A 56317-nucleotide genomic window follows, 5' to 3' on the forward strand; every position below is an offset into this window, starting at 1 on the left:
TCCAGCACCGGCAGTGAAATCAGCCGTAACACTCTGCGCGCCAACAGCATCGAATGTATGGCTCAATGTCGCAACTCCGCCAGTCACCGTGACCGGAGAACCGATCGCCGTGCCGTTCGACTTGAACTGCACAGTACCCACAGCAGTGTTCGGAGCAACCGCGGCCGTCAGATCAACCGCCGTACCCGTGATCGCCGTCGCGGGAACCGAGAGTGACGTCGTGGTCTCGACATCAACCGGAGCCGGATCAGAGACCGTCACCGTCTGAGCCGACGCCGACGAACTCACAAAGCCAGCACCGGCAGTGAAATCAGCCGTAACACTCTGCGCGCCAACAGCATCGAATGTATGGCTCAATGTCGCAACTCCGCCAGTCACCGTGACCGGTGAACCAATGGCCGCACCGTTCGACTTGAACTGCACCGAACCGACAGCGTTGTTCGGAGCAACCGTCGCCGTCAGATCAACCGCAGTGCCCGTGATCGCCGTAGCCGGGACCGAGAGTGACGTCGTCGTCTCGACATCCACCGGAGCCGGATCGGACACCGTCACCGTCTGAGCCGACGCCGAAGAACTCACAAAGCCAGCGCCAGCAGTAAAGTCAGCCGTAACACTCTGCGCACCAGCAACATCGAACGCATGCGACAGAGTCGCAACACCCGAAGCAACTGCAACCGGAGAACCGATCGCCGCACCATTCGACTTGAACTGCACCGAACCCACAGCAGTGTTCGGAGCCACCGTCGCAGTCAGATCAACCGCAGTACCCGTAATCGCCGTAGCCGGAACCGACAACGACGTCGTCGTCTCCACATCCACTGGTGCAGAATTGACAGTGATGGTGGCCAACGGGCCTGCGCCCGCGTTCAGGTTCGCATTTCCCTTTGCATCGCGCGGACTGCACCTGGTCGGCGCCCATTGCGTGCCACCAAGGAAACTGGCGCGGGCGAGCTGAGTATTGAAATTCTTGTCATCGCCGTAATTGGCGGCAGTGCCCGCCGTTCGAATGGTCGGTTGAATTACGCCCGATGCGCCTGCGACCATAGTCACGTCTATCGCAGGCAACCTGAACCAACTGTCGCCGTTGCTGTTTGTGCTGCCGTCCAAGTTCTTCTTGGTTTTGGGAGCTCGGATGCCACCCTCGCTGTTGGTGCTGTTGGCAGCACCATTCCCAACCACCTGATTACTACCTGAAATTCGCAGGTAAGGACCGTTTGCGTCCTCGACACCCGCATCACTGATTCGAATAACACTGGGCGCAACACCATCGAGGTTGAACGAAGTCCCCGCGACGATTGTCGCGCTGACGAAGGTCGCGTTGCTCGGTAGCGTGAAGTCGTTCTTCAAGCGCGACAGGTTCGTCGTCGTCGCACCTGAATCAGAGTTTGGGTAAGAGGATGCATTTGTCTGCATCCGGAAGGTGAATGTTTCTCCGGGAGAAACTGTTTCGGGAGCATCAACTGTAACGGAGCTTGTCGTCATCTTATCGACGGTGAGCACGGACTTCGCCTGACACGCAGTCTGAAAGGTCGTCGTAACAGGCGCCGCTGACGCGGGCGTGCCGACCAGCAGCATTCCGGCGACCATGGCGGTTCCGGTTATGGGCACGGCGAATCGCCGCAACTGAGAGATTTGGGGCATGGGCACTTCCTTCGGAAGGGCAAACATGAGCAGTGGATTCGGACAAAACGTGTGCGCGCCGTCACAACATAACGAAAAAACTAGTACGTGTACTACTTTTGGCAAGACACTTGTCCAATTCACCCCGGACTCACCCTCGTATCACCAGACGCGGGATGGAAAAGCAGGGTATGGAAACTCGATTGAACGCAAAACTATCGCCAAAGCGGGCCATCGACAACGCTTTTGGTGGTCACCTCGCCATTCGGCGGGAAAATGTTGATATTTCGTCAGTTCGGAAAAAGTTCCAAACCTACCAGTACGAAAGTACGAAAAGGGCCGCGACGGAGTCCGTCGCGGCCCTGATTGTGTTGGTTCAGCGTGTCAGCGAAGCACATCCGTGCCGACAAACGGCACCAATGCCTCGGGCACTCGCACCGAGCCGTCGGCCTGCTGATGGTTCTCGAGAATCGACACGATCCAGCGCGTCGTAGCCAAGGTGCCGTTGAGGGTGGCAGCCGTCTGCGGCTTGCCGTTCTCGTCGCGGTACCGAACTCCGAGGCGACGGGCCTGGAAGGTCGTGCAGTTGGACGTCGATGTCAGCTCGCGGTAGGTGCCCTGCGTCGGAACCCACGCTTCGCAGTCGAACTTACGCGCGGCCGAAGAACCTAGATCTCCGCCGGCGACGTCGATCACGCGGTACGGAACGTCGATGGCGGCCAACATGTCTCGCTCCCAGCCGAGAAGACGCTGGTGTTCGGCGTCGGCATCCTCGGGACGGCAGTACGTGAACATCTCGACCTTGTCGAACTGATGGACACGGATGATGCCGCGGGTGTCCTTGCCATAGCTGCCGGCCTCGCGGCGGAAGCACGAGGACCAACCGGCGTAGCGCTTCGGGCCTTCGTTCAGTTCGAGGATCTCGCCCGAGTGGTAGCCGGCCATCGGCACCTCGGAAGTTCCGACGAGGTACAGGTCGTCATCCTGCAGGTGGTAGATCTCGTCCGAGTGAGCGCCGAGGAAGCCGGTACCGGCCATGATTTCCGGGCGCACGAGCACAGGCGGAATCATCATCGTGAAGCCGTTGGCGATCGCCTTCTGCGCGGCCAACTGCAGCAGTCCGAGCTGGAGCATCGCTCCATAGCCGGTCATGAAGTAGAAGCGCGAGCCCGAAACCTTGGCGCCGCGTTCCATGTCGATCAGGCCGAGCGACTCACCCAGTTCGAGGTGATCCTTCGGCTCGAAGTCGAACTTCGGAATCTCACCGACGTGTTCGAGCACGATGTAATCGTCCTCGCCACCGGCCGGCGCACCTTCCTGTACGACGTTGGAAATCGCGCGGTGTGCGGCGTCGAGTGCGGCCTGCGCCTCGTGCTGCGCGGCCTCGGCTTCCTTGACCTTTGCCGCCAGTTCCTTGGAACCCTCGAGCAGCGCCGGACGCTCCTCCGGAGATGCCTGTCCGACCTTCTTGCCGAAGGCCTTCTGCTCTGCGCGGAGGTTGTCTCCGGTCAGGACGGCAGCGCGTCGGGACGCGTCGGCTTCGAGCAGAGCATCGACCAGTCCTGGATCTTCTCCACGGGTGCGCTGCGACTCGCGGACGATTTCGGGGTTCTCACGGAGAAACTTGAGGTCAATCACGACTTCGAACTTTACCCACTCACCGCAGCTCGCCGACGCTCACGTCCACGTCGAAGAGGGGGAGATCACGATTCGAGCAGACTCAGGTAATCCTCGCGTCCGAACATCCGAGCCGCGTCGACGGCAGTCGGGTGTCCACCTTTCGGGTCGGCTCCACCGTTCACCAGCGCTTTCACCACCGCATCCTCGCCCTTGAAGACGGCTCCGGCGAGTGGTGTCTGATTCTTGTCGTTGGGTCGGTTGACGTCGGCGCCGCGATCGATCAAGGCAATGACGGCGTCAGCGTGACCGTGATACGCCGCCAACATGACGAGCGTGTCGCCGCTCTCGTTGGTCAGATTGACGGGAACTCCGGCATCGACGTACGACGCCAGCCCGGCTGCGTCGCCGGTTCGTGCCATGTCGAAGAGCCGGCCCGCAAGCTCGACAGCCTCGGGATCGAGTGGGGTGTTTTCGCTCATGACTACAAAATACCTACAGACGCGATTGTGAGTTTTGTAGTGAAGGTTCGATATTGCCACGGCAACAGGCATGATGGAATCGATGTCCGAAGACAAGATCGAGAAGTCGCCAGATCCGGCAGTTCCCCAGGGGGCGCCGGCGAAGAAAACTGTCTCCGCGAGTCGCACCCGCCGGGTCCTGGCTGCCGTCGCGGTGGGTGCGGTGGTCGCCGCGATCGCAACGATCGCGATTTCCGGTGGATTGAACAAGGACGACTCGTCCTCGGTCAGTGTCAGTGGCGGCGGTCCAGCAGCGACGGGCTCTGCTCGCGACGACGCTTTCACCGCGGCTGCCGCCGGCGACTGCCTCAACTGGACGCCTGCGACCGAGTCGGGTGGGGACCGCACGGACATGTCGAAGGTTCAGTGCGGAAGTGAGCACCGCTTCGAAGTTGCCGGTCCACTCGATCTGTCGGTGTTCCCCGGCGCCGAGTTCGGCCCCGGTTCCCGGTACCCGGGCGCCCTTCGATTCGCCGAACTACGCGACGAGCACTGCACACCCATCGTCATGTCCTACCTCGATTCGAAGTTCGATCCCAAGGGCAAGTTCAGCGTCGGCCTGATGTTCCCGAGCGAATCCGGTTGGGCCTCGGGCGAGCGCGCACTGCGTTGCGGCTTGCAGTTCTCGACGACGACCGGCGAACTACAACCGTTCGTGGGCCGCGTGGCGGATCAGGACCAGTCGAACGTGTGGGACGTCGGCACGTGCATCGGCATCAACCAGAACCTCCCGACCGATCCGGTCGATTGTGCGAAACCGCATGCATACGAGGTTATTTCGGTGATCGACCTCGGCACTCAGTTCCCCGGCGCGATGCCGTCGGTGGAAGATCAGGACCGCTACCTCGAAGGCGTCTGCACTCAGGCGTCCAACGAGTACCTGGGTTCCGCAGACGCACTTCGCGACAAGACGCTGACGCTGTTCTGGGACAACATTTCACTGGAAAGCTGGTTGGCCGGTAGTCGCCGCGTCAATTGTTCGATCGGCAAAGAGGTCGAAACCGGCGGGTTTGCCGCGATCACCGGAAGCGCCAAGGGCGAGATCCTGATCAACGGTGCCGCTCCGGTTCCGCCACCCGCTGCACCGGAAGGTCGGTCGTTGCCGACGCCGTTGCCCGGCGCAGCTCCGCCGTCGTAAGCCATGACGGTGACTATGACGCCCGACCGGTTCGAGGAACTGGTCGGCGAGGCACTAGATCTGATTCCGCCCGAACTTGCGAAGGCCATCGACAATGTCGTGGTGCTGGTCGAAGCACGTGACGAGGAAGAACCGGGGCTGCTCGGTTTGTATCAGGGCGTCGCTCTGACCGAGCGGGATTCTCATTACGGCGGGTACCTGCCGGACACGGTCACCATTTTCCGCGATTCGATCCTCGATATCTGTGCATCGGAGGACGAGGTTGTTCACGAGGTTGCAGTGACCGTCATCCACGAGATCGCGCATTACTTCGGCATCGAGGAAGACAGGTTGCACGAACTCGGCTGGGGATAGGGGCAAAGTCGTCCGATTTCGGGGGGAACCAAAAGCGACCGGCATGCATCAAACTAGGTGCGGGGGGATTTCGACGGCTGTGTGCACGACCTCCCGACCACTTATCCGCCCTGGTCAGGAAGGAGTTCGGCACTATGTACGTCGATCCTCAAGCCCTAGTTGCCGCCGCAATAGAACTCGAGTCTGCGGCGACGCGTTTGCGCGGAATCGTCTCCACTGCGCAGCCGACGCTGCGCGTCCTTCCGGCCGGGTCCGAAGAAGTCTCCGGTAGCGCGGCACATTACTTCAACACCATCTCGGGCAGCCTTGCCTCGTCCACCGATCGGGCAATCGAGGAGCTCACCGCGGCTGCGGCGGCTCTGCGCAAGAATGCAGCTGCCTACGAGCTCGAAGACCAGCTCACCAAGACCAGCCTGGCGGCCGCACCGATCTGATCGACAGCGATCGAACTCGGCAACTTCGAACTCGGCAACTTCGAACTCGGCAACACAGTCACACTCCCTGGGGGGAAGAACAATGGTCGGCATCACGGGCGTCATCTGGTATCCGCGGGGCGCAGCACCCAACTCTGCAGCACTGGTCGCAGGGGCCGGGCCGGTCCCTCTCGGTGTGGCGGCCGGTGCTTGGTCCACCGTTTCGTCCGGACTTACCGACACCGCTGCGTCCATCTCTCGCGTGATGGCGGACCTTCGCACCGGGTGGTCAGGAGAAGCAGCCGATGCCGCGTTGAGCAAGTTCGCACCGTTCCAGGAATGGGCTGGTGCGGCCGCGCTGCTCGCGGGAGAAACTGCAGGTAAGGCCCAGGTGCAGTCCGGCTCGTACACGGTTGCCACCCTCGCCATGCCGTCCCTGCCCGAGATTGCAGCGGTTCAAGCGGCCAAGGTCGCCGCGTACTCCATCGGCGGTGCGCTGGTAGGCGGGGCCGCTGCAGCCGAGGCGGCTGAAGAAGCTCTCAAAATTCGAGCGGCGGTGACGATGGAAACGTATGACGCCGCAACAGCCCATCTGGCCGTGCAGCAGAACTTCGACTCACCACCGTCCATCGCGGAACCCACCGCTGGGGCTTCCGCTTCGGCCGAAAGCCCAGGCAGCGCCGCTCGACAGTCCGTCGTGCACGCGGCATCCACGCTCGCTGACGTAATCGCGGATCCTGTGCGCGCCGCAACCGCTGCTGTCGCATCTGTAGTTTCCAGCCCGGTATTTGCCGCCGCTGCCTCGCAGGCCGGTGCCATCGCCGGTGGAGCGGCGGCCGCCGCCGGGACCACGACAACCGCAGTCACGGGCGCCACCAGTGCCGCATCAGCTCTCGCGACGGCAGGAGCAGGACTCACCGGACTGGGCGGCACAGGACTGGGCGGCAGAGGACTCGGCGGCGCAGGGCTGGGCGCTTCCGCACCGTCACTGTTCGGCTCCCCGTCTGCAGGCCGGGCACCGGCACAGGTCAGCGCAGCATCCGCGGCTACCGGAGTCGGAACAAGTGCAGGCTCGTCGTCGAGCGGCAGCATCGGCCGGCACGCTCTTCCCGATCCCTCCACCGGCCAAGCCGCACGCCAGAACCCCGTGACCTCGCCGGTTCAGGGCACCGCGGATACCGTCAGAGTGGATCCCGCCCGAACCGCAGGCGGATCTGCGCCGATCGTCGGCGGTCGTCATGCCGCCCAAGCGGAAGACGAGACCGAGCACGAGACACCCGATTATCTCAAGCACTTCGAGCACTTCGCCGACGGCCGGACGGTCATCCCTTCGGTGATCGGTGGCTCGCTTGAAACCGCAGAGCGTTGATGGTGGATCTCGGCACCTCACCTGACGGCTGGAATTTGCCGGTCGTCACGGTGTCACAGGACGAAATCGACTATGTACGTGAGCGACTCGGACTCGACGCGCTTCCCGTGGTTCTCGGTGGCGCGTCGGTCCACGGCAGTGCGAGCGCTCACCATACGGCGATGCAGTCCGCGGCAGATTCACTCTCCGAGCGCGATCTCCTCCCCGGTGGGGAGATCCATCACGAACTCAGTGCCCGCCTGCGCGTCCTGACTCACCCCAAGTGGGAGTTGGCGCTGCGTCGGCATGCCGGCGGAAGCATTTCACGCCTCTGCATCGCGCAGGGCGAATTCCTTTGTGTCGAAGCAACATCAACCGAGTCTTCGTTTGCACTACGCAGTGTCACGTCCGAACCGGCCGTACCCGTGGTCACCGCGCTCGGCAGCGCCGAAGCAATGCCGATCGCCGTGATCAACGCACCGACCGAAATGCTGAGCCTGGCATTCGGCGTCGGCCCGGATGCCGACAGCGTGACCCCTGCCTTGATCAACGCCGGGATACCCGAAGACGAAGCGCACCAACTGGGTAGCGCAATCGTCACCTGTACCGCTTTCGCCGAATTGGTCGGAATACCACACAGTTTGGGAGCGACCACGCTCATGACCGGCGCAGTGACGGTGTACGACACCTTGGCCGGCCGGCTCGTGGGTTCGACCACTCGGGCTGCCGACGGCACCGAATGGACATCCATCAGTTCCGGAACACCCCACCGCCTTCGGCAAGCCGTGAACGCGCTGGTAACCGAACTCGAGGAATCGACGCCGGACACTTCCGGGTAACCTCGGGGCGTCCCTTCAACGCCCGGAGCCTTACTTCAGCATGCAGTTCTCGCGTCAACCGTCGTCACCGGGCGAACAAGGCTCGGTCGGCACGATCGATCGGCCGACCGAAGAACGGGCAACAACACCTCACCGACAAGATCTCAACGGCCTGCGTGGCCTTGCCATCGGTTTGGTGGTCGTGTTCCACGTGTGGTTCGGACGGGTATCGGGCGGGGTGGATGTCTTCCTGGTTCTGTCCGGGTACTTCTTCGTCGGCTCACTGGTTCGACGCGCCGAAGCTGGGGGCTCGTCGAACCCGCTCCCAGCACTGCGGCGAGTGTTTCTGCGGCTGTTTCCTCTGATCGCGGTGGTCAGCGTCTTGACTGCGATCGGGACCGCGCTGCTGTTGCCGCGGACGCGCTGGGCAGATCTGGGTGATCAACTGATCGCGGTGCTCGGCTTCTTCCAGAACTGGCGGCTCGCCAGCACCGCAAGCGATTACCTGGCCGCCGATGGTTCGGTCACTCCCCTGCAGCATCTCTGGTCGATGGCCGTGCAAGGTCAGTTCTATCTCCTGGCCATTGCACTCGTCTCGGTGATCGCCTACCTGGCTTCGCGCGTGAATCCGAACTACTTTCGACCCTCGCTCGCGGTCACCCTCTTCGTTCTGGCCGCCGGATCTTTCCTCTACGCGCTCGCCAAATCGTCACGCCATCAAGCTTGGGCGTACTACGACTCCGGTGCCAGGTTGTGGGAATTGGCTCTCGGAGGTCTGCTCGCGGTTCTGATGACCAGCACGCGCAGTCGGCAGATCGCGTCGTTGCCGTTCTCGATCCGGGCAACGATCGGTTGGGCGGGTCTTTCGTCGATCCTGTTGTGCGGAGTCGTTCTCGACGGCGCGGCGCAGTTCCCCGGCCCGTGGGCGCTGGTACCGGTGCTGGCAACTCTTGCGCTGATCCTGTCCGGAGTCGGCGACGACGCACCCTGGACGTCGCAGACGCTCGCTCATCCGGCGCTGACGTGGCTCGGCTCGTTCGCGTTCGCGCTGTACCTGATTCACTGGCCCATCCTGGTGTTTGCGCTCGTGATCACCGGACGCCCCGAAGCCGGCCCGCTCGGCGGGGCAATGATCATCGCCCTCTCCGTCGCCGGGGCGCTCGCACTCCGGCGCCTGGTCGAGGTTCCGGTGGAGCGCGGAGGTCGCTCGCGCCGATTCACCGTTCTGGCTTGTGTCATCACCGCTGCCGTGGTCCTCGCCGCTTCGGTCGCTTGGCAGTCGTACGCGAGCAGCCAGACGACGGGCCAACGGGCGGTCGACACCCTCGACCTCCCTACCCATCCCGGCGCACTCGCGCTCACGGACGGTGCCGATGTACCCAAGGCGTCGATGGTTCCCTCGATCTTCGATGCGCCGCTGGACCTTCCGGCCAGCACGCTCGACGGTTGTATCGCCGATTTTCTCGAGCGGGACGTCGTCCACTGCACCTACGGCGACGCCGACGCCGACAGAACCATCGCTCTCGCGGGCGGTTCGCACTCCGAACACTGGCTCACTGCGCTCGACGAACTCGGCAAGAGCCACGGGTTCCGCGTCGACACGTATCTGAAGATGGGCTGCCCGCTCACGATCGACTCCATGCAGACGTTGTCGGACAACGACTATCCGGATTGCGTCGACTGGTCGCGTGGAGTGCTGACCGAGTTGGCCGACGCCTCACCCGATTTCGTGTTCACGACAGCAACCAGGCCGAGTTCCGACGGTCCCGGCGACGTGACGCCGGAGTCGTACGTGCACGTGTGGGAGGAACTGGGGCGCGACGGTATCGACGTGCTCGCCATTCGCGACACCCCGTGGTTGCATCACGACGGCGTCGCCTACCGCGCGATCGACTGTCTGGCGACCACCACGTCACCCGATCACTGCGCGATGCCACGGTCCGAAATGCTCAGCGACGTCAATCCGGCGCCGTCGGCAATCGCCGATCTGACCAACGTCCGGCTACTCGACCTCAGCGACGGCGTGTGCGGACCGGAGTTGTGCCGCGTCGTGGAGGGAAATGTGTTGGTGTATCACGATTCCCACCACCTGACCGCCAGTTACGTGAGCACCCTGTCCGCCGAACTCGGGCGCCAACTGAGCGTCCAGACCGGCTGGTGGTGAAGCAGGCGGTCAGCCCATCACGTCGTCGGCACCGGGGATGAGCCGATGCTCGAACGGCGGATTCACAGCTCCCCAGCGCAGGCACTCCCAGCCGCCGTCGGCCGAGGGCAACAGTTCGACGGTCTCGGTGTTGGCCAGGTGGTTGTTGGCGGCGAACAGACCGGGGACACCGGCCAGTTGGGCGGCGACAAGACGGATCGCCGCACCATGACTGACCACGACGATGTCTCCGCCGTCGCGTGAGCCTTCGAGAAATTCTTCCCGCAACGCGTTGACGACGGGGACGTACCGTTCCAGGACGTCGTATCCCGTTTCGCCGCCGGGAATGCGGGCGCCGAGGTTCCCGGTGTGCCAGTGATGGAACGTCTCCATGAACAGTCGGTGCGCGGCTTCGTCGGTGCGATCCTCGAGATCCCCGGCCTGCACCTCGTGCAGTCCGTCCCGCACATCCAGGGAGACGCCCGCCGCCTGCTCCACGAAACCTGCTGTCTGCCGTGCACGCAACGCCAACGACGACACAAGTGCGAGGGGCGGGGCCGAAGCGAGGCCGATGCCCAACGTTTCGGCCTGCGCCAACCCTGCCGGCGTGAGTTTTGCTCCAGGCAAGGCGGTGTCGAGACGCTTGGCGACATTCGCCTCCGTCTGACCGTGCCGAACGAGGATGAGCCTTCCGGTCATCGTTCTCCCTCTCCCCGCTTGAGCTCGTCGATCCAGTTGATTGCTTCTTCGTCCGAAGGTGGTTGTGGCCCGGTCGAATTCGCTGTTGCCCACGATCCGAGGAAGCGGACTCCGGATTTGCGATGCAGTGCACGCATCGCTTCGGCCACCAACGAGTCCTCGATGTGCCCGACGCAGTCCACGAAGAAGCGATAAGTACCCAATTCCGTTCGCATCGGCCGCGATTCGATCCGAGTCAGATCGATACCGCGAGCTGCGAATTCGGAGAGTGCACGTACCAGGGAGCCCGGAGCGTTGTCGAGGTGAAGCACCAGCGCGGTGCGATCGGCACCGGTCCGCGGTGGAACCGGGGCCGGTTTGGTGACCAGCACGAAGCGTGTGCGGGCACCGCCCACATCGGCGACGTTGTCCGCGAGGCTGTCGAGTTCGAGCATCTGACCGGCCAGCGCCGTGGACACACCGGCGTCGACGGTTCCGGCCTGCACATCCAGGGCCGCACCGGCATTGGACGAGGCCAGCACTACCTCGGCCTGTGGAAGGTTCTCGGCGATCCATCCGCGGACCTGTGCGCCCGCATGTGGGTAGGCCCCGATCGTGCGGACCTGATCTGCGGTAGTCCCGGCCCGAACCAGGATGGAGAAGCTCACGTCCAGATCGGTTTCGGCCACGATCTGCAGCGGCGAACCGAGGGCCAGCGAATCGAGCGTCGGCGCTACGCCGCCTTCCACCGAGTTCTCGAAGGGAACCACGGCCCCGTCGACCGAACCCTCGCGAACCATGTCGAGCGTCGCCGGCGGACTGCCTGCCGGTACTCGCTCGACGGTTTCGCCGAACGCGCCCTCAGCCTCCAACTGGGCGAGAGCTATCTCCGTGAAGGTTCCCGACGGACCGAAATACGCGATTCTTGGCACGCCTACGAGATTACGCACCGACCCGCGCCGGTCACTGCAAACCCGCGGCACGCAGAGCGGTTTCCACCGCCTGCGGATCCGCAACCTCGATCGTGAGCAGCACCTCGCGCATCGCGGACGCGGCTTCCGGGATCAGAGCAGTGAGTTTTTCCGGCTTCGGATCGACTATCGCGGCGCGAACGTCATCGCCGCGCAGTGCGGCGACGGTGCCACACAGCAGGGCGATCACCTCGTCGGCGTCGGCGGCGCGGGCGACGAAACCGACGGACTCGTGCGCGAGTACCGCCAGGAAATCGGCCACTTCGGTGGGCGTACGACCGGCGGCGAGTCCGGGAATCCGGCCACCTTCGCACAGTCGCAGTGCCGCTTCGGCAGGCGTCAGTTCCTCTTCACCGCCGTCGACGTACACCGCGAGCGGAGCGGGCAGGCGCAGCGCGATCGCGTCGTCGATCTGGTCGGTGGTGACGTCGAGGTCGAAACGCACGGCCTCGTACGACGCACCGGTGTCCGCACGTAGTTTCTCGGGATCGATGTCGAGACGGACGACCACCCGGCCCGCGGCTACGGCGCCGATCAGGGCGGACGCCGGAACGACCGGGAGAAAGAGTGCTTCGAGGAGTCCGCGCGAGTTTCTCGGGGCGGGCAGCCCGAGTGAGAGAGGAATGGCCACGGACAAACCGTAACCCCGGCGAAGTCGACGGATTCCACGCGAGTTGCGTAAAAGTCTTGCGATTCACACCGGAGCACCTTAGGTTAGGGTTACCTCATCATCCGATGGAGTTCGAGAGAACACCCGCCAAGGGGGCAGCATGGCAACGAAGACCAGCACCGGCCCGTCCACCGCCGAACGCGTCCGCAGCGCCTGCGTGCGCGCACAGGACGCAGTTCTCGCCATCGAAGGCAGCGACCCCACCGTCACGTCGGTGCATCACCTGCGTTCGAACGGTGACGTCGTCGTTGCAGTCCCACATGCCTCCGCAGCTGCGGCTCTGGCCTGGAACTCCGGCGGCGGCGGCTTGCCTGCCGTCCTCGAGATCACCGATCACGCACCACTTCGACTGCGCGAGCCCGTGCGCTCCCTCGTGTGGCTTCGCGGCACGTTGCACGCGGTGCCCGATTACGAGGCACGCGTTCTCGCCGACGACGTCGCATCCGAACATCCCCACCCGGGACTTCTCGACATCGGCCACACCTCGGTCCTTCTTCGTTTGAGCCTGGCCTCGGCTGTAGTCGCTGATTCGACGGGAGCGGAACCCGTCGCCGTGGACGAACTGCTGAACGCCAGCCCCGATCCCTTCTGGGAAATGGAAACGGCGTGGCTACAGCATCTCGACGAAGACCACCGCGACCTCGTGGACCTGCTCGTGCGCAAGCTTCCCCCGTACATGCGCACCGGACGCGTTCGGCCACTCGGCATCGACCGCTACGGCCTGCGCCTGCGGGTCGAGGATCACACCGGTGACCGCGACGTGTGGATGCCGTTCGCCAACCCCGTCGACGACGCTCCCGCGCTGAGCCGCGCCATCCGCATGCTGGTCGGGTGCCCTTTCCTCAACGGCCTCCGATCGGGCGGCGCATCGAACGGCTAGCGTTGCGCGGGTGAATGCCCGCGAAACCGTCCGCACGTGGTTACGGCCGCCGACTCCCGTCCCGGCCGGCCCGGCGCTCGATCCGGCCGCCAGACGCGGAGTCTGGATCGAGATCACGATCGTCCTGCTGGTCACCTTCGGACTCAGCGGATTGTCCGGGATCCTGTCGCTCGCCGAATCCTTGGCGACGCCGGTTGCGCTCTCGGATCAGACGGTTGCGCTCAATCCCTCGCGGGCCGCCATCGACTGGATCGACCTGGCGCGCCAATTACTGGGCGTCGCAAAGCTTCTCGCATGGGCAGCGCTAGGACTCTATCTACTGTGGCGCTCGGGGATCGGTCCGCGTGCTGCGGGGCTGACTCCCAAACCTCGATTCGGACGCGACATAGCCCCGGGTTTCGGCTTGGCCGCCGTGATCGGTCTCCCCGGCCTGGTGTTCTATCTCGTGGCTCAGGCGCTCAGCGTCAACCTCACCGTCCAGGCCAGCGCGCTCGACGACCACTGGTGGCGGGTGCCGATCCTCGTACTGTCCGCAATCGCGAACTCCGGCGCCGAAGAGGTGCTGGTCGTCGCCTACCTGATCACTCGCCTCCGAACGCTGGGTTGGAGCGAGAACAAATCGCTGCTCGCATCGTCACTCCTGCGCGGCAGTTACCACCTCTATCAGGGGTTCGGCGGCGGCGTCGGAAACGTGATCATGGGGCTCGTGTTCGGCCGGTACTGGCAGCGCACGGGGAAACTCTGGCCACTGGTCATCGCCCACGCTCTCATCGACATGGTGGCGTTCATCGGTTACGCCCTCCTGCGCGATCACGTCTCCTGGCTGCCGTGACCGGTACCGTGAACTGGTGACCGGCGACTCCGAATATCCTCAGCGCCCTCCGCGGCGCCAGCCGCCAGGGCCACCTCCGCGTGGACCGATGCCTCCGAGGCAGAACCCTCCACGCCCGAATCCACCCCGTCAGGGCCCACCCCCGCAGCGGCGTCCACCGATGCCGCCGGAAGGGCCGACGGTCATACGCCGCGACGGACGCCCGCCGCAGCAGAATCCGGCCAATCAGGCCTGGTCACAGGCCCCACAACAAGCGCCGCAGCAACCCAGACTCGAGGACTGGGCACCGACCCAGCGCCCGCAGCCGTTCCAGGACGATCCCCGTCGTCAGGGTGGGCAGCGTCAGGATCCGCAGCGTCAGGCCAAGTACGCGCCCGCTCCGCCGCGCCGAACCCCGCCGAACGCCCCGCCGCGCCCTCCTGAACCACCGAAGCAGCGACGCCCACGTAAGCGTCGTAGCTGGGGTAAACGTATCGGCATCACGTTGTTGGTGTTGCTGCTCGCATTGGCCGGCGCGCTCTATTACGTCGACAGTTCGCTCAATCGAATCGACGCGCTGCCTGACTACGCAGGACGCGTCGCCGATACTCCGGGAACGAACTGGCTGATCGTCGGCTCCGACTCTCGTGAGGGGCTCACCCCCGAGCAGGAGCAAGCCCTTGCGACGGGCGGCGACACCGGACCCAAGCGCACTGACACGGTGATCTTGGTCCACGTCCCCAAGAGCGGGAAGACGACGATGGTCAGCATCCCGCGCGACTCGTACGTTCCGATCCCCGGCTACGGCTCGGACAAGATCAACGCCGCCTTCGCCTTCGGTGGCGCTCCCTTGTTGGTGCAGACCGTCGAGGAGGCAACGGGGCTTCGCATCGACCACTACGCCGAAATCGGATTCAGCGGGTTCGCGGGCATCGTCGATGCCGTCGGCGGCGTCAACGTGTGCCTGGCTCAGCCGATCGACGACCCGCTGGCCGGGATCAACCTCCCCGCCGGATGTCAGGACTTGAAAGGTTCGGACGCACTCGGGTTCGTGCGAACTCGCGCCACGGCGCTCGCCGACCTCGACCGCATGAACAACCAGCGCCAGTTCATGTCGGCGTTGCTGTCGAAGGCGACCAGTCCGACCACGTTCCTCAATCCGTTCCGGTTGTGGCCACTCGTCTCCGATACCGCCAAGTCCCTACAGGTCGACAAGAGCGATCACATCTGGAATCTGGCCTCACTCGCCTGGGCGCTTCGGGGAGGGATGACCACCACGACGGTTCCCGTTGCTGGTTTCGAGGACGTCGACGGTTCGGGCAACGTGCTGTTGTGGGACAAGGCACGCGCTTCCCAGTTCTTCGACGCCCTCGCCAACGATCAGCAGATTCCGCAGGATCTGATCACCACCGGGTGATCGCCCTGAGTTCCCGTCGTACCGAGGGAGGACAATCCGGGCCAACAAATCGCTTTTCGGCAGGACGCGGAATCTGCGGCCGAAAAATACCGTGAAGGTATGAACAAAACACACCACAGGTACCGCACTCTCGCCGTCGTGGCCGCCGCCGTCGGAGCTGCTGCACTCGCGACGTCCTGCTCCGGAACCTTCGAGAAGTTCGACGACTCCAAGGCGTACAAGAAGACCGAAACCTTCTCGTTTGCACGAACATCCAACGGAATCGACACGCTACCGAGCTGGGTTCCGGCCGGCGCGACGGATATCGACGAGATCATCCGCACCACCGGCAACGAACGAATCCTGCGAATGAAAGCGAACGTCGCGGAGATCGATCACAACATCTGCACTGCACTTCCCACAGTCGAAACACGCCCGGCATCTCTGTCCGCTCAGTGGTGGCCGGCGGGAACCGAAAAGAGCAGCTCGTTCCAGTGCGGCGACTGGTACGTCGGCGAAAAGGACTCGTTCGTCTACGGGTACCGACCGGAAACTCTCGGCTTCATCATCGATCAGCTCGACAAGAAGTAGCTCCCTCTCAGCGGCGACGACCCAGTAACCTGTTGGGATGACACAGGCGAAGAACTCGAGCGAATTCACCACTCTGCTGCGTCAGCAGATCCGTAACGAGTTCACTGCATCGCAGCAGTACATCGCGGTAGCGGTGTACTTCGATGCTCACGATCTTCCGCAGATGGCCGCGCGCTTCTACAGCCAGGCCACCGAGGAACGCGGTCACGCGATGATGATGATCCAGTACCTGCTCGACAACGACCTCGACGTGGACGTACCCGGTATCGACGACGTCGTGACGAAATTCGACAGTGTCCGGGCTCCGGTCGAATTGGCACTCGAGCAGGAGAAGACGGTCACCGAGCAGGTGACGCAGCTGGCACGTACAGCTCGCGATACCGGCGACTACCTGGGCGAGCAGTTCATGCAGTGGTTCCTCAAGGAACAGGTCGAGGAAGTGGCAAGCATGACAACACTTCTCACCATCGTCGACCGCGCCGGCGACAACCTGTTCCACCTCGAAACGTTTGTCGCACGCGAGATGAACACCCCGGCCGCTGCCGACGCAATGGCGCCGACGCCCGCCGGCGGCGGCGTCTGAGGGCCACCGGCCTACCGAGTCTCAGGCCGCTCGGCGGCGTTCAGTGATCTGAGGAAATTGTTGTACGCCTCAAGATCACTGTCGCCGTCGATCTCGGCGCGGCGGTCCAGGGCGGCATTCATCCGTTTGTCGTCCCGGTTCCAGCGCATCGCGAAGATCACGACCACCACCAGCGCGACGGGCTCTCCGTACGACCACGCGAGGGCGCCCGCCAGCTGCTGATCCTGCATGACGTCCACGCCCCACTCCGGAGGCGGATCCACGAAGGTGGTCAGTAGCGGTTTTGTCGCCATCATGAGTACGACGCCGATGAACACGTGCAGCGGCATCTCCACGAACAGGTCGAAACACCGCCCGAGGTAGCTCTGCCGCACCGGCAGTGGGCCGGTCGCGAGCACCGGCATGATGAAGAGCAGACCGCTGGCGAGAAAGAAGATCTCGAGCGAAACGTGTCCGGCCGGTAACGCCGAGACAGTGTCGAAGATCGGCGACAGATAGATCCCGTAGTAACTGAACAGAAATACCGGGATCGTGAAACCGGGGTGCAGCATCCACCGCGCCGGTGGGCTACGCAATGCCGAGAGGGCAAGCGCGAGAACACCTTTTCCTATCCCTCGATGCGGCGTCGAACGCAGTAGCAGTAGTCCCGGCGAGCCCAGTACCCAGAGCGGCGGGATCGCCATCGAGAGCGTCAGGTGTTGGAACATCCAGACACTGAAGAGTTCGTAGCCGTAGCTCTCGACCTTCAGTCCGGTTACCGCGATCAGCAGCAGGCACCCACCCAGGAAACACGCTGTCCGATGCCACGGCCACGGTCTCCCACTCGCGCGAACTCGCTGAGCGCCAGTCCAATACCAGAGCGCAAGAACAACTCCCAGCGCAGGAAGAAGCGGGAGGGATGAAGTATCCCACTCCAGCATCTGCCCGATCGACGGCGGCGGCGTGTCGTTCACGAACGCTTCACCGGCGGGTCCTCCTTCGTCTCCATGCGGGTACCGTCGACTCTACACCTAACTACTATGTTGGATAGTATTTAGGAATTCGACGGAAGGTCCAGGTGCACAGCAGTGTCCAGAAGCATGAAGATATCCGCCGCCCTGATCGCGGTGTTCGCGGTAGCTCTGATCACGTTCATCACCGTCGATCCGATCCGGGCAGACAACGAGAGCACCGATCGGGCAGCACAATCCACCGCCGTCCTCACCGACGACGCGTACCGATTGACCTCGGCCGCCGACGGCAAGGTGAACCTGGTCGAGTTCCTCGACTTCGAATGCGAGGCCTGCCGCGCGCTGTACCCGACGATGGAGCGAATCAGAGCCGAGTACGAGGATCGAATCACGTTCGGGATCAGATACTTTCCGATTCCGAGTCACACCAACAGCACTCTCGCGGCGCAGGTCGTCGAATCCGCATCTCGCCAGGGCAAGTTCGTCGAGATGTATCAACGGATGTACGAGACGCAGTCGCAGTGGGGTGAATCTGCCGAATCGCAGGAGGTGCTGTTCCGCTCCTACGCACAAGATCTCGGCCTCGACATGACCCGATTCGACTCCGACCTCGGCAGCCGCGGCGTCCGCGAGCGGGTCGAGCGCGACTTCGAAGAAGGTCGACGCCTCGGCGTCCAGGGCACGCCCACCCTCTTTCTGAACGATGTGAAACTGGCCCCGATGCCGACCTACGAAGATCTGAAAGCCCAGATCGACACCGTACTGGGACAATGAACTCCGTCCTTACCGGTCGCATTCTGGCTGTCACCGGCCTTGCCGGCCTGATCGCGTCATTCGTCCTGACGCTCGAGAAGCTGGCAACGCTGAGCGACCCGGCGTACGTACCGTCGTGCAGCATCAACCCGATCATCAGCTGCGGCACCATCATGAGTTCACCGCAGGCCGAGGTGTTCGGATTCCCCAATCCGATATCGGGTCTGATCGGCTTCACTGCGCTCACCATTGTCGGGGTCCTCGCTGCTACCGGAGTATCTCTCCCGCGGTGGTGCTGGTTCGCCACACTCGCCGGGCTGGCCTTGGCCGCGACATTTGTTCACTGGTTGATCTTCGCGAGTCTCTATTCGATCCAGGCGCTGTGCCCCTACTGCATGATCGTCTGGATCTCGGTGGTGTGTTCACTCTGGTATTGCGCCCTGCACCTTGCGGTTTCGCGAACCAACAGCGCCACGGCCGCCACCGCCGCCAGATACCACTCGGTAGTGCCCACGGTATGGATGCTCCTTGTGGTGCTTGCAATCACCGAGGCCTTCTGGTGGTACTGGCGGACACTCGCCTGAGTACGGGATTCAGGTCAGAACAGCGCAGATACCCGCGGAGACGGCTACCGTCACGGCTGCGGCAACGGCCGTCGTGACAGCCGCCGGCACACATGCCGCCACCGCGCAGGTCAGTCGCCGAGGCGACGCCACGTCGCCGTCCACCAGGGAACGCAATCGCACTGCGGTCGCGCCGCCGCGATCACCCAAGCTCCAGTCCGGCTGAGGAAGCGGCGATTTCGACACCACGGAAAGGGCGGAACGCACCGCAGCCGGGCTGGTGACGCGAGCGGCGTGCCGGTCCGCTGACAGTTCCACGATCGCGCCGACGGCAGCAGGCGCCGCCGCGAACAACGGCACTCGCGGCAGAACAGCGGCCAAGACTTCGCACGCACCGACGATTCGGTGATGACCGCCGCTCAGGTGCGCACGCTCGTGCGCGAGAACCGCGTCACGCTCACCTCCGGTAAGAGCGGATGACAAGCCTTGCGTCGCAACAACAAATCCAGGCTTTCCGGCGACGCTGTACGCCATCGGCAGTGGATGATCCAACCACAACACGTCGGACTCCGAGTTGTCGCGGCGCGCGACGATCGAGAGAACATCACGATGGAAATCTCGCACCCTCGCGTGCTCACGCGCTTGTTTGCGCCCGGCCAACACGATCCGAACGGCGATCAAACCCACCACAGCAACGGCTGCACCGGTGATCAGTTCACCCACCCACGAACTCGTGCCGTGCGCGAAGGCGCTGAAACACCGAGCGATACCGTCGACCAGCCCCTCGACCGGTGCGTGGCTCGGCCACACCAGAACCAAGACCGCGGAGAGAGCGAGATACAGAGCCGACGCCATACTGCCGAGCCACGCCGCAAGCAGCACCGCCGGTGACAACGCCGAGGAAACAGCTCGCAACGCTCTCGGAACCAAGAATCCCACGAGTACCGCACCGAGAAGCATCGGCAACGCCAATGTCATTGCGCACCTTCCCCGGAAAGACCTCGGCGCAGGGCCTCGTTCTCGGCGTCCGTCATGGTCTTGGCGAAGTGCAACAGCACGGCAGCGGAATCGGAACTGCTGTCCAACAATTCGCGCAGCGCCCTGGAGGTGGCTTCTTCACGGGTGCGGCTCGGCCGATAGAAGTAGGCGCGACTCTTCTTCTCGCGACTTACCCAGCCCTTGTCGTAGAGATGCGTCACGACGGTCAGGATGGTGGTGTACGCGAGCTGTCGACGCTCGCCCAGGATCTCGACCAGATCCTTGACCGAGAGTGCGTCGTCGGACTGCCAGAGCACATCCATGACCTCGGCTTCGAGTCCGCCCAGCCCCTGCATTGCTCCTCCATCGCGTCGTGACAGAACTTCAGTCGCCCGTGGTCTTCTCCCCGAACGACACGCCCCGGGAATTCAGATACGCGAGCGGATCGGTCTTCTGTCCGTCAGATTGCCACACCTCGTAGTGCAGGTGTGGTCCTGTCGATTGTCCACGATTGCCGACGGTCGCGATCAGTTCACCCGCCCGCACCTTCTGACCGGCGACCACGAGCGCCTCGTTGATGTGTCCGTAGACGCCGACGGTCCCGTCATCCTGCTGGATGCGGACCCAGAGCCCGAATCCCGCCGCGGGGCCGGATTCGAGCACAACACCGTCGGTCGCCGACACGATGGGTGTTCCGATCGCGTTCGCGATGTCGAGACCGTAGTGGGTGGTTCCCCACCGTGGACCGAAGTTGGACGTCATCGTCCCGCTGACGGGGGCCATCACCTGCGGCTTCTCTGCCTCGTAAGTCAGCGCCGCTCGCTCGGATTCGAGTTGTCGCGTCTTGCCGAGTTGTTCGGCTATTCCGGCAAGATTCGTCGTTCGAACAAGGTCGAGGATCTCCGGCACCGACACCGCCGCCACATCCTCGACTGCAACCGGCGGCGGCGATGCGTGCCCGATGGAAGTGCCGGACGCCAGGATTGCGCCCGTCGCCACGGAAACCGCGGCTATGCGCCCGCCGGGTCTGATCGGCTCGGCTTTTCGATGTCGTCCCACTTCTCGGTCCTCGCGTCGATGACAAATGAAGGTCTACGCCGCCACCATACAACTATGTTGCATAGTTTTTAAGACATGCACTATTGCGCATATATGCATATGTGTCTAGGCTGACGTCGACGAAAGGATCTTCGATGTCACACGGACACGGACACGGAATCTCCCCCGCCGAGGCTGCGACCAGCAACAGCGGCAAGCATGTCAACAAACTGTGGATCGCCGCCGGCCTCGGGTTGGTGACGTTCGTTCTGCAGGTGACGGTCGGACTCTTCACCTCGTCGCTGGCACTGCTCTCGGACTCGGCGCACGTGTTCACCGACATCTTCGGCATCTTCATGGCGCTCGCCGCGATCCTCGTCGCACAGCGTGCCGCCCGGCGCCCCGACCGCACTTTCGGCATGTATCGCACGGAAGTGTTTGCAGCACTGGCCAATGCGATCCTGCTCTTCGCAATCGCCGGATGGGTGCTCTACGAGGCTGCCAGCCGATTCTCGGATCCGCCCGAGGTTCCCGGCCTCCCCGTCGCGATAGTCGCCGTCGTCGGATTGGCGATGAACGTCATCGCCTTCCTGATGCTGCGCAGCGGCGCGAAGGAGAGTATCAACATCCGCGGCGCCTACCTCGAAGTCATGGCGGACATGGTCGGGTCCATCGGCGTCCTCGTCAGCGGCTTGGTCACGCTCGCGTTCGGTTGGCGTTACGCCGACCCCGTCATCGGCGTAGCCATCGGTCTTTTCGTCTTGCCGCGCGCCTTCAACCTGGGTCGCCATGCCGTCCGCATCCTGCTCCAGCAGGCTCCCGATCGCATCGACGTCACGTCGATCATCGAGAAGATCAACACCCTCCCGGGCGTCGTCGACGCGCACGATCTACACGTCTGGACGCTCACCTCGGGGATGGAAGTTGCTTCCGTTCACGTCACAGCGGCAAGTGACGCCGATCCCACAACGGTGCTCGCGGCCACCCAAACCTTGCTTACCGAGGCCTTCGAACTCGAACACGCCACCGTACAGGTGGAACTACAGGGAAGTGACGGTAAATGCGCGGAACTCGCCTGGTGAAATAGACATTCCTAAATGAAACATTCGATTTCACCGGGCTCGATAACCTCACGGAATTCGGCGAAAAATTAGGTCTTCTTTAGTTTGGGAACGCTTACCACAATAAGGTCAGACTGGGATGACAGGGCCTCTGACCTGCACTATCTTGGAATTCATGACTTCTGGGGAGACTCACATGACCAAATTCCACGCACTACTCCGAGACCAGATTCGCAACGAGTTCAACGCTTCGCATCAGTACATCGCGACAGCGGTTTACTTCGACAATGCGGATCTGCCACAGCTGGCAAAGCACTTCTACAAGCAGGCGGTGGAAGAGCGTAACCACGCCATGATGATCGTTCAGTATTTCCTCGATCGCGACATCAACGTCGAACTCACCGGCGTCGACGCTGCGAAGGCCGACTTCAAGGATGCCCGCGAGCCCATCGCTCTCGCGCTGACGCAGGAGAAGACGGTCACCGAGCAGATCGTCCAGCTCGCGAGCACTGCCCGCGAAGAAGGCGACTACCTCGGTGAGCAGTTCATGCAGTGGTTCCTCAAGGAGCAGGTCGAGGAAGTGGCAAGCATGACAACACTTCTCACCATCGCGGATCGCGCGGGCGCCAACCTGTTCGACCTCGAAGACTTCGTTTCCCGTGAGATGAGCACCGTCGGTGACACCACCGGTGCGCCGAACGCAGCAGGCGGAACCATCTAGCCTGCAGCACTCACAGATTTTGCCCTCGAGCCGAACGGTTCGCTTCCTGCCAGCAGGATCGAACTGATCAGCTCGGGGGCATCTGTCATCGGTACGTGCCCCAGACCGGGCAGAACCATCAACTTTGCCTGCGGGAACGACTTTTTCACGCGCTGCGCCTGATACACGGGCAGAATGAGATCGCGTCGACCCCACGCAACCGTCACCGGCACAGTGGGATCCACGATGGGCGGCAACACGAAGTCCATCTCGAGACCGAGGTCGACGAGTTCGTTGGACACGAGCGAACGGCAGTCGGCCAACGCCGCCGCATACCCGACGTGACTCGGATGAGCGAAGAACGCGGCGAGCGCCGGATAGCGAATCAGCTTGTACCGCAATGCGCGTGGCAATCCGTCGCCCATGAGCTTGGCCGTGCCGCGCAGTGCACGGAACGTGTTGATCGCTCGCACCTGATCGAGGTGATTGACAAAGAACCCGGCCGGCGAAAGAGCTGTTGCCGACGCGACGTCTCCGCGCGCCGCCAGCGAGAGTGCAATCCAGCCGCCGAGCGAGTTTCCGGCGACGTGGGCGCGCTCCCCTGCCGGAGTTACTTCCTTGACGAACTCACTGACATCGTCGATCAGCTGTCCCATGACGTCAGGACCGAGTTCGGGCAGCAGTGACTCTCCGTGACCCGGCAGGTCGACGGTGACGACGCGGCGGTACGGCGTCAGCTGGTCCAAAAGCGAATCCCACGCCTGCCGTCGATGGACGATTCCATGGACGAGCACAAGCGTGGGACCACTACCGGAGATGTCATGCGACAAGGTCATGTCGCCAACATTAACCGTAACTTTGCGTAACGCCTATAGTTCTGGCGAAAAAATCAGCGCAGCGTGACCTGACGACCACGAAGTCCGTCGCGCGAGCGAAGCTCGGCCGAGGTGAGCGGAGCATCGACGGCCAGAGCCTCGGCAAGACGCTCACCGAGCTCGACGGTTGCCGCAACCCACTCGTTTGCATGCTTTTCGCGGTCGAGGTCGAAGACGGGAACCAACAGGCCGTGGGTGCGGAACGAGCCTGCGTAGCGCGAGCCCTCACCCAGGTGCAGTCCACCGGTCGCGTGCACGCGCGCCAGCGCGAGCATCAGGTCGTCTTCGCTCTCGGGACGAACCCAACGCAGGTGCGCCTTCTCGCCGGCGTCTACCCACCACGCGGCAACGAGGCCGTCGCCTTCGAGGCGTGCAGAGGGCATGATTGCCGAGTTGGCGTGCTGCACGGTGGCGGCAACCTCGGGATCGGTTTCGACGCCTTCCGGAATCCACCAGTTGAAGTTCTGGTGCACGGTGATGTCGAGCAGCGCCGACGGATCGACGACAGCGGTGACCGCCGGGGTCTCGGAATCGGGGTTCGCGGCAGAAAGCGCGTCGCCGGGGGCCGCGTCCTTGATCCAGTTCACCGAAGCGGCGAGGTCTGCGCCGAGGTCGGCCGAGTGCGCCTGAACCTGGACACCGACAAATCCGGTGGCCGTCTCGCCCTCGTCGCGGACGAGTGCGGCAACAGCGCCGGGGAGGACCGTCGCCAACGTGACGGGACGGTCGGAGCCGATGACCGGCAACGGAGCCGTGGCGGACGGAACGAATTCACGCAGCGCGACCAGATCGCACTCGGCGGCAAGGCCCTCGAACGGGCGGCTGACTACGCCGGCAGCGGCTTCACGCTCTGCTTGGCGTGCCGCCAGCTTCTCTGCGCGTGCGCTGCCCTGCTTCGGTCCACTGTTTCTTTTGCTCTTCTTGGCCACGAGGGCAAAATCTACACGCTGCCCAGCCATTGCTTCGTGCGCCCGGGATGGTTGGTGGCAACCCAACTGACCCCGAGCTCACGACACAGGTCCACATCCGCCTTGTCGTCGACGGTCCAGCAGTACGTCGCGCGACCCGCAGCGGCGGCCCGATCGACCAGATCGGGATGTTCGCGCAGCGCCTTGATCGACGGCCCGATCGCCGTAGCGCCCACAGCCGTCGACGCACCGCCGCCGAGGTACCGCGACGCGTCACCGAGCAGGACCGTCGGCAGCAGCGGTGCCGAACGGCGCACTCGCCACACCGCACTCGCCGAGAAAGACATGACCACTGCGCGCGAATGATCGGCCGACGGCGGTGACGCGATCCCGAAGCGGTGCAGTTCCGCCAGGAGTTTGGCTTCGACCAGGCCGCCGAAGCGCACGGGGTGCTTGGTCTCGATGAACAGCTTCACCGGGCGCGCAAAATCCAGGGCGAGGGTGATGAGATCGGCGAGAGTCAGCAGTTCGGCCGGTTCGCTCGTCGACCCGTAGTCCAGAGCGTTCAGCGAATCGAGAGTCATCTCGCTGACGATCCCCGTCCCGCTCGAGGTGCGGTCGACCTTGCGATCGTGAACGCAGACCAGGTGTCCGTCGCGGGTGAGCCGAACGTCGCATTCGAGCCCGTCCGCACCCTCTTCGAGAGCTAGTTCGTAGGCGGCGAGCGTGTGCTCCGGCCGCGCAGCCGACGCACCTCGGTGCGCAACGACGAGTGGACCTCGACGATCTGGGCTCACAGGGCTGCGGTCTCTTTCTCTTCCAACACCGTCTTCTTTTCCAACACCGAGCGTGGCACCGGCACCCACCGGGTTTCCGATTCCGGTTCACCGCGCCAGCTCTTGCGCTCGATCCGTCGGATCACGATGAGCGTCAACGCGGCGGTGACGGCAGCGATCAGCGCTATGAATGCGTTCAGCAGAACCCCGTCCGCCATGGCCTGAATCCCCGGGCGTGATCGCCAGTACGCATTGACCACCAGCAGCAGAGCGCTGAATCCCCAGAAGCCCCACCAGATCTTGACCAGCAGGGTTCCGCGCGGATCACGGCGAACGAGCTCGAGGAGATAGACGGCCGGCATCACCAGGTTGAGGATCGGCACAGCGCAGCCGACGACCACTTCCGAGGCGGTACGCGGATCGGATTCCCGGGCGCGTGCGAAGTGTTCACGACGCCGACGAAGCAGCCAGCACACGGCGGCTACGGCAGCGAAGACGGAGACCAGCAGTCCACCCAACTGGGTGAAGTACACGGCGGCGTCGGAGACAGTGAGCAACGGCTGCGGGATCAGCGTGGTGCGGTTGCGGACCAGGATCGCGTATCTGCCCAGTTCGGCGAACACCGCCAGTCCGTAGAGGATCGTCGCGAGCGTCAGCAACGGCTCGACTCGATCGGCCATCCGGTCCGCACGCGAGGGCGGTACCGGTGAGGTATCGAAGACGTCATGGAGTCCCCACTGCGGGACAGCGTCGTAGCGCGGAGTGGAGAAGCTACGACGCACTGGTGCGTCCCCCACGCCTCGTGGGTCGGACGGTGAGCGCGCGATCCAGCGGAAGCCTCGACGGTTGGGCGGTTGGTAGATCTCGGTCCGGGTGGGGATGAGGAGAACGCCGCTGCAGCGCGGGCACCACTGCGTCGGGCCGCCGACTCCATTGCGCTGCGTCGGGCCGCCGACTACGGGCCAACGCGCGGCGCACCGGGCGCAGACCTGAACGACACTCACAACTTCGATTCTGTCACGCCGTATCGGTAACGGCAGCAAATGGATTCACTCCCGATTTGTGATCGAACCTCCACCGCCTTCACCTGCATTGTTCGAATAATGTGACCTCCGCCACTTAAAAACTCGAGTTATCCACAGTTTCCACAGGTTCATCCACAGTTCTGGATGAATGAATCGGGCTTTATCCACAGGTCACGGGCAAGACCCTGAGAATTTGCTGACAGGTGTTAGCGAACGATGCACAGGCTCGAGGATGAATTTGACACCGCAGGTCAGTGAACTTTCGGGCGTCGGCGTCATTTATCCCGGCAAAGTTCACAATCCATTCAGAAATTGTGCCCGAAAAGACAGAAAAGACCGTTATCCCCTTTTTCGCCGAAGGCCGGTTTTGACACACCTGGAAGCATGACCGTCGATGACTTCTCCGTCGACGACTTCTCCACAGGCCGAGCCAACTCTGACGTTCACCGCGAACCGGGTCATGCAGCTCGCGTTCGTATTGATCGGATGTCAGCTCGTCATTCGCGCCTGGGTTGCCGCGAGTAACTACTTCTACTGGGACGACCTCATCCTCATGGGCCGGGGCGCGCGCTTCTCGCTCTTCTCGAGCGAACTCCTGCTCTACGATCACGACGGTCACTTCATGCCCGCGGCCTTCTTCTTCACCGGGTTGATCGCACGCATCGCACCGTACAACTGGGCACTGTCGGCGACACTGCTCGTCATCGGTCAGGCCGTGGCGTCCTTGGCGCTTCTCCGCACTCTTCGGTTGGTCCTCGGCTGGCGACCGGCGCTGTTGATTCCGCTGATCCTGTATCTGTTCGTCCCGCTGACACTTCCGGCGTTCTCGTGGTGGGCGGCCGCGCTCAATGCCTTGCCGCTACAGATCGCACTTGCCTGGGCGTCCGGGGACGCGATCAAGCTGTACCGCACCGGGCATGTGCGCTACGTGTTCTCGGGCACCGCAGTTTTTGTCGTCTCCCTATTGTTCTTCGAGAAAGCAGTGCTCGTTCCGTTCGTGGCACTCGCTTTTCTGGTGCTGTACTTGCGCACGCAAGGCGAAGGAACGCCGATCCGGAGTGCGATCACGAAGTGCCGACTCCTGTGGGCGGCCTGCGCCGCTGTCCTCGCGATCTGGATTCCGGTGTACCTGACCACCGTCGAGTCCCCGGTCACCGGCTACGGCCGTTCCATGTCCACCGAACTGCTGCATCACGGCACGTCCTTGGGGATGCTTCCCACTCTTATCGGCGGCCCCTGGCACTGGGAGCGGTGGATCCCCAGCCCCGCGTGGGCCGATCCGCCGACGGTATTGGTGGTCGCGGCCTGGGCCACACTGCTGACGACGGTCGTGATGACAGTGCGTGCCAGACGCGGCGCCGCCTGGATCTGGGCCGCCGCGGCGCTGTACTTCCTGGCCTCCGTCGTGGCGATGACCGCGACCCGATCCGACGCCGACACCACCTACGAATTGGCGCAGACCTTGCGCTACTTCACGGATTCGGCGACGGTGTTCGCACTCGCCGCCGCCCTGATTCTCGCCTCGCCTCGGCGACGTCCGGCCCGCATGCCCGTCGCAGTCGCCGCCGGGCTCTCAGCGCTCTTCGTTGTCAGTTCGCTCGTCTCGACTGTCACGTTCGTCGACATCTGGCGCGAGAACCCGACTCGCGACTACCTCGCCAACGCACGAATGTCGTTGTCCCAGAATCAGGATGCTCCGCTGCTCGAGCAACCCGTCGCGATCGCGGTACTTCTTCCCGTCGCCTTTCCGAACAATTTGGCAAGCAATGTTCTCGCGCCTCTGTCTGATCGACCCGAATTCTCTTCCAGCACTCCGATTCTGCGCACGATCGACGACAGCGGAAAGATTGTCGATGCCGAAGTGACCTGGACGAGAAGGATTCCCGAAGGAACGGCACCGAACTGCGGCACCCGCTCCGAAGGCCCGATCGAACTCCCCCTCGACGGCCCCCTGGCCGGTTGGGAATGGACGGTTCAGCTCAACTACCTCGCGAGCACCGACGGAACGATCGACGTCGCGTTGGAGTCCGGCGACGCCGTATCAGTACCCGTGACGCAAGGTTTGCACTCAGCGTTCGTACGCCTGGTCGGCCACGGAAACAGTGTGAAAATCACGCCGACAACGCCGGGACTGACCCTGTGTTTCGGCGGTGGACAAGTCGGTGCCGTCGTCCCGACCTCCGCAAAATAGTGGCAGAGTAGAAGTCATGGAGCTGCGTATATTCACCGAACCCCAGCAGGGCGCTACCTACGAACAACTACTGACTGTTGCCCAGACCGCCGAAAAACTCGGCTACGGCGCATTTTTCCGCTCGGACCATTATCTCGCCATGAATACCGACGGCCTTCCCGGACCTACCGACGCGTGGATCACGCTCGCCGGTATCGCCCGCGAAACGTCCACCATCCGCCTCGGCACCCTCGTGACGTCGGCTACGTTCCGTCACGCCGGCCCGCTGGCCATCTCGGTCGCGCAGGTCGATCAGATGAGTGGTGGCCGCGTGGACCTCGGCATCGGTGCCGGTTGGTACGAGGAAGAGCACCAGGCGTACGGGATCCCGTTCCCCGCGCTCAAGGATCGCTTCGAACTGCTCGAGGAAACTCTCGACGTCGTGACCGGTCTGTGGCGTACGCCGGTCGGCGACACGTTCGACTACGACGGTAAGCACGTGCAGATCAAGAACTCTCCCGCGCTTCCCAAGCCGCATCAGGTCGACGGTCCGCCGATCCTGATCGGTGGCACGGGCAAGAAGAAGACTCCGGCACTCGCCGCTCGGTTCGCGAACGAGTTCAACATCCCGTTCAAGTCCCTCGAAGAAACGAAGGACATCTTTGCGCGCGTTCGTCAGGCTTGCGTCGACATCGAGCGGGATCCGAACGAATTGGTGTACTCCAACGCTCTCGTCCTTTGCTGCGGCCGCGACGAGGCAGAGGTCAAGAAGCGCGCCGAGGCCATCGGACGAGACGTGGACGAATTGCGTGAGAACGGTCTGGCCGGAACACCTTCGGAACTGGTCGACAAGATCGGAACATTCGCCGAAGCCGGTTCACAGCGTGTGTACCTGCAGACTCTCGATCTCGCCGATCTGGATCATCTCGAACTCGTCGCAAGCGAGGTCATGCCCCAACTGCAGTGAGATACGGGCCGGGATCTACAGCGCGTTCGCGTCGAGGAATGCGCGTAGGTCCCGGTCCCACTGGGCCGAGCGCGAACGGTCGAGAAACACCCGCACCAGCATGAACGCGATGACCAGCAAGGACATCACGCTGAACCAGGTGAAAACCCCGGTCACAACGGCTGCGACGTCGGCAGCGCTCTGAGTGATCGGGGCTACGGACTTGTCACCTTGATCGTTGACGTAGATGTCGACCTCGGTACCGGCAGGCGTCGCTGAGTCGACAGTGATGTCGCTCGTGTGAACCTCACCGTTCCAGTTCCACTGTGCGCTGGCCATTTCCGTCGTCGGCGCAATGTAATCGGCGTTGGAGACGGTGGTTTGCTTCGAATCCGCCGTTGTCGTCGCCGAAATGCTGTGCAGTTCCGAGGATTGTTTGGCGATCAGTGCGTTCTGGCTCGAAGCCGTCGCGGCGCCGGCCCACACTGCGAGTGGCAGCAGCAGAATTGCGAAAATGATCAGACCGAAGGACATGAACCCTTCGATCCGATCACTGCGGCGAACCATCGGATCGTGGCCTACGTGAATGGTGCGTCGAAGCAGCGACGCAGTTCCTCGCGTACTACCTGACATTGTGAACTCAGTTCTCTCGACGACACACTGTTACTTCGAGATTCCCTTTGTTTCGATCTAGTTGCAAGTGTTAACGAGCTGAATCACATGTGTCCTCCAACACCTGTTCCAGTTATTCGCTCGGCGGAAGGATATCCGTCTGCGCCGGAACCTGATCCTGACGGAGTAATCCCACCGGGCAACTGACGCCGGTGGCATGCACCGGGCAGTAACCGCCGGGATTCTTCGCCAAATACTGCTGGTGGTAATCCTCCGCATAGAAGAAGTCGCGCAGCGGACCGATTTCGGTGGTGATCGCGCCGTATCCCGCTTCGGCAAGCCTTTCGCCGAAAGCGACGGCCGACGCGTGAGCGATTTCTTCCTGCTGCGCGGACGTCGTGAAGATCGCCGAACGGTACTGCGAGCCCTGGTCGTTGCCCTGACGCATCCCCTGCGTCGGATCGTGGTTCTCCCAGAAGTGCGCCAGGATCTGCTCGTAGGAGATCACCGCGGGGTCGAAGACCACCAGCACTACTTCGGTGTGCCCCGTGCGTCCGGAGCACGTCTCTTCGTATGTCGGATTGGGAGTGAAGCCGCCGGCATAACCCGCAGCGGTCGTGTACACACCGGGAAGCTGCCAGAACTCCTTCTCGGCGCCCCAGAAACAACCCATACCTACGACGACGGTCTGCATTTCGGCCGGAAACGGCGGCGTCAACGGATGTCCGTTGACGTAGTGCGCGGTAGGTACCGGCATTTTCTGCTCTCGCCCGGGGAGGGCGTCCTCAGGCGCGATCAGCGTGGATTTTGCGGACGCTCGTCCCAGAATGTCGTCGTACCAGCTCATGCTTCGATGCTACGCGCGAGCGGCTGTTTCGCCACGCCGTGACCGCGCGGGCACCGGGCAGCTCCACCCAGCGGTAGCCGACTTCTGATACCGCAGCCGTGACCAGAAGGAACAGTGCGAAGGCCAGCGTCGGTCCCACGTACATCACGGTGTTCTCGACGACGCGGTACAGGATCAGGGTGTGCACGAGATAGATGACGTAACTGCGCGTCGAGAGCCACTTCACGACCGACCAGCGCGTTGGGACGCCGTCGTAGCGGCCGATGAGGACAACCGCTGCGGCGACTACCGAGATAGTCCACAGGTAGTGCTCGCCGGCCCAGTACACGCGGAACTGGGTCGCCACGATGATGACGTGCATCTGCATGAGGACGGCCGCGATCAGCCAGCGGCCGGGAGCGAGCTTCGCCCACGCGAGGTACATGATCTGGCCGAGGAAGACGGCCGGCAGCGTCGCGGCGATCTTGGACAGCATCGGCACGGTGTACGGCAGCGGCGCGTAGACGTTGTAGAGCAGAACCAGTGAGCACAGCGCACCACCGGCGAGCGGCATGACGATCGGACGCAGCCGCAGTATCGGACGAGCGGCGACGCACGCGAGATAGAAGAGGAATTGGACGGTGAGCGTCCAGGTCACTCCGAGAACTGCCACCTCGGGCTTGAGAAAGAATCCGCCGAGAAAAAAGCTCATCAACGCTTCGGTATCGGAAATACCTTCCTGACCGCTGAACATTCCGTTGATTCCGAGGCGGACCAGAAGAATGGCAATCGCGGTTGCCACCCAGAATGCGGGCAGCAGTCGACTGAATCGGTTGGTCAAGAACTTTCCGGGACCATCGCGAATCGCGGACCGCGTCACCAATGCGCCGGTAAGCATCATGAATACTGCGACTCCGACAAAAGAGAGGTGCTGGTTGAGTTCGGCCGGCTCGATCAAAACGCCGTAGACGACGTCGATCACCCACCAACCCGAGCCGAGATCGTCGATGACGTAAAAAGAGATGTGGGAGTAGATCACGGCGGCAACCGCCAGGGCTCGCAGCAGGTCAGCGCCCGGAAGATTCACCCGAGGCGCGGCCGCCTCTGGTGATTCCGGGAGGAAAACTGGTGCGGGCATCGCGCAAGTTTAAGGTTCCGTTCACCTTTACGACGAATTTGCGCACATTAGCTTACCCTTAGATCAGGGTAAGTTTGGTTGCCCAAACTTTATTCTTTGGTGATTACTACCTGAGCCGGACTGTTGCGGACGGTGTACGAATGTTATTGGGTGGAAACCCGAAGAATGATTTGCACATACGCGAGTGACGTCACGCCGTGACCGGTGATCGACGCACTCTAAAGCACCAGGGCTCACCAGCCCGCAAAGAAGGGACCCTCGTGTCTGTTTACACGCTGCCGGAACTCCCCTACGACTACGCAGCCCTCGAGCCGCACATCTCGGGCAAGATCATGGAGCTGCATCACGACAAGCACCACGCGGCTTACGTTGCCGGTGCCAACGCTGCACTCGAGAAGCTGGCCGAGGCTCGTGAGAACGACACCATCGCAGCGCAGGCCAACCTGCTCGAGAAGAACCTGGCGTTCCACCTCGGTGGCCACACCAACCACACCGTTTTCTGGAACAACCTCAGCGCTGACGGTGGCGACAAGCCCGAAGGCGAACTCGCCGCAGCGATCGACGACAACTTCGGTTCGTTCGATCTCTTCCGCGCTCACTTCTCCGCGAACGCCAACGCCATCCAGGGCTCCGGCTGGTCCATCCTCGCGTGGGACTCGATCGGACAGCGTCTGATCATCGTCCAGCTCTACGATCAGCAGGGCAACATCTCCATCGGCCTCACGCCGCTGCTGCTCCTCGACATGTGGGAGCACGCCTTCTACCTCGACTACCAGAACGTCAAGGGCGACTACGTCAAGGCATTCTGGAACATCGTCAACTGGAACGACGTCTCGGCTCGCTTCGACCGTGCACGTACCCAGACCGCAGGTCTGATCGTCTAGTCACGCTCTTCTCGCGAACGGCGGCGCCTCACCAGGGGCGCCGCCGTTCGTGTCAGCAGAGCACCACCGAGCAGGACCGTCGTCGCTCCGAAGACCAATGCCAGTGTGCGAGTTCCGGAGTCACCGCTGCTCGCGGTGGTCTGATTGACGGCCACCGGATCCGACAGCACCGAGGTCAGCTGAACCTGCTGCGGAGTGGTCATCGCGGGAATGCCGGATTTTGCGCCGTCGAGGCCCGTGACCAATGACTTGGCGATCCCTTGCAGCGTCGTGAATCCCTGGGTGATCTGGTCGGTCACGTCACCGAGCATCTGCGGCGCCTGATCGGCTATGGGGATGAGTCCGTCGTTCAATTGTCCGGCAGCACTGCTCAGTTGATCGCTCGCCCCTTGCAGCTGCCCGACGGCGGTGCGGACCAGATCACCGAGCTCCGTATCGGGTCCGACCGAACCACCCAACAGCGCCGGAACGGTGCCCAATTGCGCATTCAGCGCACCGAGATCCGAACTCACACCGGCCAGTTGCGCTGTCACGTCAGGCGGGATCGGAAGGCCGTTCAACGCGGTCTGCAACGTGTCGATTCGTGTCTTCAATTCCGCTGTCGAGGACGACGCCTCCCCCAACGTCAAGCCCAGCGAATCAGCGCGCGTGGCCAACTCTTCCGCCGATCCCGATGCCTGATCGACAACACCGGATACCTGTTCCGCCACGCTCATCAACTCCAACGCCCCGGATCGTGCGGTCTCGAGATACGGCAGCAGTGTGCCGGCGCCTGCCTTCACCTGATCGATGGACTTTCCGGCCTCGTTGGTTCCGGCGACCAGAATCTGTGCGGTGGTGAGGTTTTGATCTATCGAGCGCCTGGCGGCCGACGTCTGAGCCAGCAGACCCTTGATTCCGTCGGCGCCGACCTGCGCGGAGACCGCCCGAGTCAGTTCGGTCGACCTCTCCGGATCCGAGCCCTTCACGGCCAGCTCGACACTCGCCTGGCGGGGGTCCGTGCCGAACATCGACGCAACGGATTCACTGAAGTCTTCCGGCACCGTCAACGTCGCGAAGTAGTTGCCGCCGGGGTTGTCGACCACCTGGAAGTCGAAGTCTTCATTCTTGCCCAGAGTGTCCACCAGCGTGTCACCCGCTCGAAGTTTCTTGCCGTCGAGAGTGGTTCCGGCGTCTGCGTTCACGATCGCGACGGTGCGCGAATTGTCAGCACCACCGCCCGCGAAAATCACGAAGCCGATCCCCGCGACCGCAGCTGCGACTATCGCCGCTACACCACCCACCGCCAGCCGTCGACCGAGGCGTGACGGCTGGCGGTGGGTGTTCTCGGTGGTGTTCTCGGCGCTCATGGGCGAGACGATAAAGCAACAACTTGTAGAAACGCTGAGAAGTACTAGTGTGCGGGCGTGGCCGGCTTTTCAGGCTCCTCGGGTTTCTCCTCCGGCAGGTCCCGAGGCCCGCTGATCAGGATGTCGGCCCAGCGTGTGGCTGGGTCGATGTCGAGCAGGACAGCCTTCACCAACAACGAGAGCGGGATCGCCAGCAGCGCTCCGAGCGCCCCGAGTACCCACGACCAGAAGACAAGTGAGAGGAACGTCATCGTCACCGACAGTCCGACGGCGTCGCCGACGAACTTGGGTTGGATGATGGACTGGATCACGAAGTTGATGACGGAGTAGACGACGATCACCCAGAGCATCAGCCAGGGTCCGCCCTGCAAGAGCCCGAGAAGTGCCGGCGGGATGACGCCGATGACAAACCCGATGTTGGGGATGTAGTTGGTGATGAAGGACAGCAGCGCCCACAGAACGGGTAGCTGAATGCCCATCAGCCACAGCGCACCACCGTCGAGCACCGCCACGATGAGTCCGAATACCGTCGAGACCACCAGGTACTTGCGAGTCCCTGCGGCAAAAGTGGAGAGCGCGTAGGAGATTTCGGGACGCTGCTCGGCCAGCACGTGTAACCGCGAGCGGATACTCATGCCGTCGAAGGCCATGAACAGCAACAGCGCGAGGATGAACACCAGATCCGACAGAATGCCGAGCAGGCCCTCCAGCCCGCTTTCGAGTACACCCACTACTTTCGTGAGATCGACACTGCTGAGCGTGCTTTGGATCTGTTCGGTGCTCACTCCGAAGTCGGCCAACTTGTCGCGGCCCTCGTTGAGGAGGTTGGTCATCTCCTCGGAATACTGGGGCAGGATCGTCGCCAACTGCGCCGTCGACACGATCAACGAGGCAGCGAGCCCGAGCAGAATCAGATAGACGGTGACCAGCGAGCCCAACATCCCGACCCACTTGGGCCACCCGCGTCGCTGCGACCAATCCTGAATGGGCTGAACGGCAATCGTCAGCACCAGTGCGAGGAAGACCGGTCCGAGGATGCCGCCGAACACTTTCATTCCTCCGACGGCAACCACGGTGGCCGCGATACCGAGAAGGACGATCAAACCGCGAGGGATCGACCAGTTCTCACTACCGGACAGCGTGGGGATCGGAGCGGGAGCCGCGACGGCCGGCTTTCCCTTCTTAGAGAACACCGACTTCCTTTGCCCGGCTCCTGATCTGGAATGCTCCCACGATCATGACGAGGCCGAACAAGATTGCGTACCAACCCAACAACCAGATGAGGCTGATGATGCCTTCGCCGGGCGCGACGAGAAGAATGATGCCGAAGATGACAGCGAGTACCGAGGCTGCGAGCAACCATCCCCAACTGGATCCGGGCAGCGTCTTCATCTTGAAGGCGCCGACGATTCCGAAGATTCCGAACATGATGGCGTAGAAGGCAATGATGTACAGCAGCACCAGCGCGGTGATGCCTGGCCAGACCAGCGCGACCACACCGGCTCCCACCGAAACGACGCCCGTGAAGACCCACCATCCCCACGAACTCAGGTGCTCGCGGTCCCGGACGGCTCGAACGATCGTGATCAAGCCGTCGGCAATGGAGTAGATACCGAACAGGAAGACCAAGGCCACCAAGGTAATTCCCGGCCACACCAGTGCGATGATTCCGAAGATCACACCGAAGATTCCGCGGATCAGGATCATCCACCAGATCTCTTTGCCGTACTGCACGAACGGATTCTGCGTGACCATCAGTAGCCTCCGAAGCAAGCGGGTGTCTCTGACCGATTCAACAGCTCTTCAAACAGGGCAATACCGACAGATCGTATGGCTATCGAGACCTTTCCGCCCATCGAAACGCGCGGCTGATACCGAGTTGTGCTCTTCGGGTCCGGAGCGAGAGGACCTTCAGCCTGCTTCCCGAATACCCGGCGCTGTCCACGATCCCGACAGCACTGCCGCCTTCGGCCAGTACAGGCGCAGAAAGACGTTGAAGTCACCGGACGGAGCCGGCAGCCAGTTCCGCTCCTTCTCACCACCAGGGGATTCGTGCTGAAGATAGATGTCGAGGGAACCGTCGTCGGCAAACACCAGATCGCTTCGATCACCGATCGCGTATCGGTCGATCGGGTTGTCCACGAAGAACTGCCGCTCGTTCATCATCGTGAGCGACCAGAAGCCCTCGACCGGCGGCAGTTCGTCCTTCTCGAAATGAAGTACGTACTTCTTCTCGCCGGTCAGTGGCTTCCCGTCGACGTCCGTGGTGGCGTGCGGGTACACGGCATCAGCATCGAGGTTTGCCCCGAAACCGAGCCAGACGATCAAAGCCCGCTGAGCGTAATGAGTTCCGTAATGCCCCAAGCCGCGGTGCATCGTCCAGCCGTTCTTCGGACTACCCTCGGCCTCTTTGGCGATCTCGCTCAGCACGTCCATTCCGGTTCGTGCAGCTCGGTCGAGGGCATCACGCACCTCTTGCGGACGCGACTTCCATGGCAGCGAGGAGCCGATTCCGATATCGGACAGCTGTTTCATCATCTCGGTATCGTCCGGGCGGGGAGGATTGTCGTCGAGAAGTGCGTCGAGTGTGGTGAAGAAGGCCTCGCCGTCCATGGCGGCCACCTGGTCCACCGGCGGCGTCCGGGTGTCGACGGCAGCGTTCACCGGCACTTCACCGGGCGTGTAGTCCTGCGGGTCACCCGTCCACTCCGACAGAGGTGTCAGTCGCGTCCGGTCCTGCAAGCTGTGCACTTCAGCCAGGTCCGTTCCCCCCGACGTCGCATAGCGGGCGACTATCCAGTTCATCGCCGTCGGAGAACGCAGCAGCGTCAAACCCTTGGGCACGTTGCCTTTCCAATTCGGCCCGGCCACCAGATACGGTCCCCCGGTGCGTCCCACCGTCCGAGACCCCGGCACCGTGAACACGTCGCTCCACGCGTCGAGGATGGGCACCAGCCAGTACCGCGTGCCGAAGTCCGGCAATGAGAGCACCTGCGGTTCCGTCGAGACGTCCAGCCACCCCGACGAGTAGAGAGTGTCCGCGTTGGGTGAGACGACATCGGTGAAGGTCGCATCGGGCGTTGTACGCGCATAAGCGAACTGGTTGAGCGGGGCTTTCATCGCCACCGGCGTCGGCACCGCCGTCATGACGTCACGCGATACCGCCGCAATCAACAGTGGATATCCGAAGATCCACGCCTGCGTTGCCAGGTCTTCCAGCCGAGAACGGTTCTTCGACAGAGTCATGCCTGCGCATACCACCGCCCTCACCAGCGCAAACCTGGCTGGCACTCTCCCCGTCTTGTGTGCCAGTACCGAATGGGTGCATATTTCGATTACCCAACGAGGTGTGCCGGACCGACGCATGCGCGTCTGCCCGAGATTTGCCCCAGCACCGAGGGAGGAACAGAAATGAACAGAAACGAAGCAATAGGCATTTCTCCGTTCCAAGCCGCCGGATCTTTGCAGGGGTTCGTCATTTCCGGGCGTTGGCCTGACACCACCCAGGAGTGGGCGCAGCTTCTCGCCTTGGCTGTCCGAGTGGCCTCGATGCCGGGTTTGTTGCCGACGACGACGGTCTTCGGGGTTCGTGAGGACGTTCCCGAGGACCCCCAGCCGGGCACTGTCGGTCTGGTGGTTGCCGAAGGTCCGGTGCTGGGCGATTTTGCCCTGACACCCGGCCGTTTCTCCGATCACCAGCCACCGGCCCTGATCATGCTGCACCCGCCGTCGGAAACCACGTCCAGCCTGCCGGAATGCGAGGGCAGCGCGTCGGGGTGCGTACTGCTGCCCGGTCTTCCCTACCTGGGCCTGGAGCATCGTGCGGCCTGGGTGGAGGCAGAGCCGGACGGCACAGTCGTCTCCATGATCAGCCGTGTCGGCATCGATCCGATCAGCGATCCCGACACCGCTGTTTTGGCCATGCTCCTCGCCTCGTGACGGCCCCGGTAAGCGATAAGTTCGGACTCCCAAACTTGCTGCGCGCTTTGCCAATTCGTTTCAACCGCGCTAACGTGGGTAGCAACGAAGGGGAGTAGCCCCCAATCGCCTGTGTCGACATACTGGTTCGACGCGCTCCGTCATGTGCGGATCGCGAAGCACCCGGCCTGGCGAACCGAAGGTCCTGTGGCCTCGGTGGGCGAGACCTTCGGCCGGACAAGCGCACCCACTGCGCTTGCCCAGGCCGGAGGCTCGCATTTTTCCTCCGACCTACACCGACCGGAGGAGTAAATCTTGCTTGCCGCAATACTTTTGAGTTTCGGCGTCATTTTCGTCGCAGAACTCGGCGACAAGTCGCAACTGATGGCAATGACGTTTGCCTTGCGCTATCGCTGGTGGGTCGTCCTCGGCGGAATCACCGTCGCCACCACCCTTGTTCACCTCGTCTCGGTCGCCGTCGGCCACTACGTCGGCGTCGCACTTCCGACGGCGGCAATATCGATCGTCGGCGGTATCGCGTTCCTGATCTTCGGTCTGTGGACCTTGCGCGGTGACGATCTCACCGACGACGAGCAGAACAAAGCCGGTCGCGTCACGCGGTCCGCCTTCATCGCCGTCGCATCGGCGTTCTTCCTGGCCGAACTCGGCGACAAGACCATGCTCGCCACCATCACGCTCGCCACCGACAACGACTGGATCGGCATCTGGATCGGATCGACTGTCGGCATGGTGGCGGCAGACGCTCTGGCCATCATCGTCGGCTCGGTACTGGGCAAGCACCTTCCGGAGGGATTCATCAAGATCGGTGCCGCGGTGCTGTTCTTCGTCTTCGGTGTCTGGCTGCTGCTCGAGGGCATCTTCCCGGACTCGTCGGCCGGCGTCATCGGCGGCGGAGTTGTACTCGCAGTGTCCGTGGTGGGTGCGCTGGCCCGGATGATCTGGAAGCGCACCCACCCGAAGCCGCCTTCAGAGCTTGGCTCTGATCTCCTCGGCGATCGGTTGGAACTGCTCGAGGAACGTCAAGGCCCAACCGAATGAGGCGACGCCCTCGTAGTCGAACGAGTACACCTGATCATTCTTGACGGCGCGCAAACGCTGGAAGATGGTGTCGCCAGCCAACTTCTCGTCGATAGGGCCCTTGCCGCTGTTGGTGATGATGACGTCGGCCTCGTCGAGTAGCTCCAACTGCTCCTTCGGGAACCACTCGTTGCTGCCGGCAGGAATTGCGAGCGAGCGGTCGTTGAACTGGAACCCGGCCTCGCTGATCACCGTCGTCTGATACTTCGTGGGCGAATACAGCGAGAAGCCACTCTCCTCGAAGTACGTGGTGTAGACGACCTTCACCTTGCTCAGCACATCAGCGTTGTCGCTGCGAAACTTGGCGATCCGCGCCTCGTACCGGTCTGCCAACTCCTGAACCTTCGCGCTCTGGTTGAGCGCGTCCGCGACCCCGAGGGCACGCTCCTTCCATGCGTACTGCCCGTCTTCGGCAAAAACTGCGGTCGGTGCGATCGACCGGATCTGCTCGTAAAGATCCGGGTTGTTCTGCGACAGCAGGTTGGTCATCACGATCAAGTCGGGAGACAAAGCCGCTATCGCCTCGGCGTTCGGCTCGTACCAGCGCCCCACCTTCGGGAGAGACCGCAGAGCAGACGCATAGGGTTCCGGGACGCCATCGGCGTTCTCGTAGTCCACCGGCAGTCCGACGGGTGTGAATCCGGCGTCGAACATCGCGGGACCCGTGTAGTAATCGGCGCTGACCACCCGTTGCGGGTTGGCGGGCACTTCCACCTGCCCGAGAGCGGTATTGATGGTGCGCATCGACCCTTCGGCAGACTCGCTGGTGCTGGTTCCGCAGGCCGTGAGCAATCCGATTCCGGCCAACGCGCCGGCCCCGAGGAAACCGCGACGGGTAAGCGCGGCCGTAATGCGTGTGAACTCTGCGTCGGTGTCGAGAGTCGGCAAGAGAAGTGATGTCATGGGCTTCCTGACGGTCAATCGAATTAGGGTCACCTAAAATTACTCTCACCTGCGTCGTTGCGGTGAAGTTTGTTGGCCAAGAGGTGTCTCTTTCGCGCCAGAATTCAACTGGTAATACCACTTGACCTCTTACTAGTAAGCGCTTAAGGTCGGTACATGTTCCAACCCGTTGCACGTACCTCGGCCTCCGGCGCAGTCTTCGACCAGATTTCCGTGAAGGTGCTGGCCGGAGAGCTGGCTGCCGGCGAGGCACTACCCAGCGAGCGCAAACTCGCCGAGGCATTCGGTGTCTCCAGGCCCGCGGTTCGAGAGGCGATCCAGAAGCTCGCCCAGGCCGGGCTCGTCGAGGTCCGCCAGGGCGAATCCACGTCGGTGCGCGATTTTCGACGCCAGGCCGGACCAGAACTTCTCCCCCAACTGCTGGTTCGCGATGGCGTCCCCGACCTGACGGTGGTACGCAGCGTCCTGGAAACTCGCGAGTTGATGGGACCGCAGATCGCGGTGCTGGCGGCTCGTCGCATCTCCGCAGAATCTGCCCAGGACCTCGACGCAGCCGTGGACCATCTAGGCGCCACCGAAGATCCGGTCGAGTTGCAAAGCCGCGCACTGGCGTTCTGGGACGTCGTCGTCGACAGCGCAGATTCCATAGCCTTCCGCTTGATCTTCAACAGCCTTCGCGCTGCATACGAGCCAGCCATGACGGCACTTGCCTCCGTCATGGTGGCCGAAGTCGGCCAAACAGATCTGTATCGAAAACTGGCCTCCGCCATCACTTCACACGACGAGCCCGCCGCCGAGACCCTGGCAGCAACGCTGCTCCACACCGGTACGACGGCAATCGGCGACGCTCTCACCTTCCTGGAAGGACTGAAACCATGAGCAAGCCTCTTACCCTGGCCGATGCCGCACGGACGTTTCGTAGGTCACCGACGCCGTGGATGATCGGCACCATGCTGCTGGCCGCGGCGGCGACGCGCATTGCCTTGGGCGACTGGCAGATCACCGACGCACTTGTTCCGCTCGTGATGATCGCCGCATTCCCGTTCGTGGAGTGGATCATTCACGTCTTCGTTCTCCATTGGAAGCCGCGGACCATTGGCGGCGTCACACTCGATTCACGGCTGGCGCGAAGCCATCGGGAACACCACTTCGCGCCGCGAACCGTCTCACTCATCTTCATCCCGTGGCAGACGCTCCTGATCGTGATTCCCGTTCTGACAGCCGTCGCCCTCCTGGCGTTTCCTCGCGTCGAACTCGGCCTGACATTCCTGACCTGCATTTCCGTGCTCGGTCTCGGTTACGAGTGGACGCATTTCCTCATCCACAGTGACTACAAGCCGAAAACTGCTCTCTACCGGTCGGTTTGGCGCAATCACCGCAACCACCACTTCAAGAACGAGCACTACTGGTTCACCGTCACCACCGCGGGAACTGCCGATCGCGCGCTGGGCACCTACCCCGATCCCAAATCCGTCGAGACATCCCCGACGGCGAAGAACCTGCACGGCACCACGTCAAAGCTGTGAATGAACGCCGGTTCCTGGCCCCCAGCTGGCAATGAACTTGAACTTGACTGTGTATCAGTAATTTTCGTTGTAACTCACCAGAGCCGTGCTTAGTGTCGGTGGAGTCAGAAGTTCGAAAAACGCTGTAACCGAAGGACACACCACATGTTCAACGATGTATTCAACAACGTAATCCACCCGATGGTCACGAACTTCCAGCAGTTGGGCCCCCAGCAGTTCATTCCGCAGCAGTTCATCCCTCAGGGCGTGTTCCAGCAGGCACCGCAGGCGGCCGAGCAGGCAGTGACGATCTTCGGTAGCTGATACCGCAATCCACAGATAGCGCCACTCAGGGGTCGTCCGTCCAATATGCTGGACGGACGACCTGAGTGCCTCCGCCTGACAAGGATCCCCATGACCGCGAACACCCCCGTCCACGCTTTCACCGACGACGCCCTGGGCGACCTCGACGCTACTGGCGTCGCCGCCCGGATCGAATCGGGTGAGGTGACCGCACGGGAAGTCATGGAGGCGTCGATCGCCCGCGCCGAGGCCGTGCAGGGGCAATTGAACGGTCTGGCCTGCACTGATTTCGATCGTGCCCTCGCGAGGAGCAACCGGCCTGCCAAGGGCGTCTTTGCCGGTGTCCCCACCGCGATCAAGGACAACACCGACAGCGCCGGCCTTCCCACCCAGCAGGGCAGTACCGCCTTCACCGCGATCCCCGCCAAAGCCGACAGCGATTTCGCGAAGCAGTTCCTCTCCACCGGGGCCATTTCGATCGGCAAGACTCGACTACCCGAGTTCGGATTCAGTGCGTCCACCGAATACATGACGGAAGAACCCGTCCACAACCCGTGGAATCCGGCGTACTCGCCGGGCGCTTCCTCGGGTGGCGCAGCCGCGCTTGTTGCTGCCGGCGTACTCCCGATCGCGCACGCCAACGACGGCGGTGGATCGATTCGCATTCCCGCCGCTGCCTGCGGACTGGTCGGACTCAAACCCACTCGCGGTCGCACCGTCGCCGACCCCGCCGACAAGTCGATGCCGATCCGGTTGATCGCTCAGGGCGCCGTTACTCGCACTGTTCGCGACACCGCACGATGGATGTCTGCGGCTGAGAACTACTACCGCAATCCGCGACTCGCACCGGTTCGCCTGATCGAAGGACCCAGCTCAACACGATTGCGCGTCGGCGTGATAGCTGATTCCGTAACCGTCACCAAGACGGACGACGAGACGCGCAAGTCCGTCGAAGCTACGGCCGAACTCCTTGCAAGCCTTGGCCATCATGTCGAGGACGCGGCATTGCCCGTCGGCCCCGAATTCATCGACGACTTCAGCATCTACTGGGGATTCCTGTCGTTTGCCATCTCCACCGGTGGCAAACAAATGCTCGGGCCCGACTTCGACAAGTCCGGCACCGACAATCTCACCAAGGGCCTCTACGCGCTGTACCGGAAGAACCTGGTGAAGACGCCGCGCGTGCTCTACCGTCTTCGACGGCTCCAGCAGCAGTACAGCGCCATGTTCTTGAAGTACGACGTCGTGCTCTCGCCGGCTCTGGGACACACCACCCCTGAACTCGGATATCTCTCTCCCGCTCAGCCTTTCGAGGAACTCTTCGACAAGTTGATCGCGTACACGTCGTTCACGCCGCTGAACAACATCTCCGGCGGTCCCGCGATTTCGCTACCGATGCACCAGACCAGCAATGGTTTGCCGTTGGCTTCGCATTTCTCCGCTGATCTCGGCGACGAGCGCACGCTCCTCGAATTGGCCTTCGAACTGGAAGAGGCTCAGCCCTGGAGACGAATCCAGGACTGAGCCCCACCCGATAAAGACTGTCAGTCGCGCGGCAACCCGAGCATGCGCTCACCGATCACGTTGAGCTGCACCTCGGTTGTGCCACCGTAGATGGTGGTGGCCCGGCCCGAAATGAGCTGCTCCATCGCCTTGTCGCTGGGCTGACCTGGGATGCTGACCGCTCCGGCAGCACCCAGTTCAGCGACGACGAACTCGGCGATCGACTGGCTGATCTTCATCGCCAACAGCTTGCCGACGCTCGACGTAGTACTCACGTCGATTCCCGAAAGTTGCTTGAGCACAACGCGGGAACCGATGAGATCGATCGCCTGACTCTCCGCAACCAGCTCGCCGACACGGTAGCGGCCGATCGGGCTCAGGTCTGCCGACTTCGCGAACTTCAGCAGATCGGAGTCCGAGGCGTACGCCTCCATCTTCTGGCTGAGCGCGACGCGCTCGCCGGCCAGCGTCGTCCGGGCGACGTTCCAACCGTCGTTGACCTCACCGACCACGTTCTCGTCGGGGATGAACACGTCGTCGAGGAACACCTCGTTGAACAGCGCCGAGCCCGTCATCTCACGCAGCGGGCGGACGGTGATGCCCGGTGTCGACATATCGAGCACGAAGTAGGTGATGCCCCGATGCTTCGGCTTGGTGGCGTCCGTGCGGGCGATCAGCATTGCCCAGTCGGAGAACTGAGCAACCGTGGTCCAGATCTTCTGACCGGTGATCTTCCAACCGCCGTCGACCTTTTCGGCCTTCGTGGACAAGGACGCAAGGTCGGAACCAGCACCGGGCTCGCTGAAGAGCTGGCACCACACCAGCTCACCCTGCAGGGTGGGCACGGCCAGCTCTTGCTTCTGCTTGTCCGAACCATGTGCCACGACGGCCTGCACTGCCCAGGTTCCCATCAGAAGCTGCGGCATCGAGATACCGGCAGCCTTGATCTCCTGGGAGATGACGATCTGCTCGAGCGGAGCGGCACTGCGTCCGTACGGCTTCGGCAGGTGCGGCTGAACCCACCCTCCGTCGCCGAGTGCAATGAGTTGGTCGTCCTCGTCGAGATCGACCAACTTGGCCAGCTCAGCCGCGATGTCGCCGCGGATCTCCTCCGCCTCGGGCGGAAGTTCGAGAACCGAAGCCCGGCTGATACCGTCAAGTGCCTGCTGCGCAACACGATTGGCACGATCCTCGCGGGTGCCGAGAATGCCGCGGATCGAGAGCGCGCGGCGGTAGTACAGGTGTGCGTCGTGCTCCCACGTGAAGCCGATGCCGCCGTGAACCTGCACGCAGTCCTGCGCTACCTGCACTGCGGCGTCCGGCACGATGACTGCTGCGATGTCGGCGGCAAAATCTGCCGTGTCGTCGCCCTTGTCCAATGCACTTGCCGCATCCCACACAACGGCGCGTGCCTGCTCGAGCGCAATGCCCATCTGCGCGCACTTGTGCTTGACGCCCTGGAACTGGCCGATGGGTCGCCCGAACTGCACACGTGTCTTGGCGTACTCCGACGCGGTGGAGACGCACCAGGACATGACACCGACGTCTTCGGCGCCGAGAACGACTGCGGCAATGGACCGTACCCGCGCCTCGGTGAGACCGTCGAGTATCCGTTCGGCGCTGATCTGCGCTCCGCCGGCTTCGATCCGCGCACTACCGCGCAGCACGTCGATGCTGTCCTGAACGGTGATCGCGACTGCGCTGCTCTCGAGCACCGCGTAGCGAACGCCCTCGGGCAACTGGACCGGGACCAGCAGCACGTCGGCATGTTCACCGCCGAGCACACCGTCGAGTGCGCCCGTGACCGTGTACCCACTGTCCGACGACTCGGCCGCCAACGGTGCACCCAAGGCAACTGCTGCCGTCCGGCTTCCGTCGATCAGGCCGGGCAGGAACTCGAGTCCCGCCTTGGAATCGGCGGCACCGAGAACGGCGCTTGCCAATACCGTCGGGACAAATGGGCCGGGAGAGACTGTGCGGCCCAGCGCTTCCAGTGCCACGGCCAAGGTCAGCAGACCGGCGCCGTGGCCACCCTGCTCTTCCGGAACCGCGAGCCCGAGAAGGTCTTGCCCGACGAGTGCCGTCCAGAACTGGGGGAACTTGTCCTCGGTCCGCGACTCCACGGCCGCGCGCACCTGCTCGGTGGTGATGGTGCGCTCGGCGAAGGAGCGTACCGAATCTGCAAGCGCGGTGTGCTCCTCACTCAGCCCGAGGCCGAGTTCGTATCCGTTGCGTGCCATGCGCTTACAGACGTTCTGCGAGGTCGGCGGTGGTCCAGGGACCCTCGCTCTCGATGGTGTTCACGCCGTGCCAACCGGCGAGTTCCGTGATGGCCCCACCCTGAACGGCGTACACCTTGCCGGTGAGCTTGCAGTCCGCGGCCGCGAGATACGCCACGAGCGGCGAGATGTTGGACGGCGCAAACGCGTCGAACTCCCCCTCGGGGACCTCGGCCGCGAACAGCGCACCCATACCGGGTGTCGCCAGCGTCAGTCGAGTACGCGCGATCGGCGCAATTGCGTTGACGCGCACGCCGTATCGATCGAGCTCGTCTGCGGCCACCAAAGTCAGGGCCGCGATGCCCGCCTTGGCGGCGCCGTAGTTGCCCTGACCCGCATTCGGCATGAAGGTACCCGAAGCCGAGGCGGTGTTGATGACCGAAGCATTGACGGTCACCCCTGCCTTGCTCTGGTCCTTCCAGTACGCGGCAGCGTGGTGCAACGTCGCTGCGTGCCCCTTGAGGTGCACGGCAATGACTGAGTCCCATTGGCTCTCGTCCATGCCGGCAATGAAGGCGTCACGAAGAATGCCGGCGTTGTTGACCAGGACGTCGAGTCGGCCGAACTCACTGACGGCCTGCTTGACGAGGCCCTCGGCGCCGTCCCAGGTGGCGATGTTGTCGGTGTTGGCGACGGCTTTGCCGCCTGCAGCGACGATCTCGTCGACTACCTGCTGCGCGGGGCCGGCGTCTGCACCGGAACCGTCGTTTGCTCCGCCGAGATCGTTGACCACGACGCTCGCACCCTCACGAGCGAAGAGCAGCGCATGCTCACGGCCGATGCCGCGTCCTGCTCCGGTGATGATCGCTACGCGACCGTCGAGACTTCCCATCAGTTCAGATTCCCATCAGTTCAGTTGTCGGACATGAAGACTCATTTGTCGGTGATGACAGCAAGGCCGTCCTTGATGACGAGGTCACCGACCGCGCTGGTTTCGTACGAGTACGACGTGGCTCCGTCTGCCGAACCCGACTTGTAGAACACCGTCTCGATGTCCTGGGTCGGGAGTACGGGCTTCGCGAATCGCACTGCGAGACGGCGCAACCGCTCGGTCTCGCCGCCGGCCAGTTCGGTCAGGGCTCCCCACGACGTGAACGCCATCGTGCACAGTCCGTGGTTGATAATTCCGGGGAGACCGGACATGCGAGCGATCTCTTCGTCGAGGTGGATCGGCATCGGATCGCCGGACGCCGGCGAGTACCGGAACGTCTGGTCCTCGTCGATGTGCTGATTGACCACCGCTGCCGGACTACCAGCACGAAGAGCGTCGTCGAATCGGTGTTCGGGAGCCTTCTCACCCAAGCCGGGGCCCGCGTCGACCTTGCGGAAGAACGCCGTCATCCACTGCTCGTTGACCAATTCGCCCTTGTCGGTTTTGGTTTCGACGTAGATGACGACCGTGGAACCGTTGTCGCGACCCTCGAAACCGATGGGCTTGGCGCGAGCGACCAGATGGTCACCGGGGTAGATCGGACGGTGGAACAGGAAATCCTGCTCACCGTGAACGAGCTTCATCAGCAGTTCCACCGGTGCCACCGACAGGGCAGCCGGTGCCATCGACATGAAGACGGGTACCACCGCGAAGACCGGCGGAGCGATCTCGCCCTTCAGATGTCGCTCGATGGGATCGTTGGTGGCAGCGGCATATTCGGCGATACGCTCGGCTGTCACCTCGAAGTGCTCCGGATCGGTCCATACATCCAGTCCGGAAGTATCGAATTCGACCGCGTTGGTCTTCGGTGTCGTCATCGAGCGTTATCCGACCAGCTCGGCGAACTTCGCCAGCGAAGCCTCGAGGTCAGCCTTGGCGTTCTTGGCGACTGCCTTGCCGATCGGCCCGACGATCATGGTGCCCTTGAAGCTGGCGTCGACGGTTGCCTTCGAGCCTGCACCGTCGGCCTCGACCGAGAGGATGAATTCGACGGTGACACCGGCCATTCCGGTTCCGGCGATCTTGACCATCTTCGGAACCTCGACCTCTTCGACGGTCCATTCGATCTTGTTGGCCATACCCATCACGGAGACGACCTCGGTGAACTTGGCGCCCAACGCAACCTCGGTGGGGAGTTCACTCTTCCAGCCCTGGTGAATGGTGAGCCACTCTTCCCAGCGAGACAGGTCGGAGAGCGCATCCCAGGTCTTCTCGGGGGACGCGGGCAGTACGGCGGAGACGGAAACGGAAGCCATGATGAAACTCCTAGTGGGTAGCTAGCTGGTTGAGGGTGTGATTCAGCGTGCGTAGGGCTTGTATGCGGTCACGACGACTGCGCCGCCGAGGCCGATGTTGTGCTGGAGTGCAACCTTCGCGCCGTCGACCTGACGCTTGTCGGCGGTACCGCGGAGCTGCCAGGTGAGTTCGGCGCACTGTGCGAGGCCCGTTGCTCCGAGGGGGTGGCCCTTCGAGATGAGGCCGCCGGACGGGTTGACCACCCAGCGTCCGCCGTAGGTGGTGTCGTCGGCGTCGACGAGCTTGCCGCCGTCACCTTCGGCGCATAGTCCGAGCGCCTCGTAGGTCAGCAACTCGTTGGTGGAGAAGCAGTCGTGGAGTTCGATGACGTCGACGTCGTCGGCGGTGATCCCGGCCTGTGCATATACCTTCTCGGCGGCCTTACGGGTCATGTCGGCGCCGACGAGGCTGATGGCGCTCTTGTCCTCGAAAGTGCTGTTCATGTCGGTGACCATGGCCTGTCCGACGATCTCGATCGCCTGAGCAGCGAGGCCGTGCTTCTCGACAAATGCTTCGCTGGCGATGATCGCCGCGCCGGATCCGTCCGAGGTAGGCGAGCACTGGAGCTTGGTGAGCGGCCCGTGGATCTGGCGTGCTTCGAGGATCTGCTCGAGGGTGTACTCGTCCTGGAACTGCGCGTACGGGTTGTTGAGCGAGTGCTTGTGGTTCTTGACGGCGATCTTCGCGAACTGCTCGGCAGTGGTTCCGAAGCGTTCCATGTGCTCGACGCCGGCCGCGCCGAACATGTACGGAGCGGGCGGCATCGCGAACTCCTGCAGCTCGGCGAGAGCGAGGAGGTGCCGCATGAGTGGCTGTTCGCGGTCGTCGTAGGTGGATCCGAGCGACCCGGACTGCATCTTCTCGAAGCCCAGCGCCAATGCGCAGTCGGCCTGACCGCTCTTGACTGCCTGCGTGGCGAGGTAGAGAGCGGTCGATCCCGTCGAACAGTTGTTGTTGACGTTGACGATGGGGATGCCTGTCAGACCCAGCTCGTAGACAGCCCGCTGACCTGCGGTGGACTCGCCGTAGACGTAGCCGACGTACGCCTGCTCGACCTCGGAGTAGTCGATACCTGCGTCTTCGAGCGCCTTGGTACCCGACTCGCGTGCCATGTCGGGGTAGTCCCACTCGCGGGATCCCGGCTTCTCGAATTTCGTCATGCCGACGCCGACGACAAAAACCCTGTTACTCATTGCCACTCCTGAAGAGAACGGTATCTGTGTGTGACACGCTGTCCCACCAAAGTATGTGAGACATCTTGTCCAGTCAATGGCGGGGTGAGTATCGTTCGATTTATGACAAAAACAGCCGAGTCGGCGCAGCCCGACGGGCGCAGCACTCGCTGGAACGATCACAAGGAGCAGCGCAAAGCGCGGATCCTCGACGCAGCACTCGATGCAGTCAACGAAGGTGGCGCCGACGTCGGCGTCCAACAAATCGCCGAGCGCGCCGACGTCCCCCGTTCCGTTGTCTACCGGATCTTCAAGGATCGAGCCGACCTCGACGAGCAGCTGCGAGTCCGCATCCTCGAGATGATGATGACCGACCTGACCCCCACCCTCACGCCGCAAGGCACCGTCGGCGAGGCCATCTCGCGGGCCGTCGACACATACCTTCGCTGGATTGTGAAATACCCACGACTGCATCACTTTTTGGGCAAGGGATCCCCGAGCACCCGAGCCACCGGTTCAAAAGTGGTGACCGGAACGAAGACAGCCATCGCCGTCCAGTTGGGAAACCTGTTGGACGCGATCCTCGCCAGCCGCGGCAAACCGTCGAAGATGGCGGAGCCCTTGGCTTTCGGCGTGATCGGCTTGGTCGACGTCAGCGTCAACCGTTGGCTCAGCCAACCGGGTTCCGATGTGACCAGCGGAGAATTGGCCGAGTTCCTCGAACGCTCCATCTGGCAGGTCCTCGACGGCAATCTCCGGAGCATCGGCGTCGACATAACTCTGTCGACTCCGATCGCCGACCTGTGACAGTCACCGAACTACCCTGGACACTCGACGGACGGGGACTTCGACTTGTCCACGTCCCATTACCTGTCTTGCACGCATTGGGTGACGATGACGCCACTCTCGCAATGGAACTCGCCCCCGAAATCCTGACCCCCTATCTCCTCGGCGAAGAATGCCAGGGCTTATGGCGCTACCGGAGCAAGCAGACAGCAGAGAACCAGCACGACAGCGCTTGGATCACCCGCATCGCCGTTGATACGCGGACCTCGACGCCGGTGGGGTTGGCCGGATTTCATGGCCGCCCCGACGCGCGCGGGATGGTCGAGATAGGATATCGCATCGACCCGGCGTTTCGACGACAGGGCTACGCACGAACCGCCCTCGAAATACTGCTCGACGTCGCGAGTCGCGAATCCGAAGTACACATCGTTCGCGCGACCATCAGCCCGGACAATACCGCATCTCGAAACCTGATCAGCCAGTGCGATTTTTGCGAAGTCGGTGAGCAGTGGGACGAAGAGGACGGTCTGGAAACCATCTTCGAAGTCAGTGCCTCTCGATCTGCCGAGGCCGCCAGCGATTGATCACACCGAATACCGACAAGGTAAGAATGTCGGGAGTCAACCGCACGGCAACATCACGCACCGCCGCCAGCAGGCGACTCGCCGGCATCACGACGGTCGACATCTGTCGCGAAATCCATTGAACAGCTAGAACTCTACGACGCCGAGCCTTTGTATAGCCAGCGAGATCGTCCGCATAGGCAGCAAGAGTAACGGCGTCCTCGATCGCCAAAGCCGCACCTAGCCCGAGGTGAGGGCGCATGGCGTGAGCGGCGTCGCCAATCAACGCAACTTTGCCGCGTGTCAACAACTTCGGGGTCCGAATCTCGAGCAACTCGTTCTCGATGATGCGAGCCGGATCAGCGTTCGCGACCAGTTGCGACACCGGTTCGGGCCAGTCGGCAAAATGCGCGAGACTCTCGACGCCGCGTTGCGCACCCGCGAAGGCGTAGGTGCGGTTGCCCGCCAACGGGAGAATCCCGAACTCCCCTCGAACCCCCCACACCTGTCCGACAAAATCCGGCGGTGGGCCATCGACGATCCAGCGCCAAGCTGACACTCCGGTATGTACCACGGTTCCCTCGCCTGGCCAGATCTGCTGTCGCACAACACTGTGCACACCGTCCGCGGCAACGACAAGGTCGTATCGAGCGGTATCACCGTCGGTGACAATCTCGCCGCGGCCGTGATCTCCGCAGCCCACACCCGTCACCCTGGTTCCGGTGCGTAGACACTCGGCGGGGAGGGCGCGAACCAACACCTCGATCAGATCGGCGCGGTGGATTGTCACCAGATCGCGTCCGCCGGCGAGGTCACCAATTCTGCGCGTCACCAGATTTTGCCCGCGCAGATTCCTGATCGCGCCCGAGCTGTACGGAAGGGAGTTAGCCCTGACCTGTTCGCCTACACCGATTTCGTCCAACGCTGCCAGCGCGTTGGGAAACAGCACGACGGCGGCGCCCACCTCCGTGAACTCGGCCGCACGCTCGTACACGGTGACATCCCAGCCTGCTTTGCGGAGCGCGATGGCAGCCGTCAGCCCGCCAATTCCCCCGCCGACGATTCCAGCGCATTGTCCTTCCGGCACGGGTCAGATCCTCTCCGGAACCGTGACAGCCGTCAACCCGCTGGTGTTGTCGGTCCAGTGAATGGCTCGATCCTCCAGCATTACCGGTGTCCACAACCTGTATGTCTTCACCTGATGGTGATGACGACACAGGCATTGGAGGTTGCTCGCAATGGTCCACCCACCACGTTTCGGATCGGATGGATCAAATTCGGTGACGTGGTCGAGTTGGCACCTGTTCGCGGGCACCGAACAGCCAGGGAATCGGCAGTGCCCGTCGACAGCCCGTACCAATGCGGCCAGTGCCGCTCCCGGAGCGTAGGTCAGCGCACCGGGAGGTGGATCGGGTTGGGCGCCATGCCCATCCGATCTTCGAACTATGTCCGGTGCGTTCGCCACCTTCAGTTGCATTGCCCGAATCCGATCGCCGCAGCCGTTCGGTTCGCGGCCCGGGCGATCATGCCGGGTGACAGGCGGAAGGACAGCCGCAGCATGTTGCCGGCGCGGTCGATTCCCGGCGGCCTGGGCGCGGAGATCTACGAACAATGCCTGCCAGGTGGAATCAGTAGCAAGCTCGCGAGCAAAATCAGGATCGATCGGTCCGTACCCGTCGATGCTCGCGGGATCTGACGTCAATCCGAGGAGCGTCGCCAGATCACACACGATGTGCAGCAACGGCTTCCGTCGTGAGGATGTAGTTGGTTGGGCTGCCGTGGATGCAGCCTCGCACGTTTGACTGCCACACTGGCAACGTAGCCCGTTCTCGCCGTGCAGGAGAGCGACCAGCGCGTCAGCCCGGCGCGTCGAGGCATTTCGTGGATCGTGGTTGCAGACGCTTCCGGCGGCATCGTTGATCAGGCCGAGGGCCTCGACGGCCTCGCTGGCACTGAGTGTTGCCTGCAACTGAGCGAGTCCGTGACGGTCGGCACGCGTGCGAACATCGCGGTGTTCCAGCATCTTCCGGCGACGTTCGGCAGCAGCATCCGGATCGTAGGCAAAGAGCTGACGTTCGATGTCGCGCTCGAGTTGCCCGGGAGGAAGACGGTGCGCCGAGGCAAGTACCCGGCGCTCGAGCGCTGAGATAGCCTCGGGGTCGACCCCGGTGAGTCCGTCGACAATCTTGCGCACACGCACATAGTCCAGCTCGCCGGCAGCGAAGGCGGCCTTGGTGAGCGGAAGGAACTCCCGTAGGGCATCACCGATCTCGATGTGGACTTCGGCAGTACGACGCGAGCACGTGAGCATGACCGCGATCTCGTTGCATGCGATCCGCCACGCCTTGTCGACATCACCGGACGCGTCGAGTTCGGTGATGAATCTCGACTCCGACAACATGGATGCGCCGAGCACCTTCTGCGCGGCAAGCATGTTCTCACTCTGCGCCGTTGCAAAGAGCATGTCCGGCAGCACGAGTGGGTCGAAGACAGGACGGCCGTCATCGACGGATGTCCCCACACCGGTCGTCAATCCATCATCGAACATACATTCGACACTAGGCCTGCCCACCGACAAGAAAGCTAGAGTGCCGGTTTGTATCCCTTACCCTGCATCCACGCCAGCACGTCCAACACCCTGATGACCGGGATGGATTCGTCGAGACCTGCACGTGTACGTAGGTCGAGGAGTCGACTCTGCAACTCGCCTTCCCGCATGGCTGCGCGAACCGGCTCCAAGTGGGCCGACTTCGTTCCCAACTCTCGACCGATGACGTCGTCGTAGATCGGATAGAACCTCGGACGCTTGCGGGCGATGAGCTTGGACGCCATGGTTCGCCCGACGCCGTGAATCTCTCGAAGCGCCGTCTCCAAACGCCACACCGGAGATTCCGGGGTGAAGGGGCCGGGTTCGTTCGAGAGATCGCGATCTGGTCCGACGTCGGCCAGAAGGCGGTTCAATTCGGCGTTGTTTTCGCCGAGAAGGAAGAAGGCTCCCTGCGCCGGAACCTGAACCGACAGAAGCGTCACCGCAACAAGGTCTTCCGCGGTGAAGATGTTTGCATCACGCTCGCGATTGCCACTGGGATCCCAGGAATCCCACAGCGCGCCGGTTCGCAGATAACCCGTCTTGCGGAGCGGTCGCGTGAAGTATTCCTCCAACACGTCGAGCGCGCCGGAATCGTCCCCGTCACGCAGCACACGTGGGAGGCGGATGGGCAACTGATCAACCATGGTTGAGCGACCTTTCCAATACGTACTTGGCAAATCCAGAGTTGTGATACTGCCGGAATGGGCCCTTGCCCTTGGCAACAAGATGCTCCGCGAGTGGACGAACCGTCGTCACGTCGACGGGCAGTCGAGCAAACTGCTCCAACGCATCCGAGTCCTCGAGACTGCAGTCGATCACGGTCCCGTCGCCGTCGGCCGACGCCAATTCCGTGCGTCTGATGGCGACCAGATCGTGCTTGGCATCGAGTTCTTCGATGCTGCAGCCGGTTCGCGATTCCAGTGCCGAACTGGACACGTACACGGACATGACGTGCTCGATCGGCTTACCGCCGACCAGATGGCACTCGACGCTCAGAATCTCCATCGGACCGATATTGAGAGTGAACAAGCGATGGCGCTCCGCCGATCGATTTGTCGACGGCAGGCAACTGATCGTCCACTGTTCGATCTCGACGTCGGCCGGCGCGTCGAACGCGTAGGAGAGAACCTCGGCAATCAGCTCGGCAAGATCTTCGAAGAGCGGGTCGCGCTGCAACCGCTCGAAATTCTCGACAGAAGCGGCGGGACGCACAGGCGCCTTGCTCACGCAGGTCCCCTCTCGTCCGGTGCTTTGCTCTCAGACCTCGCGTCCAAGGTACCCAGCCCTGCGCGGGTCTCGCGCGTTCGCCCTCACATACACCCTCGCGTTATGGTTCTCGACACGTACCACCGCCTTACCGATCGCTAACTCGAGGAGCACACGAAGTGGAAATCAAGGGAACCGCAGCACTGGTCACCGGAGCGGCATCAGGCCTCGGCGCCGCAACAGCCAAGCGCCTCGCCGACGCCGGCGCTACCGTCTTCGGCCTGGATCTGCCCGCGTCGATCGAGCGCGCAGGCGACAATGTCCCCGCCGGCGTCACCCTCATCCCCACCGACGTGACCAGCGGCGAAGAGGTCGAAGCAGCGATCAACCAGATCGTCGAGTCGGGCTCCCCGCTGCGCATCGTCGTCAACTGTGCCGGTGTCGGCTGGGCCGGACGCATCCTGTCCAAGAAGGGTCCGCACGACCTCGAGCTGTTCCGCACGGTCATCACCGTCAACCTGCTCGGCACCTTCAACATCATGCGCTTGGCCGCCGACGCAATCGCCAAGACCGAGGCCGTCGACGAGTCGGGCCAGCGCGGCGTCGTCATCAACACCGCGTCCGTTGCCGCCTTCGAAGGTCAGATCGGCCAGATCGCGTACTCCGCCTCCAAGGGCGGCGTGCACGGCATGACGGTTCCGGCTGCCCGCGACCTCGCGCAGTTCGGCATCCGCGTCAACACGATCGCTCCCGGCATCATCGACACCCCGATGCTCGCAGGCGTCACCGACGAGTACCGCAAGGGCCTCGAAGCCGGCGTTCCGTTCCCGTCGCGTCTGGGCCAGCCGTCCGAGTACGCGCAGCTCGCGCAGATGATCGTCGAGCACGACTACCTCAACGGCGAGACCATCCGCATGGACGGCGCACTGCGCATGGCGCCGCGCTAACTTCCCTGCTGTGCGCCTTTATTAACCGCCCGCGGTTAATAAAGGCGCACAGCTGTCAGAACGCATGAAAATTTCCACCATTGGTTTGTGCAGTTGCGCTCAGGTACTCGGCCACCTCTGTCGCCGGCATCGGTCGACTGATGTAGTAGCCCTGGACCAATTCGCAACCGGCGGTGCGCAAGAGCCTCAACTGGTCGGCTGTCTCCACGCCTTCCGCCAACGACTGCATTCCGAGCGCCTTCGCCACCTCGACCACCGACGTGACAACTGCCGAATCACCTTCGCTCAATTCGGTGATCAACGACCGGTCGATCTTGAGAATGTCCAATGGCAGTTTCTTCAAACTCTCGAAAGACGAATAGCCGGTTCCGAAGTCGTCCAAGGCAATCGCAATCCCGCTTGCGCGTAGGCGATCCAACTCGGCGACGGCAAGCTCCTCTACCGCTCCCGTTTCTGTGATTTCCAGCTGAAGACGTTTGCTGGACATACCGGTTGCCTCCAGCGCATCGTTGACTGCTGATCCGAAGCCGGACGACATCAATTGCACCGGAGAGACGTTCACCGTCACGTAGGTGTCGTCGGGCCACGTCGTCGCCTCGGCGCACGCCATGTGCAGAACCTGGAGCCCCAACGGGACTATCAAGCCCGTCTCCTCCGCGACATCGATGAAAATGTGCGGCGCGAGCACTCCCCGCACCGGATGATTCCAGCGAAGCAGCGCCTCGAATCCCTCGACGCGTCCATTGTCTGCCAGAACCTGCGGTTGGTAGTACAGCTCGAACTGCCTGGACTCGATCGCAAGCCCAAGCTCTTGCAGGGCCGATGCTCGTTCCCTGGCCCGCGCCCGCAGCACCGGTGAGTATCTTCCTACCCGGTTCTTACCAGCGGATTTTGCCGCATACAGCGCCAGGTCGGCGGACATGACGAGAGTGTCGGCGTCTTCGGAGTCTGCCGGCGCACCGGCATAGCCAATCGATGCCCGGACCTCGATGCGATTCCCCCGCACGAAAAACGGCTCGCGCAATGCAGCCAGATAACGTGCGAACACCGTGCCGCTGTCCTGCGACCCACGCACGATGAGTCCGAATTCATCACCACCGATTCGGGCACACATGGCACCGTCAACCACCCGATTGAGCCGTGCAGCAACGGAAATCAACAATTTGTCACCGACGGGGTGCCCTAGCGTGTCGTTCACCGACTTGAAATTGTC

The 56317-nt window shown here is 62.8% G+C and carries 59 protein-coding genes (1 of these 59 only partly in view); 27 read left to right on the forward strand and 32 right to left on the reverse strand.

Going from position 1 to position 56317, the window contains the following annotated elements; all coding sequences use genetic code 11:
- The 3 genes from ACFWAD_RS01660 to ACFWAD_RS01670 all read right to left on the reverse strand — a co-directional run.
- The coding region (locus ACFWAD_RS01660) for an Ig-like domain repeat protein (protein WP_378540835.1) at positions 1-1668 on the reverse strand (1668 nt) is incomplete at its 3' end.
- Positions 1669-2004: 336 nt separating this feature from the next.
- Positions 2005-3258: a serine--tRNA ligase gene (serS, locus tag ACFWAD_RS01665; RefSeq protein ID WP_007736032.1), complete on the reverse strand. Its 1254-nt coding sequence runs from the start codon at positions 3256-3258 to the stop codon at positions 2005-2007.
- Between the two features lie 65 nt (positions 3259-3323).
- Positions 3324-3719 carry an ankyrin repeat domain-containing protein gene (locus ACFWAD_RS01670; RefSeq protein WP_378540838.1) on the reverse strand — a complete coding sequence of 132 codons (396 nt, stop codon included), beginning with the start codon at positions 3717-3719 and terminating at the stop codon, positions 3324-3326.
- A gap of 70 nt (positions 3720-3789) precedes the next feature.
- On the opposite strand from ACFWAD_RS01670, the gene ACFWAD_RS01675 reads away from it, so the two are divergent.
- From ACFWAD_RS01675 to ACFWAD_RS01700, 6 genes are all read left to right on the forward strand, one after another.
- On the forward strand, positions 3790-4896 hold the full coding sequence (locus ACFWAD_RS01675) for a septum formation family protein (protein WP_378540840.1): 1107 nt from the start codon (positions 3790-3792) through the stop codon (positions 4894-4896).
- Positions 4897-4899: 3 nt separating this feature from the next.
- Positions 4900-5250 (forward strand): metallopeptidase family protein, encoded by a 351-nt coding sequence (locus tag ACFWAD_RS01680; protein ID WP_007736028.1) that lies wholly within the window; start codon positions 4900-4902, stop codon positions 5248-5250.
- A 134-nt stretch (positions 5251-5384) separates the two neighbouring features.
- The gene (locus ACFWAD_RS01685) at positions 5385-5684 is read left to right on the forward strand and encodes a PE family protein (protein ID WP_378445529.1); all 300 of its coding nucleotides are present in this window, start codon (positions 5385-5387) and stop codon (positions 5682-5684) included.
- A gap of 82 nt (positions 5685-5766) precedes the next feature.
- A complete protein-coding gene (locus ACFWAD_RS01690; RefSeq protein ID WP_378540843.1) occupies positions 5767-7032 on the forward strand; it encodes a PPE domain-containing protein in 1266 nt (421 codons plus the stop codon).
- Entirely contained in the window at positions 7032-7850 is an 819-nt protein-coding gene (locus tag ACFWAD_RS01695; protein WP_378540846.1) for an ESX secretion-associated protein EspG, read from the forward strand. Before ACFWAD_RS01690 ends, ACFWAD_RS01695 begins: the two co-directional genes overlap by 1 nt.
- 40 nt (positions 7851-7890) lie before the next feature.
- The gene (locus ACFWAD_RS01700; RefSeq protein WP_378540849.1) at positions 7891-9993 is read left to right on the forward strand and encodes an acyltransferase family protein; all 2103 of its coding nucleotides are present in this window, start codon (positions 7891-7893) and stop codon (positions 9991-9993) included.
- Between the two features lie 9 nt (positions 9994-10002).
- On the opposite strand, the gene ACFWAD_RS01705 is transcribed toward ACFWAD_RS01700, so the two are convergent.
- From ACFWAD_RS01705 to ACFWAD_RS01715, 3 genes are read right to left on the reverse strand one after another with little or no spacing between them, the layout of a single operon-like run.
- Positions 10003-10671, reverse strand: coding sequence for a histidine phosphatase family protein (locus ACFWAD_RS01705; protein WP_378445525.1), 669 nt, complete (start codon positions 10669-10671; stop codon positions 10003-10005).
- Complete coding sequence (pheA, locus tag ACFWAD_RS01710; protein WP_378540852.1) at positions 10668-11582, reverse strand: prephenate dehydratase; 915 nt, start codon at positions 11580-11582, stop codon at positions 10668-10670. The genes ACFWAD_RS01705 and pheA overlap by 4 nt, the downstream gene beginning before the upstream one ends.
- Positions 11583-11613: 31 nt before the next feature.
- On the reverse strand, positions 11614-12252 hold the full coding sequence (locus ACFWAD_RS01715) for a hypothetical protein (RefSeq protein WP_378540855.1): 639 nt from the start codon (positions 12250-12252) through the stop codon (positions 11614-11616).
- Positions 12253-12391: 139 nt separating this feature from the next.
- Between ACFWAD_RS01715 and ACFWAD_RS01720 the strand changes: the two genes are divergently transcribed.
- From ACFWAD_RS01720 to ACFWAD_RS01740, 5 genes are all read left to right on the forward strand, one after another.
- Positions 12392-13171, forward strand: coding sequence for a DUF2470 domain-containing protein (locus ACFWAD_RS01720; RefSeq protein WP_378536490.1), 780 nt, complete (start codon positions 12392-12394; stop codon positions 13169-13171).
- Positions 13172-13181: 10 nt separating this feature from the next.
- The gene (locus ACFWAD_RS01725; protein ID WP_378536487.1) at positions 13182-14003 is read left to right on the forward strand and encodes a CPBP family intramembrane glutamic endopeptidase; all 822 of its coding nucleotides are present in this window, start codon (positions 13182-13184) and stop codon (positions 14001-14003) included.
- A 160-nt stretch (positions 14004-14163) separates the two neighbouring features.
- Positions 14164-15399, forward strand: a complete 1236-nt coding sequence (locus ACFWAD_RS01730; RefSeq protein ID WP_378540857.1) for an LCP family protein — start codon at positions 14164-14166, stop codon at positions 15397-15399.
- Positions 15400-15498: 99 nt separating this feature from the next.
- Positions 15499-15969, forward strand: a complete 471-nt coding sequence (locus tag ACFWAD_RS01735; RefSeq protein ID WP_378540859.1) for a hypothetical protein — start codon at positions 15499-15501, stop codon at positions 15967-15969.
- Between the two features lie 37 nt (positions 15970-16006).
- Positions 16007-16552 (forward strand): ferritin, encoded by a 546-nt coding sequence (locus ACFWAD_RS01740; RefSeq protein ID WP_378445519.1) that lies wholly within the window; start codon positions 16007-16009, stop codon positions 16550-16552.
- 11 nt (positions 16553-16563) lie between these two features.
- On the opposite strand, the gene ACFWAD_RS01745 is transcribed toward ACFWAD_RS01740, so the two are convergent.
- Positions 16564-17505: a cytochrome c oxidase assembly protein gene (locus tag ACFWAD_RS01745; RefSeq protein WP_378540861.1), complete on the reverse strand. Its 942-nt coding sequence runs from the start codon at positions 17503-17505 to the stop codon at positions 16564-16566.
- Positions 17506-17631: 126 nt separating this feature from the next.
- Between ACFWAD_RS01745 and ACFWAD_RS01750 the strand changes: the two genes are divergently transcribed.
- Positions 17632-18276, forward strand: a complete 645-nt coding sequence (locus ACFWAD_RS01750) for a DsbA family protein (RefSeq protein ID WP_378540863.1) — start codon at positions 17632-17634, stop codon at positions 18274-18276.
- Complete coding sequence (locus ACFWAD_RS01755) at positions 18273-18839, forward strand: vitamin K epoxide reductase family protein (RefSeq protein ID WP_378540865.1); 567 nt, start codon at positions 18273-18275, stop codon at positions 18837-18839. Before ACFWAD_RS01750 ends, ACFWAD_RS01755 begins: the two co-directional genes overlap by 4 nt.
- A 9-nt stretch (positions 18840-18848) precedes the next feature.
- On the opposite strand, the gene ACFWAD_RS01760 is transcribed toward ACFWAD_RS01755, so the two are convergent.
- From ACFWAD_RS01760 to ACFWAD_RS01770, 3 genes are read right to left on the reverse strand one after another with little or no spacing between them, the layout of a single operon-like run.
- Entirely contained in the window at positions 18849-19796 is a 948-nt protein-coding gene (locus ACFWAD_RS01760) for a M56 family metallopeptidase (RefSeq protein ID WP_378540868.1), read from the reverse strand.
- Complete coding sequence (locus ACFWAD_RS01765; protein ID WP_378540870.1) at positions 19793-20152, reverse strand: BlaI/MecI/CopY family transcriptional regulator; 360 nt, start codon at positions 20150-20152, stop codon at positions 19793-19795. Before ACFWAD_RS01765 ends, ACFWAD_RS01760 begins: the two co-directional genes overlap by 4 nt.
- A 28-nt stretch (positions 20153-20180) precedes the next feature.
- Positions 20181-20810 (reverse strand): M23 family metallopeptidase, encoded by a 630-nt coding sequence (locus ACFWAD_RS01770; RefSeq protein WP_378542887.1) that lies wholly within the window; start codon positions 20808-20810, stop codon positions 20181-20183.
- Positions 20811-20989: 179 nt separating this feature from the next.
- On the opposite strand from ACFWAD_RS01770, the gene ACFWAD_RS01775 reads away from it, so the two are divergent.
- Together ACFWAD_RS01775 and ACFWAD_RS01780 are read left to right on the forward strand one after the other, a co-directional pair.
- Complete coding sequence (locus tag ACFWAD_RS01775) at positions 20990-21916, forward strand: cation diffusion facilitator family transporter (protein WP_378540873.1); 927 nt, start codon at positions 20990-20992, stop codon at positions 21914-21916.
- Between the two features lie 154 nt (positions 21917-22070).
- On the forward strand, positions 22071-22616 hold the full coding sequence (locus ACFWAD_RS01780; RefSeq protein ID WP_024487904.1) for a ferritin: 546 nt from the start codon (positions 22071-22073) through the stop codon (positions 22614-22616).
- Here the strand turns inward: ACFWAD_RS01780 and ACFWAD_RS01785 are convergent.
- From ACFWAD_RS01785 to ACFWAD_RS01800, 4 genes are read right to left on the reverse strand one after another with little or no spacing between them, the layout of a single operon-like run.
- Positions 22613-23431: an alpha/beta fold hydrolase gene (locus ACFWAD_RS01785; protein WP_378540876.1), complete on the reverse strand. Its 819-nt coding sequence runs from the start codon at positions 23429-23431 to the stop codon at positions 22613-22615. The two genes, ACFWAD_RS01780 and ACFWAD_RS01785, sit on opposite strands and share 4 nt — an antisense overlap.
- Before the next feature lie 53 nt (positions 23432-23484).
- Positions 23485-24399, reverse strand: a complete 915-nt coding sequence (locus ACFWAD_RS01790) for a DUF5926 family protein (RefSeq protein ID WP_003944127.1) — start codon at positions 24397-24399, stop codon at positions 23485-23487.
- Positions 24400-24410: 11 nt separating this feature from the next.
- On the reverse strand, positions 24411-25175 hold the full coding sequence (locus ACFWAD_RS01795; protein ID WP_378445512.1) for a glycerophosphodiester phosphodiesterase: 765 nt from the start codon (positions 25173-25175) through the stop codon (positions 24411-24413).
- Positions 25172-26158, reverse strand: a complete 987-nt coding sequence (locus ACFWAD_RS01800) for a DUF4328 domain-containing protein (RefSeq protein ID WP_378540879.1) — start codon at positions 26156-26158, stop codon at positions 25172-25174. The genes ACFWAD_RS01795 and ACFWAD_RS01800 overlap by 4 nt, the downstream gene beginning before the upstream one ends.
- Positions 26159-26573: 415 nt before the next feature.
- On the opposite strand from ACFWAD_RS01800, the gene ACFWAD_RS01805 reads away from it, so the two are divergent.
- Together ACFWAD_RS01805 and ACFWAD_RS01810 are read left to right on the forward strand one after the other, a co-directional pair.
- Positions 26574-28370 carry a hypothetical protein gene (locus tag ACFWAD_RS01805; protein ID WP_378540881.1) on the forward strand — a complete coding sequence of 599 codons (1797 nt, stop codon included), beginning with the start codon at positions 26574-26576 and terminating at the stop codon, positions 28368-28370.
- A gap of 16 nt (positions 28371-28386) precedes the next feature.
- Entirely contained in the window at positions 28387-29316 is a 930-nt protein-coding gene (locus ACFWAD_RS01810; RefSeq protein ID WP_378536464.1) for an LLM class F420-dependent oxidoreductase, read from the forward strand.
- 15 nt (positions 29317-29331) lie between these two features.
- On the opposite strand, the gene ACFWAD_RS01815 is transcribed toward ACFWAD_RS01810, so the two are convergent.
- The 3 genes from ACFWAD_RS01815 to ACFWAD_RS01825 all read right to left on the reverse strand — a co-directional run bounded on the left by ACFWAD_RS01815 (position 29332) and on the right by ACFWAD_RS01825 (position 31871).
- Positions 29332-29928, reverse strand: coding sequence for a hypothetical protein (locus ACFWAD_RS01815; RefSeq protein WP_378536462.1), 597 nt, complete (start codon positions 29926-29928; stop codon positions 29332-29334).
- Positions 29929-30040: 112 nt separating this feature from the next.
- The gene (msrA, locus tag ACFWAD_RS01820; protein WP_378536460.1) at positions 30041-30754 is read right to left on the reverse strand and encodes a peptide-methionine (S)-S-oxide reductase MsrA; all 714 of its coding nucleotides are present in this window, start codon (positions 30752-30754) and stop codon (positions 30041-30043) included.
- Positions 30693-31871 carry an acyltransferase family protein gene (locus ACFWAD_RS01825; RefSeq protein ID WP_378540884.1) on the reverse strand — a complete coding sequence of 393 codons (1179 nt, stop codon included), beginning with the start codon at positions 31869-31871 and terminating at the stop codon, positions 30693-30695. The genes msrA and ACFWAD_RS01825 overlap by 62 nt, the downstream gene beginning before the upstream one ends.
- Before the next feature lie 260 nt (positions 31872-32131).
- Here ACFWAD_RS01825 and ACFWAD_RS01830 point away from each other — a divergent pair, with 260 nt between their 5' ends.
- Positions 32132-32755 carry a superoxide dismutase gene (locus ACFWAD_RS01830; protein WP_003944189.1) on the forward strand — a complete coding sequence of 208 codons (624 nt, stop codon included), beginning with the start codon at positions 32132-32134 and terminating at the stop codon, positions 32753-32755.
- On the opposite strand, the gene ACFWAD_RS01835 is transcribed toward ACFWAD_RS01830, so the two are convergent.
- From ACFWAD_RS01835 to ACFWAD_RS01850, 4 genes are all read right to left on the reverse strand, one after another.
- Positions 32752-34104 (reverse strand): hypothetical protein, encoded by a 1353-nt coding sequence (locus ACFWAD_RS01835; RefSeq protein ID WP_378540886.1) that lies wholly within the window; start codon positions 34102-34104, stop codon positions 32752-32754. The genes ACFWAD_RS01830 and ACFWAD_RS01835 overlap by 4 nt on opposite strands.
- A 44-nt stretch (positions 34105-34148) precedes the next feature.
- Complete coding sequence (locus ACFWAD_RS01840) at positions 34149-35297, reverse strand: AI-2E family transporter (protein WP_378540888.1); 1149 nt, start codon at positions 35295-35297, stop codon at positions 34149-34151.
- Complete coding sequence (locus ACFWAD_RS01845) at positions 35287-35859, reverse strand: HdeD family acid-resistance protein (protein ID WP_378540890.1); 573 nt, start codon at positions 35857-35859, stop codon at positions 35287-35289. The genes ACFWAD_RS01840 and ACFWAD_RS01845 overlap by 11 nt, the downstream gene beginning before the upstream one ends.
- A 156-nt stretch (positions 35860-36015) precedes the next feature.
- On the reverse strand, positions 36016-37350 hold the full coding sequence (locus tag ACFWAD_RS01850) for a DUF1254 domain-containing protein (RefSeq protein WP_378540893.1): 1335 nt from the start codon (positions 37348-37350) through the stop codon (positions 36016-36018).
- 165 nt (positions 37351-37515) lie between these two features.
- Between ACFWAD_RS01850 and ACFWAD_RS01855 the strand changes: the two genes are divergently transcribed.
- A complete protein-coding gene (locus ACFWAD_RS01855) occupies positions 37516-38043 on the forward strand; it encodes a peptidase (protein WP_230816072.1) in 528 nt (175 codons plus the stop codon).
- 294 nt (positions 38044-38337) lie between these two features.
- Positions 38338-39081: a TMEM165/GDT1 family protein gene (locus ACFWAD_RS01860; RefSeq protein WP_378540896.1), complete on the forward strand. Its 744-nt coding sequence runs from the start codon at positions 38338-38340 to the stop codon at positions 39079-39081.
- Here ACFWAD_RS01860 and ACFWAD_RS01865 read toward each other — a convergent pair.
- Positions 39010-40023 carry an ABC transporter substrate-binding protein gene (locus ACFWAD_RS01865; protein WP_378540898.1) on the reverse strand — a complete coding sequence of 338 codons (1014 nt, stop codon included), beginning with the start codon at positions 40021-40023 and terminating at the stop codon, positions 39010-39012. The genes ACFWAD_RS01860 and ACFWAD_RS01865 overlap by 72 nt on opposite strands.
- Positions 40024-40179: 156 nt before the next feature.
- Here ACFWAD_RS01865 and ACFWAD_RS01870 point away from each other — a divergent pair, with 156 nt between their 5' ends.
- The 4 genes from ACFWAD_RS01870 to ACFWAD_RS01885 all read left to right on the forward strand — a co-directional run bounded on the left by ACFWAD_RS01870 (position 40180) and on the right by ACFWAD_RS01885 (position 43355).
- On the forward strand, positions 40180-40902 hold the full coding sequence (locus ACFWAD_RS01870; protein ID WP_378536446.1) for a FadR/GntR family transcriptional regulator: 723 nt from the start codon (positions 40180-40182) through the stop codon (positions 40900-40902).
- Positions 40899-41549: a sterol desaturase family protein gene (locus tag ACFWAD_RS01875; RefSeq protein WP_378540901.1), complete on the forward strand. Its 651-nt coding sequence runs from the start codon at positions 40899-40901 to the stop codon at positions 41547-41549. Before ACFWAD_RS01870 ends, ACFWAD_RS01875 begins: the two co-directional genes overlap by 4 nt.
- Before the next feature lie 144 nt (positions 41550-41693).
- On the forward strand, positions 41694-41852 hold the full coding sequence (locus tag ACFWAD_RS01880; RefSeq protein ID WP_003944172.1) for a hypothetical protein: 159 nt from the start codon (positions 41694-41696) through the stop codon (positions 41850-41852).
- Positions 41853-41942: 90 nt separating this feature from the next.
- On the forward strand, positions 41943-43355 hold the full coding sequence (locus ACFWAD_RS01885) for an amidase (protein WP_378540904.1): 1413 nt from the start codon (positions 41943-41945) through the stop codon (positions 43353-43355).
- 20 nt (positions 43356-43375) lie between these two features.
- Here ACFWAD_RS01885 and ACFWAD_RS01890 read toward each other — a convergent pair whose 3' ends face one another.
- From ACFWAD_RS01890 to ACFWAD_RS01910, 5 genes are read right to left on the reverse strand one after another with little or no spacing between them, the layout of a single operon-like run.
- Positions 43376-45574 (reverse strand): acyl-CoA dehydrogenase, encoded by a 2199-nt coding sequence (locus tag ACFWAD_RS01890; protein ID WP_378540907.1) that lies wholly within the window; start codon positions 45572-45574, stop codon positions 43376-43378.
- A gap of 4 nt (positions 45575-45578) precedes the next feature.
- Positions 45579-46445, reverse strand: coding sequence for an SDR family oxidoreductase (locus ACFWAD_RS01895; RefSeq protein ID WP_378540910.1), 867 nt, complete (start codon positions 46443-46445; stop codon positions 45579-45581).
- 41 nt (positions 46446-46486) lie between these two features.
- A complete protein-coding gene (locus tag ACFWAD_RS01900; RefSeq protein ID WP_378536437.1) occupies positions 46487-47362 on the reverse strand; it encodes a MaoC/PaaZ C-terminal domain-containing protein in 876 nt (291 codons plus the stop codon).
- 6 nt (positions 47363-47368) lie between these two features.
- Positions 47369-47800 (reverse strand): SRPBCC family protein, encoded by a 432-nt coding sequence (locus ACFWAD_RS01905; RefSeq protein ID WP_030535858.1) that lies wholly within the window; start codon positions 47798-47800, stop codon positions 47369-47371.
- Positions 47801-47842: 42 nt separating this feature from the next.
- Positions 47843-49033, reverse strand: coding sequence for a lipid-transfer protein (locus ACFWAD_RS01910; protein ID WP_230816081.1), 1191 nt, complete (start codon positions 49031-49033; stop codon positions 47843-47845).
- Positions 49034-49135: 102 nt separating this feature from the next.
- On the opposite strand from ACFWAD_RS01910, the gene ACFWAD_RS01915 reads away from it, so the two are divergent.
- Positions 49136-49819 carry a TetR/AcrR family transcriptional regulator gene (locus tag ACFWAD_RS01915; RefSeq protein ID WP_378540914.1) on the forward strand — a complete coding sequence of 228 codons (684 nt, stop codon included), beginning with the start codon at positions 49136-49138 and terminating at the stop codon, positions 49817-49819.
- Between the two features lie 104 nt (positions 49820-49923).
- Positions 49924-50382, forward strand: a complete 459-nt coding sequence (locus ACFWAD_RS01920; protein WP_378540916.1) for a GNAT family N-acetyltransferase — start codon at positions 49924-49926, stop codon at positions 50380-50382.
- Here the strand turns inward: ACFWAD_RS01920 and ACFWAD_RS01925 are convergent.
- The 4 genes from ACFWAD_RS01925 to ACFWAD_RS01940 are packed head-to-tail and all read right to left on the reverse strand — an operon-like array spanning position 50345 to position 54178.
- A complete protein-coding gene (locus tag ACFWAD_RS01925; RefSeq protein WP_378540919.1) occupies positions 50345-51448 on the reverse strand; it encodes an FAD-dependent monooxygenase in 1104 nt (367 codons plus the stop codon). The two genes, ACFWAD_RS01920 and ACFWAD_RS01925, sit on opposite strands and share 38 nt — an antisense overlap.
- A gap of 3 nt (positions 51449-51451) precedes the next feature.
- Complete coding sequence (locus ACFWAD_RS01930; RefSeq protein WP_378540922.1) at positions 51452-52909, reverse strand: DUF222 domain-containing protein; 1458 nt, start codon at positions 52907-52909, stop codon at positions 51452-51454.
- A gap of 35 nt (positions 52910-52944) precedes the next feature.
- Entirely contained in the window at positions 52945-53595 is a 651-nt protein-coding gene (locus tag ACFWAD_RS01935; protein WP_378540925.1) for a DUF6308 family protein, read from the reverse strand.
- Positions 53588-54178 (reverse strand): hypothetical protein, encoded by a 591-nt coding sequence (locus ACFWAD_RS01940; RefSeq protein ID WP_378540928.1) that lies wholly within the window; start codon positions 54176-54178, stop codon positions 53588-53590. Before ACFWAD_RS01940 ends, ACFWAD_RS01935 begins: the two co-directional genes overlap by 8 nt.
- 158 nt (positions 54179-54336) lie before the next feature.
- On the opposite strand from ACFWAD_RS01940, the gene ACFWAD_RS01945 reads away from it, so the two are divergent.
- Entirely contained in the window at positions 54337-55104 is a 768-nt protein-coding gene (locus ACFWAD_RS01945) for an SDR family NAD(P)-dependent oxidoreductase (RefSeq protein ID WP_378540930.1), read from the forward strand.
- A 55-nt stretch (positions 55105-55159) separates the two neighbouring features.
- On the opposite strand, the gene ACFWAD_RS01950 is transcribed toward ACFWAD_RS01945, so the two are convergent.
- Positions 55160-56317 carry the 3' end of a putative bifunctional diguanylate cyclase/phosphodiesterase gene (locus tag ACFWAD_RS01950; RefSeq protein WP_378540933.1) on the reverse strand. 1170 nt of this gene lie beyond the right edge of the window, so 1158 of the gene's 2328 nt are visible here — the last part of the coding sequence; its start codon lies off the right edge, out of view; it ends in the stop codon at positions 55160-55162.

The organism is Rhodococcus sp. NPDC059969, assembly GCF_042738325.1.
GTDB lineage: Bacteria > Actinomycetota > Actinomycetes > Mycobacteriales > Mycobacteriaceae > Rhodococcus_F.

Coding starts and splice junctions, on each gene's coding strand:
- ACFWAD_RS01755 (WP_378540865.1), top strand. CDS start 18,273: ATGAACTCCGTCCTTACCGGTCGCATTCTGGCTGTCACCGGCCTTGCC.
- ACFWAD_RS01875 (WP_378540901.1), top strand. CDS start 40,899: ATGAGCAAGCCTCTTACCCTGGCCGATGCCGCACGGACGTTTCGTAGG.
- ACFWAD_RS01670 (WP_378540838.1), bottom strand. CDS start 3,719: ATGAGCGAAAACACCCCACTCGATCCCGAGGCTGTCGAGCTTGCGGGC.
- ACFWAD_RS01890 (WP_378540907.1), bottom strand. CDS start 45,574: ATGGCACGCAACGGATACGAACTCGGCCTCGGGCTGAGTGAGGAGCAC.
- ACFWAD_RS01910 (WP_230816081.1), bottom strand. CDS start 49,033: ATGAGTAACAGGGTTTTTGTCGTCGGCGTCGGCATGACGAAATTCGAG.
- ACFWAD_RS01675 (WP_378540840.1), top strand. CDS start 3,790: ATGATGGAATCGATGTCCGAAGACAAGATCGAGAAGTCGCCAGATCCG.
- ACFWAD_RS01935 (WP_378540925.1), bottom strand. CDS start 53,595: ATGGTTGATCAGTTGCCCATCCGCCTCCCACGTGTGCTGCGTGACGGG.
- ACFWAD_RS01905 (WP_030535858.1), bottom strand. CDS start 47,800: ATGGCTTCCGTTTCCGTCTCCGCCGTACTGCCCGCGTCCCCCGAGAAG.
- ACFWAD_RS01685 (WP_378445529.1), top strand. CDS start 5,385: ATGTACGTCGATCCTCAAGCCCTAGTTGCCGCCGCAATAGAACTCGAG.
- ACFWAD_RS01865 (WP_378540898.1), bottom strand. CDS start 40,023: ATGACATCACTTCTCTTGCCGACTCTCGACACCGACGCAGAGTTCACA.
- ACFWAD_RS01730 (WP_378540857.1), top strand. CDS start 14,164: ATGCCGCCGGAAGGGCCGACGGTCATACGCCGCGACGGACGCCCGCCG.
- ACFWAD_RS01765 (WP_378540870.1), bottom strand. CDS start 20,152: ATGCAGGGGCTGGGCGGACTCGAAGCCGAGGTCATGGATGTGCTCTGG.
- ACFWAD_RS01915 (WP_378540914.1), top strand. CDS start 49,136: ATGACAAAAACAGCCGAGTCGGCGCAGCCCGACGGGCGCAGCACTCGC.
- ACFWAD_RS01720 (WP_378536490.1), top strand. CDS start 12,392: ATGGCAACGAAGACCAGCACCGGCCCGTCCACCGCCGAACGCGTCCGC.
- ACFWAD_RS01815 (WP_378536462.1), bottom strand. CDS start 29,928: ATGTCAGGTAGTACGCGAGGAACTGCGTCGCTGCTTCGACGCACCATT.
- ACFWAD_RS01775 (WP_378540873.1), top strand. CDS start 20,990: ATGTCACACGGACACGGACACGGAATCTCCCCCGCCGAGGCTGCGACC.
- ACFWAD_RS01885 (WP_378540904.1), top strand. CDS start 41,943: ATGACCGCGAACACCCCCGTCCACGCTTTCACCGACGACGCCCTGGGC.
- ACFWAD_RS01680 (WP_007736028.1), top strand. CDS start 4,900: ATGACGGTGACTATGACGCCCGACCGGTTCGAGGAACTGGTCGGCGAG.
- ACFWAD_RS01740 (WP_378445519.1), top strand. CDS start 16,007: ATGACACAGGCGAAGAACTCGAGCGAATTCACCACTCTGCTGCGTCAG.
- ACFWAD_RS01690 (WP_378540843.1), top strand. CDS start 5,767: ATGGTCGGCATCACGGGCGTCATCTGGTATCCGCGGGGCGCAGCACCC.
- ACFWAD_RS01805 (WP_378540881.1), top strand. CDS start 26,574: ATGACTTCTCCGTCGACGACTTCTCCACAGGCCGAGCCAACTCTGACG.
- ACFWAD_RS01705 (WP_378445525.1), bottom strand. CDS start 10,671: ATGACCGGAAGGCTCATCCTCGTTCGGCACGGTCAGACGGAGGCGAAT.
- ACFWAD_RS01855 (WP_230816072.1), top strand. CDS start 37,516: ATGAACAGAAACGAAGCAATAGGCATTTCTCCGTTCCAAGCCGCCGGA.
- ACFWAD_RS01785 (WP_378540876.1), bottom strand. CDS start 23,431: ATGACCTTGTCGCATGACATCTCCGGTAGTGGTCCCACGCTTGTGCTC.
- ACFWAD_RS01870 (WP_378536446.1), top strand. CDS start 40,180: ATGTTCCAACCCGTTGCACGTACCTCGGCCTCCGGCGCAGTCTTCGAC.
- ACFWAD_RS01845 (WP_378540890.1), bottom strand. CDS start 35,859: ATGGTCACGCAGAATCCGTTCGTGCAGTACGGCAAAGAGATCTGGTGG.
- ACFWAD_RS01900 (WP_378536437.1), bottom strand. CDS start 47,362: ATGACGACACCGAAGACCAACGCGGTCGAATTCGATACTTCCGGACTG.
- ACFWAD_RS01825 (WP_378540884.1), bottom strand. CDS start 31,871: ATGCCCGCACCAGTTTTCCTCCCGGAATCACCAGAGGCGGCCGCGCCT.
- ACFWAD_RS01850 (WP_378540893.1), bottom strand. CDS start 37,350: ATGACTCTGTCGAAGAACCGTTCTCGGCTGGAAGACCTGGCAACGCAG.
- msrA (WP_378536460.1), bottom strand. CDS start 30,754: ATGAGCTGGTACGACGACATTCTGGGACGAGCGTCCGCAAAATCCACG.
- ACFWAD_RS01695 (WP_378540846.1), top strand. CDS start 7,032: ATGGTGGATCTCGGCACCTCACCTGACGGCTGGAATTTGCCGGTCGTC.
- ACFWAD_RS01810 (WP_378536464.1), top strand. CDS start 28,387: ATGGAGCTGCGTATATTCACCGAACCCCAGCAGGGCGCTACCTACGAA.
- ACFWAD_RS01780 (WP_024487904.1), top strand. CDS start 22,071: ATGACTTCTGGGGAGACTCACATGACCAAATTCCACGCACTACTCCGA.
- ACFWAD_RS01895 (WP_378540910.1), bottom strand. CDS start 46,445: ATGGGAAGTCTCGACGGTCGCGTAGCGATCATCACCGGAGCAGGACGC.
- ACFWAD_RS01880 (WP_003944172.1), top strand. CDS start 41,694: ATGTTCAACGATGTATTCAACAACGTAATCCACCCGATGGTCACGAAC.
- ACFWAD_RS01760 (WP_378540868.1), bottom strand. CDS start 19,796: ATGACATTGGCGTTGCCGATGCTTCTCGGTGCGGTACTCGTGGGATTC.
- ACFWAD_RS01700 (WP_378540849.1), top strand. CDS start 7,891: ATGCAGTTCTCGCGTCAACCGTCGTCACCGGGCGAACAAGGCTCGGTC.
- ACFWAD_RS01750 (WP_378540863.1), top strand. CDS start 17,632: ATGAAGATATCCGCCGCCCTGATCGCGGTGTTCGCGGTAGCTCTGATC.
- ACFWAD_RS01835 (WP_378540886.1), bottom strand. CDS start 34,104: ATGAGCGCCGAGAACACCACCGAGAACACCCACCGCCAGCCGTCACGC.
- ACFWAD_RS01735 (WP_378540859.1), top strand. CDS start 15,499: ATGAACAAAACACACCACAGGTACCGCACTCTCGCCGTCGTGGCCGCC.
- ACFWAD_RS01930 (WP_378540922.1), bottom strand. CDS start 52,909: ATGTTCGATGATGGATTGACGACCGGTGTGGGGACATCCGTCGATGAC.
- ACFWAD_RS01920 (WP_378540916.1), top strand. CDS start 49,924: ATGGAACTCGCCCCCGAAATCCTGACCCCCTATCTCCTCGGCGAAGAA.